57 protein-coding genes (1 of these 57 running past the window's edge) are annotated in these 55,997 nt (G+C 69.3%); 40 read left to right on the top strand and 17 right to left on the bottom strand.

What is annotated here, in order from left to right; translation table 11 throughout:
* Window positions 1-939 carry the 3' portion of a TerD family protein gene (locus J4Z35_RS00280; RefSeq protein ID WP_208065247.1) on the top strand. 345 nt of this gene lie to the left of the window's left edge, so the window shows 939 of its 1,284 coding nt (coding positions 346-1,284); its start codon lies off the left edge, out of view; the stop codon is at window positions 937-939.
* A gap of 36 nt (window positions 940-975) precedes the next feature.
* Here J4Z35_RS00280 and J4Z35_RS00275 read toward each other — a convergent pair whose 3' ends face one another.
* Both J4Z35_RS00275 and J4Z35_RS00270 read right to left on the bottom strand, forming a co-directional pair.
* Window positions 976-2,235: a CapA family protein gene (locus J4Z35_RS00275; RefSeq protein WP_208065246.1), complete on the bottom strand. Its 1,260-nt coding sequence runs from the start codon at window positions 2,233-2,235 to the stop codon at window positions 976-978.
* 325 nt (window positions 2,236-2,560) lie between these two features.
* Window positions 2,561-3,151: an inorganic diphosphatase gene (locus J4Z35_RS00270; RefSeq protein ID WP_006943947.1), complete on the bottom strand. Its 591-nt coding sequence runs from the start codon at window positions 3,149-3,151 to the stop codon at window positions 2,561-2,563.
* A 126-nt stretch (window positions 3,152-3,277) separates the two neighbouring features.
* Here J4Z35_RS00270 and J4Z35_RS00265 point away from each other — a divergent pair, with 126 nt between their 5' ends.
* Entirely contained in the window at window positions 3,278-4,675 is a 1,398-nt protein-coding gene (locus tag J4Z35_RS00265) for a D-alanyl-D-alanine carboxypeptidase (protein WP_208065245.1), read from the top strand.
* A 105-nt stretch (window positions 4,676-4,780) separates the two neighbouring features.
* On the opposite strand, the gene J4Z35_RS14655 is transcribed toward J4Z35_RS00265, so the two are convergent.
* Entirely contained in the window at window positions 4,781-4,978 is a 198-nt protein-coding gene (locus J4Z35_RS14655) for a YlcI/YnfO family protein (protein WP_347813530.1), read from the bottom strand.
* A 114-nt stretch (window positions 4,979-5,092) separates the two neighbouring features.
* Between J4Z35_RS14655 and J4Z35_RS00260 the strand changes: the two genes are divergently transcribed.
* The 9 genes from J4Z35_RS00260 to J4Z35_RS00220 all read left to right on the top strand — a co-directional run bounded on the left by J4Z35_RS00260 (window position 5,093) and on the right by J4Z35_RS00220 (window position 13,795).
* Entirely contained in the window at window positions 5,093-5,602 is a 510-nt protein-coding gene (locus J4Z35_RS00260; RefSeq protein WP_208065244.1) for a ferritin, read from the top strand.
* Between the two features lie 91 nt (window positions 5,603-5,693).
* Window positions 5,694-6,749 (top strand): zinc-dependent metalloprotease, encoded by a 1,056-nt coding sequence (locus tag J4Z35_RS00255; protein ID WP_208065243.1) that lies wholly within the window; start codon window positions 5,694-5,696, stop codon window positions 6,747-6,749.
* Window positions 6,746-7,807, top strand: a complete 1,062-nt coding sequence (gene tilS / locus J4Z35_RS00250) for a tRNA lysidine(34) synthetase TilS (protein ID WP_208065242.1) — start codon at window positions 6,746-6,748, stop codon at window positions 7,805-7,807. Before J4Z35_RS00255 ends, tilS begins: the two co-directional genes overlap by 4 nt.
* A 73-nt stretch (window positions 7,808-7,880) precedes the next feature.
* A complete protein-coding gene (hpt, locus tag J4Z35_RS00245) occupies window positions 7,881-8,432 on the top strand; it encodes a hypoxanthine phosphoribosyltransferase (RefSeq protein ID WP_038571717.1) in 552 nt (183 codons plus the stop codon).
* Window positions 8,433-8,669: 237 nt separating this feature from the next.
* Window positions 8,670-10,718, top strand: a complete 2,049-nt coding sequence (gene ftsH, locus J4Z35_RS00240; protein ID WP_136788507.1) for an ATP-dependent zinc metalloprotease FtsH — start codon at window positions 8,670-8,672, stop codon at window positions 10,716-10,718.
* A 5-nt stretch (window positions 10,719-10,723) separates the two neighbouring features.
* Complete coding sequence (folE, locus tag J4Z35_RS00235) at window positions 10,724-11,317, top strand: GTP cyclohydrolase I FolE (protein WP_208065241.1); 594 nt, start codon at window positions 10,724-10,726, stop codon at window positions 11,315-11,317.
* Window positions 11,318-11,337: 20 nt separating this feature from the next.
* Window positions 11,338-12,297, top strand: coding sequence for a dihydropteroate synthase (folP, locus tag J4Z35_RS00230; protein WP_243754725.1), 960 nt, complete (start codon window positions 11,338-11,340; stop codon window positions 12,295-12,297).
* Entirely contained in the window at window positions 12,294-13,265 is a 972-nt protein-coding gene (folK, locus tag J4Z35_RS00225; RefSeq protein WP_208065239.1) for a 2-amino-4-hydroxy-6-hydroxymethyldihydropteridine diphosphokinase, read from the top strand. The genes folP and folK overlap by 4 nt, the downstream gene beginning before the upstream one ends.
* Window positions 13,262-13,795, top strand: coding sequence for a DUF3180 domain-containing protein (locus tag J4Z35_RS00220; RefSeq protein WP_208065238.1), 534 nt, complete (start codon window positions 13,262-13,264; stop codon window positions 13,793-13,795). Before folK ends, J4Z35_RS00220 begins: the two co-directional genes overlap by 4 nt.
* A gap of 182 nt (window positions 13,796-13,977) precedes the next feature.
* Here J4Z35_RS00220 and J4Z35_RS00215 read toward each other — a convergent pair whose 3' ends face one another.
* The 3 genes from J4Z35_RS00215 to J4Z35_RS00205 form a co-directional block, all read right to left on the bottom strand.
* Window positions 13,978-14,886: a DUF6801 domain-containing protein gene (locus J4Z35_RS00215; protein WP_208065237.1), complete on the bottom strand. Its 909-nt coding sequence runs from the start codon at window positions 14,884-14,886 to the stop codon at window positions 13,978-13,980.
* 334 nt (window positions 14,887-15,220) lie between these two features.
* The gene (locus tag J4Z35_RS00210) at window positions 15,221-16,396 is read right to left on the bottom strand and encodes an NADH-quinone oxidoreductase subunit D (RefSeq protein WP_208065236.1); all 1,176 of its coding nucleotides are present in this window, start codon (window positions 16,394-16,396) and stop codon (window positions 15,221-15,223) included.
* A 222-nt stretch (window positions 16,397-16,618) separates the two neighbouring features.
* Window positions 16,619-17,704: a DMT family transporter gene (locus tag J4Z35_RS00205; RefSeq protein WP_208065235.1), complete on the bottom strand. Its 1,086-nt coding sequence runs from the start codon at window positions 17,702-17,704 to the stop codon at window positions 16,619-16,621.
* Between the two features lie 82 nt (window positions 17,705-17,786).
* Here J4Z35_RS00205 and J4Z35_RS00200 point away from each other — a divergent pair, with 82 nt between their 5' ends.
* Window positions 17,787-18,329: a CGNR zinc finger domain-containing protein gene (locus J4Z35_RS00200; protein ID WP_074040181.1), complete on the top strand. Its 543-nt coding sequence runs from the start codon at window positions 17,787-17,789 to the stop codon at window positions 18,327-18,329.
* 33 nt (window positions 18,330-18,362) lie between these two features.
* Here the strand turns inward: J4Z35_RS00200 and J4Z35_RS00195 are convergent, their stop codons facing one another.
* A complete protein-coding gene (locus tag J4Z35_RS00195; RefSeq protein ID WP_074040183.1) occupies window positions 18,363-18,830 on the bottom strand; it encodes a hypothetical protein in 468 nt (155 codons plus the stop codon).
* 301 nt (window positions 18,831-19,131) lie between these two features.
* On the bottom strand, window positions 19,132-20,280 hold the full coding sequence (locus J4Z35_RS00190) for an SAM-dependent methyltransferase (RefSeq protein ID WP_074040186.1): 1,149 nt from the start codon (window positions 20,278-20,280) through the stop codon (window positions 19,132-19,134).
* A 70-nt stretch (window positions 20,281-20,350) separates the two neighbouring features.
* On the opposite strand from J4Z35_RS00190, the gene J4Z35_RS00185 reads away from it, so the two are divergent.
* The 5 genes from J4Z35_RS00185 (at window position 20,351) to J4Z35_RS00165 (ending at window position 23,820) form a co-directional block, all read left to right on the top strand.
* Window positions 20,351-20,908, top strand: a complete 558-nt coding sequence (locus J4Z35_RS00185) for an AAA family ATPase (protein ID WP_074040188.1) — start codon at window positions 20,351-20,353, stop codon at window positions 20,906-20,908.
* A 190-nt stretch (window positions 20,909-21,098) separates the two neighbouring features.
* Entirely contained in the window at window positions 21,099-22,049 is a 951-nt protein-coding gene (locus J4Z35_RS00180; RefSeq protein WP_062256007.1) for a DUF2520 domain-containing protein, read from the top strand.
* Window positions 22,050-22,139: 90 nt separating this feature from the next.
* Window positions 22,140-22,997: a pantoate--beta-alanine ligase gene (gene panC, locus J4Z35_RS00175; RefSeq protein WP_074040190.1), complete on the top strand. Its 858-nt coding sequence runs from the start codon at window positions 22,140-22,142 to the stop codon at window positions 22,995-22,997.
* A 71-nt stretch (window positions 22,998-23,068) separates the two neighbouring features.
* Complete coding sequence (locus J4Z35_RS00170) at window positions 23,069-23,323, top strand: hypothetical protein (RefSeq protein ID WP_074040192.1); 255 nt, start codon at window positions 23,069-23,071, stop codon at window positions 23,321-23,323.
* Window positions 23,324-23,484: 161 nt separating this feature from the next.
* Window positions 23,485-23,820 carry an Lsr2 family protein gene (locus J4Z35_RS00165; RefSeq protein ID WP_006943971.1) on the top strand — a complete coding sequence of 112 codons (336 nt, stop codon included), beginning with the start codon at window positions 23,485-23,487 and terminating at the stop codon, window positions 23,818-23,820.
* A 121-nt stretch (window positions 23,821-23,941) separates the two neighbouring features.
* On the opposite strand, the gene ligD (J4Z35_RS00160) is transcribed toward J4Z35_RS00165, so the two are convergent.
* Both ligD (J4Z35_RS00160) and ligD (J4Z35_RS00155) read right to left on the bottom strand, forming a co-directional pair.
* Complete coding sequence (ligD, locus tag J4Z35_RS00160) at window positions 23,942-24,820, bottom strand: non-homologous end-joining DNA ligase (protein ID WP_074040195.1); 879 nt, start codon at window positions 24,818-24,820, stop codon at window positions 23,942-23,944.
* A complete protein-coding gene (gene ligD, locus J4Z35_RS00155) occupies window positions 24,817-25,785 on the bottom strand; it encodes a non-homologous end-joining DNA ligase (protein ID WP_208065234.1) in 969 nt (322 codons plus the stop codon). The genes ligD (J4Z35_RS00160) and ligD (J4Z35_RS00155) overlap by 4 nt, the downstream gene beginning before the upstream one ends.
* 49 nt (window positions 25,786-25,834) lie before the next feature.
* On the opposite strand from ligD (J4Z35_RS00155), the gene J4Z35_RS00150 reads away from it, so the two are divergent.
* A complete protein-coding gene (locus J4Z35_RS00150) occupies window positions 25,835-26,629 on the top strand; it encodes a Ku protein (protein ID WP_208065233.1) in 795 nt (264 codons plus the stop codon).
* Window positions 26,630-26,658: 29 nt separating this feature from the next.
* Complete coding sequence (locus J4Z35_RS00145) at window positions 26,659-27,165, top strand: DinB family protein (protein WP_208065232.1); 507 nt, start codon at window positions 26,659-26,661, stop codon at window positions 27,163-27,165.
* 72 nt (window positions 27,166-27,237) lie between these two features.
* On the opposite strand, the gene J4Z35_RS00140 is transcribed toward J4Z35_RS00145, so the two are convergent.
* Window positions 27,238-28,692 carry a hypothetical protein gene (locus J4Z35_RS00140; protein ID WP_208065231.1) on the bottom strand — a complete coding sequence of 485 codons (1,455 nt, stop codon included), beginning with the start codon at window positions 28,690-28,692 and terminating at the stop codon, window positions 27,238-27,240.
* A 249-nt stretch (window positions 28,693-28,941) separates the two neighbouring features.
* Between J4Z35_RS00140 and J4Z35_RS00135 the strand changes: the two genes are divergently transcribed.
* From J4Z35_RS00135 to J4Z35_RS00120, 4 genes are all read left to right on the top strand, one after another.
* Window positions 28,942-31,566: an ATP-dependent Clp protease ATP-binding subunit gene (locus J4Z35_RS00135; RefSeq protein ID WP_131941681.1), complete on the top strand. Its 2,625-nt coding sequence runs from the start codon at window positions 28,942-28,944 to the stop codon at window positions 31,564-31,566.
* Window positions 31,567-31,730: 164 nt separating this feature from the next.
* Entirely contained in the window at window positions 31,731-32,231 is a 501-nt protein-coding gene (locus J4Z35_RS00130; RefSeq protein ID WP_038569464.1) for an amino-acid N-acetyltransferase, read from the top strand.
* Between the two features lie 157 nt (window positions 32,232-32,388).
* Window positions 32,389-33,843 (top strand): gluconate:H+ symporter, encoded by a 1,455-nt coding sequence (locus tag J4Z35_RS00125; RefSeq protein WP_144694252.1) that lies wholly within the window; start codon window positions 32,389-32,391, stop codon window positions 33,841-33,843.
* A gap of 160 nt (window positions 33,844-34,003) precedes the next feature.
* The gene (locus tag J4Z35_RS00120; protein WP_131941679.1) at window positions 34,004-34,591 is read left to right on the top strand and encodes a gluconokinase; all 588 of its coding nucleotides are present in this window, start codon (window positions 34,004-34,006) and stop codon (window positions 34,589-34,591) included.
* An 88-nt stretch (window positions 34,592-34,679) separates the two neighbouring features.
* On the opposite strand, the gene J4Z35_RS00115 is transcribed toward J4Z35_RS00120, so the two are convergent.
* From J4Z35_RS00115 to J4Z35_RS00090, 6 genes are all read right to left on the bottom strand, one after another.
* On the bottom strand, window positions 34,680-35,576 hold the full coding sequence (locus J4Z35_RS00115) for an A/G-specific adenine glycosylase (protein ID WP_136788514.1): 897 nt from the start codon (window positions 35,574-35,576) through the stop codon (window positions 34,680-34,682).
* Complete coding sequence (disA, locus tag J4Z35_RS00110) at window positions 35,573-36,670, bottom strand: DNA integrity scanning diadenylate cyclase DisA (protein WP_136788515.1); 1,098 nt, start codon at window positions 36,668-36,670, stop codon at window positions 35,573-35,575. Before disA ends, J4Z35_RS00115 begins: the two co-directional genes overlap by 4 nt.
* A gap of 132 nt (window positions 36,671-36,802) precedes the next feature.
* On the bottom strand, window positions 36,803-37,648 hold the full coding sequence (locus J4Z35_RS00105) for a CoA ester lyase (protein ID WP_144694250.1): 846 nt from the start codon (window positions 37,646-37,648) through the stop codon (window positions 36,803-36,805).
* Between the two features lie 358 nt (window positions 37,649-38,006).
* Window positions 38,007-39,386 carry a DNA repair protein RadA gene (gene radA, locus J4Z35_RS00100; protein WP_074040205.1) on the bottom strand — a complete coding sequence of 460 codons (1,380 nt, stop codon included), beginning with the start codon at window positions 39,384-39,386 and terminating at the stop codon, window positions 38,007-38,009.
* A gap of 186 nt (window positions 39,387-39,572) precedes the next feature.
* Window positions 39,573-39,734 (bottom strand): type II toxin-antitoxin system HicB family antitoxin, encoded by a 162-nt coding sequence (locus J4Z35_RS14780; protein ID WP_237723987.1) that lies wholly within the window; start codon window positions 39,732-39,734, stop codon window positions 39,573-39,575.
* A gap of 333 nt (window positions 39,735-40,067) precedes the next feature.
* The gene (locus J4Z35_RS00090; RefSeq protein WP_038569458.1) at window positions 40,068-40,919 is read right to left on the bottom strand and encodes a hypothetical protein; all 852 of its coding nucleotides are present in this window, start codon (window positions 40,917-40,919) and stop codon (window positions 40,068-40,070) included.
* An 88-nt stretch (window positions 40,920-41,007) separates the two neighbouring features.
* Here J4Z35_RS00090 and J4Z35_RS00085 point away from each other — a divergent pair, with 88 nt between their 5' ends.
* The 17 genes from J4Z35_RS00085 to J4Z35_RS00005 all read left to right on the top strand — a co-directional run bounded on the left by J4Z35_RS00085 (window position 41,008) and on the right by J4Z35_RS00005 (window position 55,947).
* Window positions 41,008-41,859: a hypothetical protein gene (locus tag J4Z35_RS00085; protein ID WP_074040207.1), complete on the top strand. Its 852-nt coding sequence runs from the start codon at window positions 41,008-41,010 to the stop codon at window positions 41,857-41,859.
* A gap of 18 nt (window positions 41,860-41,877) precedes the next feature.
* Entirely contained in the window at window positions 41,878-42,801 is a 924-nt protein-coding gene (locus J4Z35_RS00080) for a Ppx/GppA phosphatase family protein (RefSeq protein ID WP_074040209.1), read from the top strand.
* The gene (locus J4Z35_RS00075; RefSeq protein WP_074040211.1) at window positions 42,798-43,604 is read left to right on the top strand and encodes a sugar phosphate isomerase/epimerase; all 807 of its coding nucleotides are present in this window, start codon (window positions 42,798-42,800) and stop codon (window positions 43,602-43,604) included. Before J4Z35_RS00080 ends, J4Z35_RS00075 begins: the two co-directional genes overlap by 4 nt.
* 92 nt (window positions 43,605-43,696) lie before the next feature.
* Entirely contained in the window at window positions 43,697-44,641 is a 945-nt protein-coding gene (locus J4Z35_RS00070; RefSeq protein WP_136788517.1) for a hypothetical protein, read from the top strand.
* A gap of 1 nt (window position 44,642) precedes the next feature.
* On the top strand, window positions 44,643-45,452 hold the full coding sequence (gene proC, locus J4Z35_RS00065; RefSeq protein WP_006943993.1) for a pyrroline-5-carboxylate reductase: 810 nt from the start codon (window positions 44,643-44,645) through the stop codon (window positions 45,450-45,452).
* Between the two features lie 265 nt (window positions 45,453-45,717).
* On the top strand, window positions 45,718-46,275 hold the full coding sequence (locus tag J4Z35_RS00060; RefSeq protein WP_006943987.1) for a GNAT family N-acetyltransferase: 558 nt from the start codon (window positions 45,718-45,720) through the stop codon (window positions 46,273-46,275).
* A 4-nt stretch (window positions 46,276-46,279) separates the two neighbouring features.
* Window positions 46,280-47,476, top strand: a complete 1,197-nt coding sequence (locus J4Z35_RS00055) for an acetoin utilization protein AcuC (RefSeq protein ID WP_115296970.1) — start codon at window positions 46,280-46,282, stop codon at window positions 47,474-47,476.
* A gap of 236 nt (window positions 47,477-47,712) precedes the next feature.
* The gene (locus J4Z35_RS00050) at window positions 47,713-47,811 is read left to right on the top strand and encodes an AURKAIP1/COX24 domain-containing protein (protein WP_003792170.1); all 99 of its coding nucleotides are present in this window, start codon (window positions 47,713-47,715) and stop codon (window positions 47,809-47,811) included.
* Between the two features lie 85 nt (window positions 47,812-47,896).
* Complete coding sequence (locus tag J4Z35_RS00045; protein ID WP_006944000.1) at window positions 47,897-48,199, top strand: glutaredoxin family protein; 303 nt, start codon at window positions 47,897-47,899, stop codon at window positions 48,197-48,199.
* 196 nt (window positions 48,200-48,395) lie between these two features.
* Complete coding sequence (locus tag J4Z35_RS00040) at window positions 48,396-49,070, top strand: redox-sensing transcriptional repressor Rex (RefSeq protein WP_136788518.1); 675 nt, start codon at window positions 48,396-48,398, stop codon at window positions 49,068-49,070.
* Window positions 49,067-50,368 carry a glutamyl-tRNA reductase gene (locus tag J4Z35_RS00035; RefSeq protein WP_136788519.1) on the top strand — a complete coding sequence of 434 codons (1,302 nt, stop codon included), beginning with the start codon at window positions 49,067-49,069 and terminating at the stop codon, window positions 50,366-50,368. The genes J4Z35_RS00040 and J4Z35_RS00035 overlap by 4 nt, the downstream gene beginning before the upstream one ends.
* Window positions 50,365-51,348 carry a hydroxymethylbilane synthase gene (hemC, locus tag J4Z35_RS00030; protein WP_208065230.1) on the top strand — a complete coding sequence of 328 codons (984 nt, stop codon included), beginning with the start codon at window positions 50,365-50,367 and terminating at the stop codon, window positions 51,346-51,348. Before J4Z35_RS00035 ends, hemC begins: the two co-directional genes overlap by 4 nt.
* On the top strand, window positions 51,345-52,994 hold the full coding sequence (locus J4Z35_RS00025; protein WP_208065229.1) for a bifunctional uroporphyrinogen-III C-methyltransferase/uroporphyrinogen-III synthase: 1,650 nt from the start codon (window positions 51,345-51,347) through the stop codon (window positions 52,992-52,994). Before hemC ends, J4Z35_RS00025 begins: the two co-directional genes overlap by 4 nt.
* Window positions 52,994-53,959 carry a porphobilinogen synthase gene (gene hemB / locus J4Z35_RS00020; RefSeq protein WP_208065228.1) on the top strand — a complete coding sequence of 322 codons (966 nt, stop codon included), beginning with the start codon at window positions 52,994-52,996 and terminating at the stop codon, window positions 53,957-53,959. The genes J4Z35_RS00025 and hemB overlap by 1 nt, the downstream gene beginning before the upstream one ends.
* Before the next feature lie 406 nt (window positions 53,960-54,365).
* The gene (locus tag J4Z35_RS00015) at window positions 54,366-54,986 is read left to right on the top strand and encodes a superoxide dismutase (RefSeq protein ID WP_006943682.1); all 621 of its coding nucleotides are present in this window, start codon (window positions 54,366-54,368) and stop codon (window positions 54,984-54,986) included.
* 200 nt (window positions 54,987-55,186) lie between these two features.
* On the top strand, window positions 55,187-55,366 hold the full coding sequence (locus J4Z35_RS00010) for a hypothetical protein (RefSeq protein ID WP_208065227.1): 180 nt from the start codon (window positions 55,187-55,189) through the stop codon (window positions 55,364-55,366).
* A 128-nt stretch (window positions 55,367-55,494) separates the two neighbouring features.
* Complete coding sequence (locus J4Z35_RS00005; RefSeq protein ID WP_208065226.1) at window positions 55,495-55,947, top strand: hypothetical protein; 453 nt, start codon at window positions 55,495-55,497, stop codon at window positions 55,945-55,947.
* Window positions 55,948-55,997: the final 50 nt, after the last annotated feature.

Genomic DNA, 55,997 nt, shown 5'->3' with positions numbered 1-55,997 from the left:
ACCGCAACCGGATTCACGAGCGAGCGCGCGGCGGTGCTCGTCGAGATCTACCTGCGAGGTGGCGCGTGGAAGGTGCGCAACGTCTCCGCAGGATGGGACGGCGGGCTGCCCGCGCTCCTGCGCGAGCACGGCGTGAGCGTCGAGAACGACACGCCTCAGACGCCCCTCGCCGCCGCCCCGACAGCTGGACCGCTCCCCGCCACGCCTCCTGCGGCTGCGCCTCCTGCGGCTGCGCCTCCTGTTGCTGCGCCGCCTGCCGCTGCGCCGATGCCGTCGTCGAGCGGCCCGGTCGATCTCGGCAAGCGCACGGGGGCGATCAGCCTGACGAAGGGGCAGCGTGTCTCGATCGAGAAGTCGCCCGTCATCACGGCTCGCATCGAGTGGCCGGCCGCCACCGACTACGACGTCTTCGCTCTCGTGCGCTACGCCGACGGGCACGACGAGACGGTCGCGACGTTCGGGACCAAGGAGGAGCCCCAGGCCACGCAGCGCTCCTCGGACGGCGCCGTCACGCATCTCGGCGACGTCGGACGAGCACGGACGGCACACACCGGTGGGGGACTGTTCGGGCGCAAGAAGCAGAGCCCGCCTGCGCCGATGGCGAGTGAGACGATCGAGATCCGTCTCAACCCGAAGGTCGTGGCGGTGCTGCCCGTCGTGTACTCGGCGCAATCGAACGGCACGGGGTCGTTTCGCCGCTACCAGGTGTCCATGTCGATCGACAACGGCGCCGGCACGAGTGTCCGCATCGACGCGAGCAACGCGAGCGATCACGACAACATCTACACCTGCGTTCCGGGGATCGTCGTCAACAGCCCCGACGGGGTGATCGTCGACTCGCTCGAGTTGTACTCCGCGCCGACCTCGGAACTGCGCCCCGTCCTCGACGACCACCTCACCGTGCACATGGACGCCGGGGGGCTCAACCTCTACAAGTGAGAGTGGAGCGCTCGCTCAGCTGGGCGACACGTCGAGTCAGCTCGCGGGGGTGGCGTCGCACTTGCTGCCGAGCTGCGTCATCGCAGCCTTGACACGGCCGTAGGCGTCGGCGTTCTTCATCGGCGTCGCGAGTTCGATGACGTGCCCGGTGAGGTTGACGTGCGTCGGCTGGTAGGTGAGCTGCTGCGTCACCTTGCCGTCGTCACCCTTCGTCAGCTTCACGTCGACGATCATGCCGTCCTGCGTCGACGGTTTGAGGCTCGAATTGACGCTCGGACCCTGGTTGCTCAGGAAGTTGCCCATGCCGTAGACGACGTACTTGCCGTTGATCTTCTCGCACGACTGCGGCACGTGGACATGCGTGCCGAGGATCGTGTCGACGTCGTCGCTCGCGAGCAGTTTCGCTGCGAGTGCGCGTTGCTCGGTGGAGGCCGGGATGCTGTACTCCTCGCCCCAGTGCATGCTGATGACGACGACGTCGGCGCCCGCAGCCTTCGCCTTCTTCGCGTCGGCCAGGATGCCCTCGGCGGTGACGACGGGGAACTGCCAGTACTTGAGCCACGGCCACTGCGCCGGCACGTGCGTGTTCGATGCGGCCGCGTTGCCGGTCGTGTACGAGTACGCGAGCTGCGCGACCTTGACGCTCTTGACGTCGTACATCACGGCGCTCTGGCCGGTGCTCGGCGTCGGCGTCGGGCCCTGGTTCTTCAGGCCCGCTTCGTCGAGCGATTTCTTCGTCTCGCCGACGCCCTGGATGCCGCGGTCGATGACGTGGTTGCCGACGCGGTCGCAGCCGTCGAACCCGGCACGCTTCAACGATCCGGCGACCTCGTGCGGGACGTTGAAGCTGAGCGTCGCGGGGATGGAAAGGTTCGTGTTCGTCGTCGACAGCGGCGTCTCCATGTGGCAGATCGCGAGATCGAGCGCGCTGATCGGCTTGGTGACGTTGGCGAACATCGGGTCGAAGTCGTAGCCCTTCGCGCCCCTCGCCGCCGCATTGTGCGCGGCGTCGTCGCGCACAGGCACGTGGACGAGGATGTCGCCCGAACCACCGATGTCGATGCTCTTGCCGGCCGCGAGACCCGGCGCGTTCGACGAGCTGGGTTGCGCCGACGACGCGCCCGAGGCGCCCTGAGAACCGCTGGACCCTGACGCGTTGGACGACCCGGCGCCTGACGACCCGCCGCTCTTCGATCCGTCGTCGTTCGATGAGCATGCCGCCGCGCTCAACGTCATGGCCACCGCGAGCACTGTCGCGGCCTTCCGCATGCCGTGGTTCCTCGTCCCCTGGTTCATGTGCCAACGATAGACGGGGTATTGACCGCCGCAGCAGCAATTGAAGGCGTTCCGGTGATGCAGCACTCTCGTGCCCCCGCAGGGGCGCAGACCCGCCTGCGCCCCTGCGATTCATGTCCACATCGGCGAACGGCGTCCACCTTCGCCATCTACGTCCACATCGGCGATCTACGTCCACATTCGCGCAGGTTGGTTGACGCTGCCGAAACCACGTCGGATCTCATCTCGCATCGTCAACCCCACCCAACAGCCAGAACGCGCCGCAGCCCCCGTCCGAACTCGGACGGGGGCTGCGGCGTCGCTGAGCGTGACGCTCAGGGGCGGGTCACTTCGTCGGCTTCTCGGCCTGGGAGTCGCCGGGTGCCTTGTCGATGGAGCGCTCGGTCTCGTGGGCGTCGTGGCCCGGCATCGCCCAGCGCGCCGTCGTCATGCCCTCGGCCTTGGCGCGCTCGAGCGCTTCCTCGACGGTCTTCTGCGCGGCCGCGGCGTCGACCCAGTGCGAGCCCTCTTCGACGGACTTGCCCGGCTCGAGCGCCTTGTACGTCTCGAAGAAGTGCGACATCTCCTTGAGCGTGAAGTCGGAGACGTCCTTGATGTCCGTCACGTGATCCTGACGCGGGTCGCCCGCGGGGATGCACAGGATCTTGTCGTCGCCGCCGGCCTCGTCGACCATGCGGAAGACACCGATGGCGCGGGCGCGCACGACGCAGCCGGGGAACGTCGGCTCGTCGATGAGCAGCAGCGCATCCAGCGGGTCGCCGTCCTCACCGAGGGTGTCCTCGATGTAGCCGTAGTCGGCCGGGTAGTGCATCGCGGTGAACAGGATGCGGTCGAGGCGGATGCGGCCCGTCTCGTGGTCGACCTCGTACTTGTTGCGTGTGCCGCGCGGGATCTCGATGGTGACGTCGAACTCCATGGTTCGTGCCCTCCGGATAGCTGGTGTAATGGTCGTTCCTTAGTGTTCCGTACCGGGGCGCGGATGAAAAACTCGTCATCGACGTGCGATGGCGCGGCAGCAGGACGCGATGAAGGTGGTGCCCCGATGAAGAAGCGGACGTGGGCCGTCAGCGGTGCGCTCGTGGCGGCGCTCGCGGGGTACGGCGCCCTCGATGCCTACGACGTGGTGCCGGGCGTCCTGACGCTCGCGCCGACGGACACCCCCAAGGCCGTGACGGTCGAGGGCAAGACGTATGAGCCGTCGCAGAAGGCCGCGTCGGCGCCGTTGCCATCGGCGAGCGTCGGGGCCGCGCCGAGCGCGAACGAGGTGAAGAAGTCGGTCGAGGCGTCGCTTAAGAACCCGTGGTTCGGTTCGCCGACGGCGGTGACGGTACGCGATGCGTCGACGGGAACCGTTCTCTACGAACACGATTCGAGCAAGGCGACGACGCCGGCGTCGGTGACGAAGCTCGCGAGTGCGTTCGCGATCGCCCATAGCGAACTCGACCTCGACAAGGGGCTGACGACGCGGGCGACGCTCGAGGGCAGCACCGTCGAGCTCGTCGCCGGCGGTGACATGACCCTCGCCGAGGGGGCGGGCGATGCGACGAAGGTCGCCGGTCGCGCCGGCCTCGGCGACCTCGCGGCGCAGAGCGCGGCGGCGCTCAAGAAGCAGGGCATCACGAAGGTCACCGTCGACACGAACACCTCATACGCGCCCGGGCCGAACAAGGCGAAGGGGTGGGAGGACGCGCTGTTCGACTACGGTTTCACGGCGCGCATCACGACGTTGGCGCTCGCCTCCGAGCGCGCCGACAACCGCACCCCGGCCGTCGCCGACCCGACGAAGGACGCCGCGCAGGCATTCGTCAAGGAACTCGGCAAGCGCGGTATCACGGCGACGTACGGCAAGAACGTGACGACGCCGGTGGCGGGGCAGCAGCTCGGGTCGGTGACGTCGGCGCCGGTGCTCGACCTGCTCGGGCTCGCCTTGCAGGATTCGGACAACTCGATGGTTGAGTCCCTCGCCCGTCAGGCTGCGGCGCTCGACGGGGTGCACGGCGATTCGGCCGCGGCGGGCACGTGGGTGACGTCGGTGCTCGAGCGTGAGGGCGTCGACGTCAGCGGCGTGAAGCTCGTCGACACGAGCGGTTTGTCGTCGGGCACGACGCTGCCGGTGCGGGTGCTCGGCGACGTGCTGACGCGCGCATCGACGGGCAAGGATGCGACGTATGCGCGCGTCATCGAGCGGTTGCCAGTCTCGGCGTGGAACGGCACCCTGCACGATCGATACATGCGCGCCGAGTCGCAGGACGGCGCCGGTCTCGTGCGGGCGAAGACCGGGTCGTTGCCTGACGCGTCGTCGCTCGCGGGCCTGGCGACGACGAAGAACGGCCCCCCGCTCGTGTTCGCCGTGACGACGAACGGCACGTTCTCCGACGGCGCCATCGGCGCCAAGACGGCCGTCGACCACCTCGTCGCCGAGTTGACGAAGCTGCCCTGAACTCAGCATGTGTTGACGCTCGGCAGCATGCGTTGTCGAATCGCCGGCTGTCGCGTCGCCGCTCATGCTGACCGTGAATTCAGGCTGCCAGAACGGACGCACCGCTCAGGCGCTACGGCGCAGTTCATGCTCGACGGCTCGCCGGATCCAAGCCGAGACCGACCGATCGTCGGCTTGCGCGGCGCTCTTGACCTCTTCGAGCAGCTCGGCAGGGAAGCGGACCGGAACGGGTGAGCTCAGCCGTCCGTGCCGGGCGCATCGAATCCTCCGAGGCGTGAGCAGGGGTGGTCGGCGCTGGGGCACCCGCGTCCGGTCCGCGACGCTGTCGCGCACGTGGAGGCGACGAACCGCATCGCCGAGATGAGGAAAGCCTCTCTTTCCGTGACCGACATGACGGCCGCGATTAGCCTGGGCGTCATGAAGATGACTGATGCTCTCGAGAAGGCCTTCAACCACCAGGTGACACGCGAGTTCGAGGCGTCGATGGTCTATCGCCAGCTCGCGATCGCGCTCGACGAGATGGACCTGCCGGGCATGGCCGCGTGGCTGCGTCATCAGGCCGACGAGGAGATCGTCCACGCGAACAAGCTCATCGATCACCTGGGCGACCGCGGCAACCACGCTCGCATCGGCAACATCGCCGCCGCCGAGCTCGAGGTGACGAGCGCGCTGCAGGCGTTCGAGTTCGCGCTCGCGCACGAGCAGAAGGTGTCGCAGGCGATCCGCGACCTCTTCCGCGAATCCGAGAACAACGACGACCTCGACTCGCGCCCGCTGCTCAACTGGTTCCTGTCCGAGCAGATCGAGGAAGAAGCCACCGTCTCGCAGATCATCGGACGCCTGAAGTTCATCGACGGCGACGGCCCCGGCCTGCTGCGTCTCGACGCCGAACTCGGCGCCCGCCCCGTCAAGACGACGGAGGTCTGAGCGTGCCGCCCCGTCGTGGGCTCTCGGACTCGACGCCGGGCGATTCGCGACCGTCAAGGGGCTGTCGGCGCCGCGCGGTAGCGTGAGCAGCATGGGTGAACCGAGCTACATCGACTGGCGTTTCGCCGCGACGACGGGCAAGAAACTGCATCGCGGCGGCCCGCGCCTCAGTGCCGCCGAAGCGAGCGACGCCGTCGCCGAACTGCGTGACGCCGCCTGCCGCGCCCACGATCCCGTCGCGCAGACGGCGCAGCTCGTCACGCCCGACGACATCGGCGCGGTGCGCGTCGTCGACCGCAGCGCGTGGGTCGACGTCAACATCGCCTCCCTCGACGGGATGATCGCGCCCGTCGTCGACAAGATCACCGCCAAACGCGCCGCCGGGCCGGTCGCGCGCGCTATCACCGCCAAGGTGAGCGGGGGAGAGGTCGGCGGGCTCATGGCGTTCATGTCGAGCAAGGTGCTCGGTCAGTACGACATCGCACCCGGCGGTACGCCGTCGCTCCTGCTCGTGGCGCCCAACATCGTCCAGGTCGAACGCGAACTCGACGTCGACCCGCACGACTTCCGCCTCTGGGTGTGCCTGCACGAAGAGGCGCACCGCGTGCAGTTCACCGCCGTGCCCTGGCTACGCGAGCACGTCGTCAGCGCCGCCCGAGACCTGCTGGTCGACATGGCGCCGACGCCCGAGGAGATGGCGACGCGCGTCGGCGAGATCGCCAAACGTGTGCCCGAGGCGTTCAAGGAGGGCTCGATGGGGCTGAGCGACATCTTCGCCACCCCCGAACAACGCGCGCGCATGGCCGACCTCGCCGCCGTCATGTCCCTGCTCGAAGGCCACGCCGACGTCGTCATGGACGACGTGGGCCCGCAGATCGTGCCGAGCGTCGAGACGATCCGCGCCCGCTTCGGCGACCGCCGCGCCGGTCTCGGCAACATCGACAAGCTGCTGCGACGCCTCATGGGCCTCGAGGCCAAGATGCGCCAGTACCGTGACGGCGCAGCATTCGTGCGCGGCGTACAGGAAAAGGTGGGAATCGACGGTTTCAACGCCGTCTGGGCCGCCCCCGAGAACCTGCCGACGCCCGCCGAGATCCAGCGCCCTCAGCTGTGGGTCGAACGCATCCACGGGTCGCTGTTCCGATGAGTGGCCCGCACCCCAGCGTCGCTCTGACGCGCCTCGCCGTCCGCACCGCGCTGCAGCGCACGTTCTCGAGTGATGCCGCGGGTGAGCGGCGCGTCGTCGCCGGCGTCAGCGGGGGAGCCGACTCCATGGCGCTCGCCGCGGCCCTCGCGTTCGAGGCGCCGAAGCAGGGCGTCGCGGTCGACGTCGTCATCGTCGACCACGGGCTGCAAGCGGGCTCGGCGGACGTCGCCGAACGCGCGCGCCGCGCCTGCGTCGACCAGCTCGGCTTCGCGGACGACGACGTGCGCACCGTCGCCGTCACCGTCGACGCCGACGCGCCGGAAGGGCTCGAAGCGGCCGCCCGCGCGGCCCGTCGTCGAGCGCTGTTCGACGTCGCGGACGCAGTGGGCGCGGCGCGCGCCGTACTCGCGCACACGGCCGACGACCAGGCCGAACAGGTGCTGCTCGGCCTCATGCGCGGCAGCGGCACGCGAGCGCTCGCCGGCATGCGCGCCGACCGTGCGCGCCAGCTGCGACCGTTCCTGCTCGGCCCCGAGATCGTGCCAGGTGGGCCGGTGCGGCGCGTCGACACCGAGCTCGCCTGCGAAGCGCTCGGCCTCGAACCGTGGCACGACCCGCACAACGACGACCCGGCCTTCAGCCGGGTGCGCGCGCGCCACACCCTCGCGGCACTCGAACGTGAACTCGCGGCACCGACGCTGCGCCGCAGCCTGTTCCGCACCGCGGCCGCAGCCGGCCGCGACGCCGACCTGCTCGACCGCCTCACCGACGAGGCGCTCGCGCGCTCCGCGGGCACCGACGACGCCCGAGCCTGGCCCGCGACGTGGAGTGTCGTAGCGCTGGTCGGGCTCGACCCTGCGCTGCGCATCCGTGCGCTGCGCCGGCTGCTCGTCCTGCACGGCGCCCGCGACGCCGAACTGTCGAGCGGGCACCTGTTCGACGTCGAACGGCTGCTCGTCGCCTGGTCGGGGCAGGGGCCGATCGACGTCCCGGGTAGCGTTGAGGTGCGACGCGTCGGGGGCGAGATGACCATCAGCCCACGCCGCAAGGGAGAATGACGTGGACGGCCGCCCGCGAGCACGCGCGGTGGCGAGCGCCGGCAAGACCGGCAGAGATGACGAGGAGCCGGTGATGGACTCTTCCCAGATGGGAAACGACCTCGAGAACGTGTTGTTCACCGAGGCACAGATTCACGCGAAGCTCGAAGAGCTCGCTGCGCAGATCTGGCGTGACTACGAGGGCAAGGACGTGCTGCTCGTCGGCGTGCTCAAGGGCGCGATCCTCGTCATGGCCGACCTCATGCGAGCGCTGCCGGGCTCGGTGCCGATGGACTGGATGGCCGTCAGTTCCTACGGCTCGGGGACGAAGAGCTCCGGCGTCGTGCGCATCCTGAAGGATCTCGACGCCGACATCTCCGGCCGCCACGTCCTCATCGTGGAGGACATCATCGACTCCGGCCTGACGCTGAGCTGGATCCGCAGCAACCTCGAGTCGCGCAACCCCGCGTCGGTCGAGATCTGCACGCTGCTGCGCAAGCCGGAGGCTGCGAAGGTCGAGATCGACTGCAAGTACGTCGGATTCGACATCCCCAACTCCTTCGTCGTCGGCTACGGGCTCGACTTCGACGAGAAGTTCCGCAACCTGCGCGACATCGGCACGCTCGCGCCGCACGTGTACTCCTGATCGAGCGTCCTCGCGGCGCTGACGCCAGCATCGCCACCGGCCGCGCCGGACGAGGCACGGTTGCGCTGTGCGCGAACCCGCGGCGCAGCGGCGCGTTCAGTGGGCCACACTGTCCTATCGAGACGAATCCGCTGTGGTCGCGCGCAGGGAGCGGGAACATCGCCGCCGCGCCGCGCGTTGGCGGTTTGTTGACTGGCACTTCTTCGATGAGAGGGTCGGGGCTCGCCCCGCAAACAGATGAACGCTAAGAAAATCATGCGCACGCCGGGCCTGTACGTGGTCCTCGCGCTCGCCGTGGCGCTGCTGTTCTACATGTTCAGCAACATCGGCGGGTATTCGCGCATCGACACCTCGCAGGCCATTTCCCTCATCAACGCCGAAAAGGTCGAGAGTGCGAAGGTCACGCCCGACAGCGTCAGTCTGACGCTGAAGGACAAGCAGGACATCGGCAAGCTCAAGGACGTCAAGCGCGTCGAGGCCGACTACGTCGACGCGCGCGGCAAGCAGGTCGTCGACTCCCTGAGCGCGCACACGCCCCCTAAGGGATACACGGACGACCCGCAGCGTCAGGGCATCTTCGTCACCCTGCTGATGAACATCCTGCCGATCCTGCTGCTCGTCGGTCTGTTCTGGTTCCTCATGAGCCAGGCCCAGGGCGGCGGTTCGAAGGTCATGCAGTTCGGCAAGTCGAAGGCGAAGCTGCACAGCAAGGACATGCCGACGACGAAGTTCAGCGACGTCGCGGGCGCCGACGAGGCAGTCGAGGAACTCAAGGAGATCAAGGACTTCCTCGCCGACCCCGAGAAGTACGAGAAGATCGGCGCCAAGATCCCCAAGGGCGTGCTGCTGTACGGCCCGCCCGGCACGGGCAAGACGCTGCTCGCGCGCGCCGTCGCCGGCGAGGCGAACGTGCCGTTCTACACGATCTCGGGTTCCGACTTCGTCGAGATGTTCGTCGGTGTTGGTGCGAGCCGTGTGCGTGACCTGTTCGCGCAGGCCAAGGAGAACAGCCCCGCCATCATCTTCGTCGACGAGATCGACGCCGTCGGCCGCCACCGCGGCGCCGGCCTGGGCGGAGGCCACGACGAGCGTGAGCAGACGCTCAACCAGCTTCTTGTCGAGATGGACGGCTTCGACGACCGCACGCGCGTCATCCTGATCGCGGCGACCAACCGCCCCGACATCCTCGATCCGGCGCTGCTGCGTCCCGGCCGTTTCGACCGTCAGATCGCGGTGGAGGCGCCCGACATGGGCGGCCGCCACCACATCCTGCAGGTGCACGCCCAGGGCAAGCCGATGGCGAAGGACGTCGACCTCATGTCGGTCGCGCGCCGCACACCGGGCTTCTCCGGTGCCGAGCTCGAGAACGTGCTCAACGAGGCTGCGCTGCTCACCGCGCGCACCAACGGCACGATCATCACGAACGAGGCCCTCGACGAGGCGATCGACCGCGTCATGGCGGGCCCGCAGAAGAAGTCGCGCCCGATGAGCGCGAAGGAGCGCAAGGTCACCGCGTACCACGAGGGTGGCCACGCCCTCGTCGCCGCGGCGATGAACAACACCGACCCGGTCAGCAAGATCACGATCCTGCCGCGCGGGCGCGCGCTGGGCTACACGATGGTGCTGCCGACCGACGACAAGTACTCGACGACGCGCAACGAACTGCTCGACCAGCTCGCGTACGCCCTCGGCGGCCGTGTCGCCGAGGAGATGGTGTTCCACGACCCGAGCACCGGTGCGAGCAACGACATCGAGAAGGCCACCGACATCGCCCGCAAGATGGTGACGCAGTTCGGCATGAGCGAGAACGTCGGCGCCGTGCACCTCGGCAACTCCGGCGGCGAGGTCTTCCTCGGCCGCGACATGGGCGGCAACAACCGCGAGTACTCCGAGCAGGTCGCCGCGATGGTCGACGTCGAGGTCCGCAAGCTCATCGAGGCCGCACACGACGAGGCCTGGCGCGCGCTCAACAACAACCGCGACATCCTCGACGCCCTCGTGCTCGAACTGCTCGAGAAGGAGACCCTCGACGCGCCGCGCCTGGCTGAGATCTTCTCCGCCGTGCGCAAGGAGCCGGTGCGTGAGGTGTGGCTCTCGAGCGAACAGCGCCACGTCAGCACACGCGGCCCGGTCATGACGCCCGCCGAACAGCGCGCCATCGACCTCGGCAAGAACCCGCACGCCGACGAGCGTCCCGACGGCGAGATCAGCCTCTACCCGCCCCAGCCGCCGGCCGGCCCTGGCCTGCAGGGCCCCAGCGATGTCGGGCCCGGCCTGGGTGACTGAGCGCCGTGGCTGAGACGCACGACGTGGCCGGCGCCGAGGTCGACCTCGCGCGCCTCGAATCGGCCGTCCGCGAGATCCTGCTCGCGGTCGGGGAGAACCCCGACCGCGAGGGGCTCGTCGAGACGCCCGCCCGCGTGGCACGCGCCTACGCGGAGATCTTCGCGGGCCTGCGACAGAACCCCGAGGACGTGCTCGTCAAGACGTTCGACGTCGACCACGAAGAGCTCATCCTCGTGCGTGACATCGAGGTCTACTCGACGTGCGAGCATCACCTCGTGCCGTTTCACGGCGTCGCGCACGTCGGGTACATCCCGTCCACGTCCGGCCGGGTGACGGGGCTGAGCAAGCTCGCGCGGCTCGTCGACGTGTTTGCGAAGCGCCCGCAGGTTCAGGAGCGGCTGACGACACAGATCGCCGACGCGCTCGTCGACCACCTCGACGCGCAGGGCGTCATCGTCGTCATCGAAGCCGAGCACCTGTGCATGTCGATGCGTGGCATCCGCAAGCCGGGCGCGCGCACGATCACCTCGGCCGTCCGCGGTCAACTGCGCAACCCCGCGACCCGCGCCGAGGCGATGAGCCTTGTCATGGGCAAGTGACGCACTCGTCGGAGGAACGCATGAGTGAGATGCGCACGGATCGTTCGTCTCCGGGTGATTCGAACGGCAATGCGCTCGACGGTTCGTCGCCGCGTGCGGATGGACCGGTGCGGCGTCCGCTCGTCATGGCAGTCGTCAACGTCACGCCCGACTCGTTCAGCGACGGCGGACGCTGGTTCGACGCGGCCGCCGCGGTCGAGCACGGCCTGCAGCTGGTGGCGCAGGGCGCCGACATCCTCGACGTCGGCGGCGAGTCGACCCGCCCGGGAGCCCAGCGGCCCAGCGCCGACGAGGAGGCCCGACGCGTCGTCCCCGTCGTGCGTGAACTGGTCGCCGCGGGTGCGCGCGTGAGTGTCGACACGATGCGGGCGAGTGTCGCCGAGGCCGCCGTCGCTGTCGGAGCGGACATCATCAACGACGTCAGCGGCGCGCTCGCCGACCCAGGGATGCGCGACGTCGCCGCCGCGAGTGACGCGACGTTCGTCGCGATGCACTGGCGCGGGCACTCCGTCGACATGCAGCAGCACACGGCGTACGACGACATCGTCACGGATGTGTGTCGCGAGCTGGCCGAGTCCGTGGCCGCGCTGCGGGAGGCCGGCGTCCGCGACGAAAGGCTCGTCGTCGACCCCGGCTTCGGGTTCGCGAAGACGGCCGAGCAGAACTGGGAACTGCTCGCGCGCATGGGTGAGTTCGACGTCGACGGGTTGCCGGTGCTGTGGGGCACGTCGCGCAAGAGTTTTCTGGGCGTCGCAGGGCGGACGCCGCAGCTCATCGCGGACGGCGCGTCCGTCCCGCCCGCCGCGCGCGACGCCGCGACGGCCGCAACCAGCGTCCTCGCCGCCCAGCACGACGCATGGGGGGCGCGCGTGCATGACGTGCCGTCGACGCTCGCAGCGCTCGACGTCGTCGCCGCGGCGCGCGGGGCCGTGGCGCCGCGGTCGGCCGGGGAGCGAGTGGGCGGAGGCAGGCCCCGATGAGTGACCGAATCACCCTCACCGGCCTTGCCGTGACGGCGTGCCATGGCGTGCTCGACTTCGAGAAGCGCATCCCGCAGCCGTTCGTGCTCGACATCAGCCTCGAGGCCGACCTGGGCCCCGCGGGCCGCAGCGACGAACTCGAGGCGTCGCTGTCGTACGCCGACGTCGCCGCGCGCGCCATCGAGGTGTGCTCCGGCGAGCCGGTCGATCTCATCGAGACGCTCGCCGAGCGCGTTGCCGACGCCTGCCTCGCGTGGGAGATCGTCGAGGCGGTCGACGTCACCGTCCACAAGCCGCACGCTCCCGCAGGTGTCGCGTTCACCCCGTCGACCGGGGCGTTGGCAGGCCCGTCGGTGAGCATCCGCCGCGAGCAGCGCCGCCGGGTCGTCGTCGCGATGGGCACGAACCTCGGACGGCGGGTCGCGACGTTGCGCGCGGCGCTCGATTCGCTGCGGGCGCTCGAGGGGTTCGAGGTGACCCAGGTGTCTCCCCTCGTCGAGACCGACCCCGTCGGGGGCGTCGCGCAGCCCGACTACCTCAACGCCGTCGTCGTCGGCGTCACCCGGCTCGCGCCGGGGCATCTCATCCGCGAGCTGCATCGCATCGAGGCCGATCACGGCCGCGTCCGCGGTGAGCGCTGGGGCGCGCGCACCCTCGACCTCGACGTCGTGACGCTCGGCGAGGCCGGTCGCGAGGACGAGATCGTGCTCGCCGACGAGCGCGACGGGGTGCAGGCCGGCGCGGCGGACGCGTCGTGGTCGCCCCTCGCCCTGCCGCACCCGCGGGCTCATGAGCGCGCGTTCGTGCTCGTCCCGTGGGCCCAGGCGGCGCCGTGGATGGCGGTGCGCACCCCTGACGGCGTCCTGCCGCTGCTCGACGCCGTGCAGCGCGTCGATGCATCCGGGGTGCGCCGCGGCCCGTCGTGGGACGACGACGACCACATCGACCTCGAGGAAGGCCTGACATGAAGCCCGTCCGACCGGTCACCGCCGTCGTTGCGGGGCTGCTCGTCGCGCTCATCAGCGGCGGCTTCCTGCAGCTGATGCGCAACAGTGGGCGTGCCGCGCCACAGCACTCGTGGTGGGAGGTGCTCGTCGTCCTCGCGGCGTGCGGGCTGCTCGTCGCAGGCGGATGGCGCATCCGCGACGAGGTGCGCGCCCGCACGAAGGCGAAGAAGGAAGCGGACGCCGCGCGCCGCGCCGGGTCCGACGAGAGCGAGATCCGCGCGGCCGCCGCAGCCGTCGTCCAGGGGCGCGAGACGGTGGCGCCCGACACGGCCCGACGTATCGTCGTGCTCTCGCAGACGGCCGCCATCGGCGGGGGCATCCTTGCGGGGTGGTACGCAGGGCAGAGCGCCGGCCAGCTCGCGCGCCTCAGCGTGCCCTCGGTCCGTTCGGCCGTGCTGCTGCTCGGCGTGCTCGTCGTCAGCTCCGTCGTGCTCAGCGCGCTGGGGTTCGTCGTGCAGCGTTGGTGCACGATTCCCGACGACGAACGCTGACGCGCAAGCCCGCTTCCTTGCAGGGTGGATCGGTGGGCGGCTGCACGCGTCGACCGTGAACCGCGCAGGTGGTCAAGAGTTCGCGGCCGCTTCACAGCCTGCCGCATGACGATGGGGCCCGTTCGTGGTGAACGAGCCCCATCGTCATGCGGGGCGCAGGCGCTGAGGCCCGTCGGCCGGTGTCAGTTCTCTCGACGTCCGGCGAACGCCGCGCCACCGATGGCGACGACACCCGCCGCAGCGAGGCCGATGCCGGCGAGGTTCATCGAGTCGTGACCGACGTAGTCGGTCTCGACCTTCGGGCCCTGACCGCCGCCCGTCGTGTGCGACGGCGACGGCATCGCCGTGGAGCTGGCCGTGCTCGTGGACGGCGCCGTCGGGCTGGTGCTCGTCGTGGTGCTCGTCGACGTGCTGGTCGAGCTCGACGACGTCGGGCTGGTCGAGGTGGACGTCGTCGGCGACGTGCTCGTCGACGGGGCAGCATTACCGACCTTGATCGTCGCGATCGTCGTGTTGGCGCCCGCTGCCGGTGCGCAGCTGATGTTGAGGATGAAGCCCGAGTCCGTCGTCTGGTTCGACGTGAAGCTGCCGGCCTTGACATCGACCGTGCCCGCCGCGGCCGGGGCCGTCTCGGCCTGGCCGGTGCCCTCCGCGTTCGTCACGATGCCGCCGCTCGCGGGCACCGAGACCTGGGGGATCGTCAAGTCGACAGAGCGGGCGGTGCCGCCGAACGTGTACGCCGCTGCCGCCGTACCCTCGATGGTCTTCACATTGAGGCCACGCAGCTGGTCTGCGGCGTCCTTGCCCGTCGTCACCTTCGCCGTGATCTTCGGGGCGGGGATCGCCGCGCCCGGTGCCACATTGGTGGGCACAGCTGCGGTCATCGTCACGGTCCACGGGTCCGTGAAGGTTCGCTCGAGGCCCTTGTTCGTCAATTGGCACTTGTAGTTGATGGACGAGGTCGCAGCGGACGCAGTGCTCGCCGTGGTGGCCATGCCGATGAGGGAGGCGCCGCCGACGAGGCTGAGCGCGCCAACCGATGCAAGACCGCGGCGGGTGCGAGAGGCGGGGCGAACTGAGTGCTTGCTCATGGAAAACAACTCCTGAGGGTCGAAACAGGGGGGCGACGGGCGCAGGCCCTACCTGAGCGTAACCCCATGTGACGTGACACACATCGCTTTTGCAGCAGCCCACCTACGGAAGCGTAGGTTTTCTCGGTGCGCGAGACGAGGGCCGCGCGATCCGGCGTGGCTCGGACGAACGATGGGGCGGTGTCGCTGCCTGGCGCTAAGGCCGGGCCCGTACCGTGCGCAAGGGCTGCATCTACTTGTCGATATCTGATTGACAAATGAGACCCACCTCGCTGCGCCAAGGCCGGCATGCTCCGCAAGCTCCGACGTCGGCCTCAGCTCCGCTCGGCGGGACTCATTTGTCTATGTCCCCGACCACAAAGAACATCGACCCCAAGATCGCCACCATGTCGGCCAAGAGTTGCCCCCTCATCACCTCGCCGAGGCAGGCCATGTTGTTGAACGACGCCGAACGCAACTTCAACCGCCACGGCGTCTTCTCACCCCGCGACACGATGTAATACCCGTTGAAACCGAGCGGGTTCTCCGTCGCCACATACCCATCGCCCTCAGGCACCTTCAGCACCTTCGGCAACTTCACGTTCACCGGCCCCTGCGGCAGGCTCCTCAGCACCTCGATGCAGGCGTCCGCGAGATCGAGCGACACATGCGTCTGATCGAGCAACACCTCGAGACGAGCCAGCGAATCACCCTCGGAGCGCGTGATGACGCGCCCCGGCCCGCCAGGAGTGAACAGCTCACCGTAGGCGAGATATGGGTCGTCGCGGCGCAGGTCGACGTCGACGCCCGACGCGCGCGCGATCGGCCCGGTGATGCCGTACTGCTCGACCATCTCGCGAGAAACGACGCCAACGCCCTTCGTCCGCGCATTCAAGATCGGGTTACCGACGATGAAACTCTCGATCTCCGGCATGCGTGAACGCACGAGAGAAACGGCCGCCGCGGCGCGATCGAGCCACCCGGCCGGAATGTCGTCGCGCAGGCCGCCGACGCGGTTGAACATGTAATGCAGGCGGCCGCCCGCGATTTCCTCCATGACGCCTTGCAGCTCTTCGCGCTCACGGAACACGTAGAACATCGGCGTGATGGCGCCCAGTTCGAGTGGATACGAACCGAGGAACATGAGGTGATTGAGCACGCGATTCAATTCGGAGAGCAGCGTCCGCGTCCACGTCGCGCGCTCAGGCACCTCCATGCCCAGCATCTTCTCGACGGCGAGGGCCACGCCGATCTCACTGCTGAACGCCGACAGCCAGTCGTGACGGTTCGCGAGCACGAGGATCTGACGGTAGTCGCGCACCTCGAACAACTTCTCGGCGCCGCGGTGCATGTACCCGACGATCGGCTCGCACTTCGTGATGCGCTCACCGTCGAGCGTGATGCGTAGGCGCAGCACGCCATGTGTCGCCGGATGCTGCGGGCCGATGTTGAGCACCATGTCCGACGTCGCGAGCCCACCCGCGCCCATGCCGACGGTGAGTTCACGCGGGGACGACGCAGGAGACGACATGCCCCCAGTTTGCCAAACCCGACGACGCCCGCCGCGGCGCCGCGCCCTGATGGAGTGGGGCACGTGGACGTCGAGGCGTGGCGACGTGGCAGACGGCGACGTGGTGAGGTGACCTGGGGGCAGTGGTGGCCGAGTTGCGGCTGAGGACTGACGTCGCGCGTAGCGCCGGGGCGATTCCGGGCCGAGGCGACAGCGTCGTGGCGGACGTAGGCCCTCAGCGGCTCAGCGCGTGACGCACTCTTCGTCGAGCGTGGGGCGGACGTCGTCGAGCCAGCGTTCGATCTCGGCGTCGTGCTCGGCCGCGACGACGGGGCCGAAGCTCTCCGCGTGACGCGACTCGTCGATGCGCACGAGCACGACACCGCCGACGATGAACGCGCCGCCGACGACCTGGACGAGCGTCGGAGCCTCGCCGACGAACATCCACGCGAAGGCGACGGCGAACAGCACCTCGAGCAGCGAGATGAACGACGCGACCGTCGTGCCGAGGGCGCGGGCGGCGTAGATGCCCGTCGCGTAGGCGAGGGCCGCAGCGATGAGCGCGAGGCCGAGCACCGGCACCCAGAACGGCATCTGCGAACCGGCGAACGTGACGTCGGCGGTGCTCACCGAGACCGGCTGCACGCCGAGTGCGCACATCGCGAGCAGGATGACGGCGCCGACGCTCATGCCGCCACCGGCGAGTGCGATCGGGGGCAGCTCCGACTCCTCATCACCCGCGATGACGAAGTACACCGTCAGGCACAGCGCGGCGCCGAGCGCCCACGCGATGCCGATGGGGTCGACGCTGAAACCGTTGAACACGTCGAGCACGAACAGCAGCCCGACGATGGCCGCAGCCGTCCCGGCGATCGTCAAGCGCCGCGGGGTGCGGCCGTAGCGCGCCCACGCCCAGCCGACGAGCAGCATCGGCGCGAGGTACTCGATGAGCAGTGCGACACCGACGCTGACGTGCGTGACGGCGTTGAAGTAGAACAGCTGGCAGCCGGCGACGCCGAAGATGCCGTAGAGCACGATCGGCTTGATGTTGTCGCGCAGCACGTGCCAGCGCCCACGCAGCGCCATCGCCGTCGGGATGGCGAGCGCGAGCGCTGCGATGCTGATGCGGGCCGCGACGGCCGTGACGGGCGTCCACCCGGAGCCGAGCAGGGCCTTCGCGAACGAACCGGACGTGCCGAACGCCGCACACGAGACAATGGCGATGATGAGGCCCATGCTCGTGTGGGACATCGCGCCGGATCGGCCCGCGCGCCTGCGGGTGGCGACGGGGATGGGCTCGATGTCGTGTGCGATCTGGCTGGGAGCCATGGGGAACACCTCCAACTCTCGTGTAATTGGTCAAAACCAGGAACGCCGGTTACGTTAGACCTGGAAGAGGTCAGGAGTCAAAATGCCCTTTGGTCATGACACGGAGGACGGTCTGCTGTCCGTCGCCGCGCTCGTCAACACCGCCACGCCCGACGACACCCTCACCGAGGTCGCCGACCTCGACGCCTTCGTCGAGTCCTGGGGGTACACCGGCACGCACGAGCGCACGCACGCCGAACTCGACGAGGTGCGCGCCCTGCGCCCCCGATTCCTCGAGGCGTGGTCGCTGTCGCGCGACGAACTCGTCGCGTTCGTCAACGAGGTGATGCTGCAGTACCGCGCGTTGCCGCAACTCGTGCGTCACGACGAGTGGGATTACCACCTGCACGCGACGCCGTCCGACGCGCCACTGGCGAGCCGCATGGCGGTCGACGCCGTCATGGCGTTCGTCGACGTCATCCGCGCCGACGAACTCGACCGCCTCAAGATGTGCGCCGGTGACTGTGGGGGAGTGCTCGTCGACCTGTCGAAGAACCGCTCCCGCCGCTACTGCGATCGCGGGTGCGGAAACCGCGCCAACGTCGCCGCCTATCGCGCGCGCAAGGCGGCCGAATCGGTGTCCTGACGCTCGGCTCCGCTCGGCCCTGTCGATGCCGCGTCAGTCGTCAGCACCTTCGCCGAGGTCGGGCAGCCCGTTGCGCGCGAGGCGCCGTCGCGAGATCTCGTAGCCGACGTTCGTGCCGACGAGCATGAGCGCGCCCGCGACGAGGGTGTAGTACCAATTCGCCGAACTGAAGTCGAGCATGACGCAGAGCGCGACGGCGATGAGGGAGACGATGCAGATCCACGTCGTGACGGGCGCGCCGGGCAGGCGGAAGTCGACGACGTGAGCGTCGCCGCGCGCGACCGCGCGCCGGTAGCCGAGGGCCGTGACGAACGGTGACTGCGATCCCGAGTACGCACTGGTCGCCATGAGCATCGACAGCGCGAGGATCGAGCCGAGGTAGAACACGCCGAGGTGCACGACGACGGAGTTTATGTCCGCGGCATCGATGAGCGCGGGCCCCGCGGCCGACAGGCGTTCGCCGGTGCCGAGGAACAGCCCGACCTTGATGGCGCCGCCCATGGCGATCATCTGGATCTGCGGGTTGCCGAGGGACTGCTTGTACCCGGCGTCGCCTCGATCCTCGTACGTCGCCTCCTGGGTGCTGGACGCGTCCTGTTGGCTTGCGGCCGGGCCTCGACTTTTTCCGCCGGATGCCTCGGTCGCGCGACTCGCGCCGCCGGAAGCGTTGCTGCTGTGGGCCGATCGGCTCCCCCTCGCCGGACGCCGCCAGGTGGCGCGTCTCGGGGCTCTTCGTGCCAGGCGGGGGCGACAACCCGGCACGACGGGCGTTTTCGGGTGGTCGAAGGTGGCGGTGGCCGCGTCAGCCGATCGTCCGCGTGAACCACGCGAAGGCTCCGAGGCCACCCGGATGCGTTGCCGTCGCGAGCGCCGAGCGGGCCGCGAGACGAGCGAGGTAGACGGGTGGGTCGCTCGAGGCGAGGGCGAGCGGAACGGGTTCCAGGGCCAGCTCGCCGAACAGTTCGAGCAGCACCTCGCGCTGGGTGCGCACGTCGTCGACATCGAGGGAATCGAGCGCGACGTGCGCCGTCACGTCGCACGAACCGTCGGGAACGGGCGCGCACTCGCTGCCGTCCCGGAAGCCGGTGAGGGTGCCGAACGGCGGCCGCGTGGCGCTCGTGGACGCGTAGTCGATTCCGACCACGACGCTGCCAGCCGCGGCATGACGCGTCACCTCCCCGACGAGCGCCGCCCAGGCCGCATCACGCGTCATGCCGATCTCGACGCGCTCGCCGGGTTCGCGACGGGTGGCGTTCTCGCGGCCATCGGTCGGAGGTAGGGCGTCGTCAGGCACGGGGTGGGGCGGTGGATCGTCGGGGGCATCGATCGTGGGCTGGGCCGCCGACGAATGTGGACGGAGATCGCCGACGTGGACAGGAATCGCCGTTGGGGCATGACGGGCGGCCCACCGGGCGGTGCCGGGAGGGAGTGGGGCGCCGAGCGTCTCGTCCCCGTCGGGCGTGACGAGTACCTCGCGCAGGACACCGTCGTCGTCAGCCTCCGCGATGTCGCACGGCACGACGTCGAGCCACTCGTGCGCGACGACGAACGCCCGACGACCTGCGATGACGTCGAGCGACGGAATCGACGCCCCTCCCGCAGAACGCACCCAGGCGATGCGGCTGCTGAGTTCGGGCGGACGCTCGACGACGTCCACGCCCACGAGGTCGACGTCATCAACGAACCGGCTGATGGTGTCGAGCAGTTCGCCACGGCCGCAGGCGAAGTCGACGACAACGTCCGCGTCGATGCGTTCGGCCATGGCGACGATCGCCTGCGCGAGCACCTCGTCGACGCCCGGAATGCCCTGCGCGTTCGTCGCAAAATGTCCCCCGGGGCCCTCGTCACGTCGATAGAAACCGTCACGGCCGTAGAGCGCGGCCTGCCAGGCGTCGCGCCACGGCACCGCGTGGCTCACCGGCATGTCGGAGTTCTCGAACTGCTGCGTCACGTCGCGACTCTACGTCGCGTCCACGCGTCGACCGCCCATGTCCCGACCGTGACGGCGGCAGAATGGGGCCATGCCCTTCCTCTCGCTCGAGGCCGACCTGCCGCCGGCGCGACGCGTCATCATCGCGGGGCCGTCGGGCAGCGGCAAGACGACGGCGTGTGCGCTCGTCAGCGATCGGATCGGGGTGCCGCATCATGAGATCGACGCGCTGTTCCACGGCCCCGGGTGGCAACCGCGCCCGCAGTTTCATGACGACGTCGCGCGGTTCGTCGCGACCGAGGCGTGGGTCACCGAGTGGCAGTACGGCGAGGTGCGTGACCTGCTCGCCGAGCGCGCCGAACTGCTCATCTGGCTCGATCTGCCGCGCGGCACCGTGACGCGGCAGGTCGTCAGCCGGACGCTGCGGCGACGACTGCTTCACCAAGAACTGTGGAACGGGAACACCGAAGGCCCGCTGCGCACCTTCTTCACCGACCCCGAGCACATCGTGCGCTGGTCGTGGCAGGGCCACGCGCGCTACCGGGGGCTCATCGGCGACGTCGCAGCTCGACGACCTCAGCTGCCGATCGTCCGCGTTTGTTCGCGACGTGAGCTGACGCATCTGATCGAGCGACTGCCCCGCGCCTGAGCGCCGGCAGCGCATCGAGACGAGTCGCCGCACTGACGGCCCGACGTGCGACGCCGCGTCTCGTCGAGCGGCCCGAAACGCACGCACCGAGCGCCGGGCGCCCCCGTCGGGCGACCAACGCCCATCCCGCACCGAGCACACGGCCCCGCAGTGATTCGAGGACCTCGCGGACGGGAGTAGCGTTGGGCGGGTGACTTTCGAGCAGCCGACCCCGCTCCCGGGTGCGCCGAGCCTGCGCGTCGGCGTCATCGGTGCGGGGCGAGTCGGTGCGGTGCTGGGGGCGGCGTTGCGCAAGGCGGGGCATGACGTCGTCGCCGTCAGCGGTGTGTCCGAGGCGAGCCGCGAGCGGGCTGAGGCGCTGCTGCCCGGAGTCCCCGTCCAGCAGCCGGCCGGCGTCGCAGCGGCCGCCGATCTCGTCCTGCTCACCGTGCCCGACGACGAACTCGCCGCTCTGGTCCACGGCCTCGACTTCCCCGGCACGCTCGGCCCGCGCATCGTCGTCCACACGAGCGGCGCGCAGGGCATCGGCGTGCTCGCGCCCGTCGTCGAGGCCGGCGGGGTGCCGCTCGCGATCCACCCGGCGATGACGTTCAGCGGCACCGCGGTCGACCTGACGCGCCTCGCCGGCTGCCCGTTCGCCGTCACGGCGATGCCCGACCACCGCATGGTCGCCGACGCGCTCGTGCTCGACATGGGCGGCGAGCCGTTCACCGTCGACGAGGCCGATCGCACGCAGTACCACGCGGCGCTCGCGCACGGCTCGAACCACCTCGTCACCCTCGTCGCGCAGGCCGCCGAGCTGCTGCGCCGCATCGACGTCGACGACCCGGGCCGCCTGCTGCGTCCGCTGCTCGAGGCCGCGCTCGACAACGCCCTCGAACGCGGCGACAAGGCGCTGACGGGCCCCGTCGCGCGCGGTGACGCGGGCACGTTGACGCGTCACCTCGACATGCTCGACGCGCTCGCCCACACTGGTGTGGCACTCGACATTGCCCCGACCTACCGCGCGCTCGCGCTCGCGACCGCGCAACGCAGCTCGGCGCGCGGCGCTCTCACCCCGACGCAGATCGACGCCGTCCTGACCGCGCTCGACGGGCCACCAGACCAGGGCGGGGTGGGCCCCGAGCCCCCGACGCCCTGATCCGTCCGCTCCGATCGTTCCTCCACAATCTCCGACACCCACCCCGTCAGGTTCGAGCCCCGTCCCTGACCACGCCACCGGGAGCCACGCATGACCGCACCTGTCGTCACCCACGCCCGCACCGAGTTCGCCGACGCCCGCGGCCGCTTCGGCGGCAGCGTCGGCGTCGTCATGACGATGGGGGCCCTGCACGAGGGGCATGCGACGCTCATCCGTCGCGCGCGCGAGGAGAACGACGCCGTCGTCGTCACGATCTTCCTCAACCCCCTGCAGTTCGCGGCGGGGGAGGACCTGTCGCGCTACCCCCGCACGCTGCAGCGCGACCTCGAGATCTGCGAGCGCGAGGGCGCCGACCTCGTGTTCGCTCCGAGCCCTGACGTCGTCTACCCCGACGGTGAGCCGGGCGTGCGCGTCTCGGCGGGCCCGCTGGGCGGCGTCCTCGAAGGTGCGTCGCGCCCCGGGCACTTCGACGGGATGCTGACGGTCGTCAACAAGCTGCTCAACATCGTGCACCCGACACGCGCCTACTACGGCCAGAAGGACGCGCAGCAGTTGCTGCTCATCAAGCGCATGGTGCGTGACCTCGACATGTCCGTCGAGATCGTCGGCGTACCGACCGTCCGCGAGTCCGACGGGCTCGCCCTCAGCAGCCGCAACGCCTATCTGAGCGAAGCCGACCGCGAGGTCGCGCTGTGCCTGTCGAAGGCCCTCCAGGCCGGTGAGGCCGCTCGTAACTCCGGCCCCGCCGCTGTACGGCGCGCTGCGCGGGACGTCCTCGTGCGCGAACCGCTGGCCCTCGTCGACTACCTCGTGCTCGTCGACCCAATCACGTTGGAGCAGGTGCCCGAGTACTTCCGCGGGGAGGCGCTGCTCGCCGTCGCGGCCAAGGTCGGCACGACCCGGTTGATCGACAACGTCCCCCTCGTCGTCGGCGGTCGCGAGGCCTGAACCGCGGCCTCGTAGACTGAACACCTGGAGCGGCCCGGCGACGCGGCTGCACGTGAAAGGAAGTGGAGCCCGTGGACAGCCTGTGGCCGGCCATCGAGACGCTCATTCCGTCGATCGGAATTCTCGGCCTGTTCTACCTCATCCTGCGTCACATCATGGAGGGCGACCGGCGTGAACGCGTCGCGCAGGCGCAATGGGAGCGCGAACACGACCTGACGAAGGGTGCCGTCGCGCCCGGCGACGAGGAGGCGCGTCTGCAGAATGCGCACCTGCCGAAGGCTGCACCCGGAACGATGAGTTCTCGCGCGACGACGCCCCCGGAATGATCGCCCCCATTCCAGGCGCGTGAATTGCGTCTGAGAAAACACTCGGGGAATGAGCGAAATCGGTTGCCGGGTTTCGCTCTTTCGCTTATCGGACGGTAATGTCGGGTTCGTCGCCTCGCCCCCGCGGGGCAGAATCATTCGCACTTCGAAGGGAGCCGATCATGGCTCAGCGCATCCATGTCACGCTGGAAGACGACATCGACGGCTCGGACGCGAGCGAGACCATCCAGTTCGCCCTCGACGGTGTGAACTACGAGATCGACCTGTCCGACGAGAACGCCGCCAAGCTGCGTGATTCTCTCGCCACCTGGGTCGGTCACGCTCGTCGTGTCGGCGGTCGTAAGCAGCAGTCGAAGGCGTCCTCGACGCGCGGCGGTGGTCGTTCCGACCTCAATGCCATTCGTGACTGGGGCCGCGCGAACGGCTGGACGGTCAGTGACCGCGGCCGCGTCTCGGCCGACCTCATGAAGGCCTACGACGCCGCCACGAAGAACTGACGTTCGCCACGGCGCGAAGAACTTCCAGAGAGGCCCTGTGCTTTCCGTGTGGAAAGTGCAGGGTCCTTCTGTCTTGTCGGCTCGACGCGCTTGCCTGCTCTTGTCTCGTTGTTTGATTCGTTCAGCGGAGCAGGGCGTCCATCGGGTCGGGCCGGTCGAGTCGTTCGTCGAGCACCTCGTGGAGGTCGAGCTGCCGCAGGGAGCCGGGCTTGGTGCGGGCCGTCTCGATCTCGTCCCACGTTCGCGGCGTGGCGACGAACGGCCGGTTGCGGCCACGCAGCGACCATGGGGTGATGGTCGTCTTGGCCGCGACGTTCTGCGACCAGTCGATGAACACCTTGCCGGGGCGTAGTGATTTCGTCATCTTCGCGGTGATGAGTTCGGGGCGCATCTCGGTGAGCTTCTCCGCGAGGGTGCGGGCGAACTCGCGAATGTCGTCACTCGAATGGGTGCCGTCGAGGCGTGCGTAGATCTGCATTCCTTTGCTGCCCGAGGTGACGGGCACGCTCGGCCAGCCGAGGGATTCGAGCAGTTCGTGCAGCAGGAGGGCGATCTCGGCGCATTCGTCAAGGCCTGCAGGTGCGCCTGGGTCGAGATCGAGGACGATGCGATCCGGGTTCTCCCGTGCGTCCCCACGCCAACGCCACTGCGGTGTGTGGAATTCGAGAGACGCGAGATTTGCGAAATAGCTGAGGGCGGCGACGGAATCGACGAACGGGTACGTGACGTCGTCGATCTGCGCGCGTTCGATCCACCGCGGTGCGCCCGCCGGGGTGTTCTTCTCGAAGAACTCGAGTTTTCCGACGCCGTGGGGAAAACGTAGTCGGGTGACCGGCCGATCTTTCAACTGCGCGAGAATGCGAGGTGCGACGCTCGCGTAATAGTGCAGTACCTCACCCTTCGTCGTCTCCGTCGCGGGGTACAGGATCTTGTCGAGATTCGTCAGGCGCAGCGTCCGCCCGTCGACCTCGACGACGGTGGGGCTCACCTCGGGGCTCATGCGTCGTCCTCACGTGCGGCGATGTCGAGGCGCAGCCCGGTGTATGCGGGCTGACGCAGCCGCCCGCCCGCGCTGCGCCCCAGGTGGGTGACGTCGATGAGGATCTCGGGGCGCACCCAGTGGGTGCCGACGGCGTCCTCCGCGGCGAGAGCATCGCGCGGCACGGCCGGCTCGGGCGCCGGCGTCAGCCACTCGAGCAGCGCGCGCCCGGCCGCGGCCGAGAATCCGGTGCCGACGCGTCCGCGATAGACGAGCTCGCCGTCGGCCCATTCGCCGACGAGGATCGCGCCCAGCGCGCCGACGGTGCCGTCGACCGGTCGCCAACCGAGGACGACGAACGTCTCGCGGGTGCGGTGGACGCTCTTGAGCCAGTCCTCGCTGCGCACGCCCGGGCGATACGGTGAATCCACGCGCTTGCTGACGACGCCCTCGAGGCCCGCGTCACGGGTCGCGGCGAGCAGCGCGTCGCCGTCGTCATGCGCGGGCGGCACCTGGATCGCGGAGCCGGCCTCGCCCTTCGTGCCGTCGATGCCGGCGCCGTCGAGCAGTTCACGACGAGCGCTCCACGGCAGGGTGACGACGTCATGCCCGGCCGCGCGCAGCACGTCGAAGGTCATGAGCTGCACGGGAGTGCGCGCGAGGATCGCGGCCTCGTCGGGGTTCACGGCGCGCATGCGCGAACGTCCGCCGCCGGGGGCGAGGCGGTGCATGACGGCGCGGAAGTCGGGCCGCCCGTTCGTCAGGGCGACGATCTCGCCGTCGAGCACGAGGTCGTCGAAGTCGCGCAGGTGCGAGCCGGTGATCTCGGGGAAGCGCGCGGAGCAGTCGGCTCCGGAACGCGTCGCGATCGTCACCTCACCGCCGCGGACGGTGACGATGGCGCGGATGCCGTCCCACTTCACCTCGTGGCGCCACGCGGGCCCGCTCGGCACGTGAGGTGTCGGTGTCGCGAGCATCGGGCGCATAGGCTCACCCTAGATGTGACACCGCACGAGCGAGAAGGGCGCGAAGGGCATGCGAGCGATCTGGAAGGGTGCCGTCAGTTTCGGCCTCGTCAACGTGCCGGTACGCCTGTACTCGGCGACGGAGAACCACGACGTGCAGTTCCGTCAGGTGCACGAGAAGGACGGCGGACGCATCAAGTACCAGCGTGTCTGCTCGATCGACGGCGAGCAGGTCGCCTACAGCGACATCGCGAAGGGGTACGAGACGCCCGAGGGGCAGATGGTCGTGCTGACGGACGCCGACCTCGCCGACCTGCCGCTCGTCACGAGCAAGGAGATCGCCGTCGACCGGTTCGTGCCGGCCGAGCAGATCAGCCCGCTCGTGCTCGACAAGGTCTACTACCTCGAGCCCGACAAGGCGGCACTCAAGCCGTACGCCCTGCTGCGTAGCGCGCTCGAGGAGAGCGGGCGCGTCGCCGTCGTCACGGTGTCGTTGCGCACGCGCGTGACGGTGGCCGTCCTGCGCGTCGAGGGCAAGGCCATCGTCCTGCAGACGTTGCTGTGGCCCGACGAGGTGCGCGAGCCCGACTTCGCCGTCCTCGAGGAGAAGACCGAGGTGACGGATGCAGAGCGGGCGATGGCGGCGATGCTCGTCGAGTCGTTGTCGGGTGACTTCGACCCCGAGGCGTACGAGGACACCTACGAGCAGGCCGTGCGCGAGGTCGTCGAGGCCAAGCTCGCGGGCGGCGAGGTCAAGGAACCCGAGGACAAGCCGGAGGAGAGCGCCGAGGTCGTCGACCTGCTCGCCGCCCTGCAGGCCAGCGTCGACCGGGCCAAAAAAGCACGCGGCGAAGCAGCGAGCTGACGCGCTGGACGCCGTGTGATACTCGGACGATGACGGCGAACCCCGACGCGCCCGACGTCTACGACGCTTCGTTCGAGCAGCAGATCGGGGTGTTCATCGACCAGCACCGGGCCATGATCGCTGCGTCCCTCGACGGGTTGAGCGAGGCCGAGGCCCGACGTCGGCTCGTCCCGTCGAAGACGACGCTGCTCGGCCTGGTGAAGCACGCGACGTTCGTCGAACGGGTCTGGTTCGAGGAGGCCCGTACAGGGCGCAGCCGTGCAGAACTCGGCCTGCAGCCCGGGCCCGACGAGTCGTTCGACCTGACGGACGCCGACACGTCGGCGTCCGTGCTCGACGTTTTCGCTCGCGCCTGCGAACGAACGCGACGCGCCGTGGACGGGGTGGGCGGCAACACCATCTGGTCAGGAAACCGGCGCGGCCCGTTGAGCGTTCGCTGGATCCTGCTCCACGTGCTTCGCGAGCATGCCCAGCACTGCGGGCACGCCGACATCCTGCGCGAACAGGTCCTCATGGAACGTAGCCGCTCGAGGTGATCGCCTCGGCGCCCCGGCCGTTGGCGGCGCCGGCCATGTCGATCGGCGCGGAACGCCCCAGCGGGGCAGGTGTCAGCGGATGACGCGGACGACGCGGTTCGTCAGCAGGTCGTGGGCCGCACGTCTGACGAGCGCGTTGGCATCCGGGTGCTCGCCGAGGGTGGCGGTGCAGACGTCGACGAGGTCAGCCAGCGAGCGGGGGCCGTCGAGCAGCGTCAGGTGGATGACGGCGCCGAGACCGTGCAGGTGCGCGGGCGTCGAGCCGATGAGCGTCAGCACCTCGAGCGAGTCCTCGTCGACGAGGGCGTCGACGAAGGGTGCGAGCGTCAGAACGGTGTCGTTGGTCAGGGCCTCGGCGCTGTCCGCAGGGCTCGCGACGGGATCCTCGCGCGTGGCGAAGGCGCGATCATCGTCGCCATCGCCGGCCGTGACGTCGGCATCCAGCGTCGCCGACGCGAGCGGCAGGTAGGGGTCGACGTCGGGCTGCTGCGTCCACCACGTGCCGGGCACGTGACGCCAGAACGGCTCCTGCGGCGCCAGCGTGAACACGTCGCGCAAGAGGGGGAGCGTGTCGGCGATCTCGCGATAACGCAGACGTTGGACGCCGCCGCCGGCGAAGGCTATCCGGGCGAGCAGGTCGAGGCAACCGTCGATCTGCGGCATCGCCGACGACTGCGGCAGGATGAGCGTCAACGCCTCGAACAGCGGCATCTCGCTCAGCTCGGCCTCGCCGGGCTCGTGAGTGCCGGCGCTGTTGTCGTCCTCGGCATCGATACGGTCGGGCGCGGCGCGCGTGGCGTCAGCTTCCGCATCGCCGCCGTTGACGCTCTCGTCAGGGCGGGCGTCGTCACGAATGCGGTCGAGCAGGACGAGCGGCCCGAGCCGCAACGCGCCGTCACGAGGCGGCGCCATGTCGAGGTCGTCGGGGCAGTGCTGCGTCTTGACGCCGGAGACACCCGGGTTGACGAGCACCGACAGCGGCTTGGGGTAGGGCATGACGTCGCGGCGGTCGTTGAAGATGAGCGTCTCGTCGGTGACGTAGCCGTAGCCGTGCGTGCAGTAGTGCTGCGTCGCCGTCGTCTTGCCGGTGCCCGACGCTGCGAACAGGCCGGCAACGACGCCCGTGTCGGGGTCGCAGACTCCACCGGCGTGGAGCATGACAAACTCGCCCGCACGCGCCGAGATGGCGCGGCCGGTGAGCGTCGTCGTCAGCGTGTAGTCGCCGGTGTCTGAGCCGCTGCCGGGGGCGTCATCGATTCGATCGACGGTGATCGTCTTTGCGATGTCGACCGGCTCGACCTCAGCCGTCCCGGCTGCTCGCAAGCCTGCGGCGCTCTCGCTGCCGACCGAACTGCCACCCCGACCCACCCGATGTGGCGCTCTCGGCAAGGGCGCGATCTTGCGCTGTGACGGCGCGTCCGGGCGGCACCAGTGCCACTGACGCGCGACGGCGTCACGACGCTCGGGCTGCACGTTCACCGCGAAGTCGAGGCCGAAGACGCGAAGCTCGAGGGGGCCGTCAGTCACGTGTCCAGCCTATCCGTGACGACCGTCATGGGTGGGGCAGACCCACGAGGGCATGCGCCCCTGCCGACCGGGATCGGGGCGCGAGGTTCCGCCCTGGGCGAACGCAGCAGCCAAACGCGCCCGGAGCGGAACACGGCGGGCACACGCGGCGTTGGCACCTTCGAAGACCGGTGGTGGATGCGGCGTCACGCTGACGTCGTCACCCGCCCCGGCTAGCATCGTGTGAGATCTCGGCATCGAGGAGATGACATGTTCGAACGGTTCACCGACCGCGCCCGTCGGGTCGTGGTGCTCGCGCAAGAAGAAGCGCGCATGCTCAACCACAACTACATCGGCACGGAGCACATCCTCCTGGGCCTCATCCACGAAGGGGAGGGCGTCGCCGCGAAGGCGCTCGAATCCCTGGGTATCTCGCTGGACGCCGTCCGCGAGCAGGTTCAGGAGATCATCGGCCAGGGGCAGCAGACGCAGTCCGGCCACATTCCCTTCACGCCGCGCGCGAAGAAGGTTCTCGAGCTGTCCCTGCGCGAGGGGCTGCAGCTCGGTCACAGCTACATCGGCACCGAGCACATCCTGCTCGGCCTGATCCGCGAGGGTGAGGGCGTCGCCGCGCAGGTGCTCGTCAAGCTCGGCGCAGACCTGTCGACGGTGCGCACCACCGTCATCCAGCTCCTGTCCGGATACCAGGGCAAGGGCGAGCCGCAGGCCGCGGGCGTCGGCGCGTCGTCGTCGGGTGGCCCCGCCGAGGGCACCCCGGCCGGTTCGACGGTGCTCGACCAGTTCGGTCGCAACCTCACGCAGGCTGCCCGTGAGGGCAAGCTCGACCCGGTCATCGGGCGTGAGAAGGAGATCGAGCGCGTCATGCAGGTGCTGTCGCGCCGTACCAAGAACAACCCGGTGCTCATCGGTGAGCCCGGCGTCGGCAAGACGGCCGTCGTCGAGGGTCTTGCCGCTGACATCGTCGCGGGTGACGTGCCCGAGACGCTCAAGGACAAGCACCTCTACACCCTCGACCTGGGCTCGCTCGTCGCCGGTTCGCGCTACCGCGGTGACTTCGAGGAGCGCCTCAAGAAGGTGCTCAAGGAGATCCGCACGCGTGGCGACATCATCCTGTTCATCGACGAGATCCACAGCCTCGTCGGTGCCGGTGCGGCCGAGGGTGCCATCGACGCTGCCTCGATCCTGAAGCCGATGTTGGCTCGTGGCGAGCTGCAGACGATCGGTGCGACGACGCTCGATGAGTACCGCAAGCACATCGAGAAGGACGCGGCGCTCGAGCGCCGGTTCCAGCCGATCCAGGTCAACGAGCCGACGATCCCGCAGGCCATCGAGATCCTCAAGGGCCTGCGCGACCGCTACGAGGCGCACCACCGCGTCACGATCACGGACGCCGCGCTCGTCGGGGCCGTCAACATGGCCGACCGGTACATCACCGACCGCTTCCTGCCGGACAAGGCGATCGACCTCATCGATGAGGCGGGCGCGCGTCTGCGCATCCGTCGCATGACGGCTCCGCCGGAGCTGCGCGAGTTCGACGAGAAGATCGCTCACGTGCGGCGTGAGAAGGAATCGGCCATCGACAGCCAGGACTTCGAGAAGGCCGCTGCCCTGCGTGACGACGAGCGCAAGCTCGTCGAGGAGAAGGAGGCCAAGGAGAAGGAGTGGAAGGCCGGCGACGTCGACCTCGCCGCCGTCCTCGACGAGGAGCTCGTCGCAGAGGTTCTCGCCGCGTCGACCGGTATCCCCGTGTTCAAGCTGACGGAGGAGGAGTCCTCGCGTCTGCTGCGCATGGAGGACGAGCTGCACAAGCGCGTCATCGGCAACGACGACGCCATCAAGGCGCTGTCGCAGGCCATCCGACGCACGCGTGCCGGCCTCAAGGACCCGCGCCGTCCCGGTGGTTCGTTCATCTTCGCCGGCCCGACGGGTGTCGGCAAGACGGAGCTCGCCAAGTCGCTCGCCGAGTTCCTCTTCGGTGACGAGGACGCGCTCATCACGCTCGACATGTCCGAGTACGCGGAGAAGCACACCGTCTCGCGTCTGTTCGGTTCGCCCCCCGGCTACGTCGGCTACGAAGAGGGTGGCCAGCTGACGGAGAAGGTGCGTCGCAAGCCGTTCTCGGTCGTGCTGTTCGACGAGGTGGAGAAGGCTCACGCCGACATCTTCAACTCGCTGCTGCAGATCCTGGAGGACGGTCGCCTGACCGACAGCCAGGGCCGCGTCGTCGACTTCAAGAACACCGTCATCATAATGACGACGAACCTCGGCACGCGCGACATCGCGAAGGGCGTCTCCCTCGGCTTCGCCGCGGGCAACGACCAGCGCAGCAACTACGACCGGATGAAGGCGAAGGTCGGCGAGGAGCTCAAGCAGCACTTCCGTCCCGAGTTCCTCAACCGTGTCGACGACACGATCGTGTTCCCGCAGCTGTCGCAGGCCGAGATCGTCGAGATCGTCGACCTCATGGTCGCGAAGCTCGACGAGCGCCTCAAGGATCAGGACATGGCGATCGAGCTCACGCAGGGCGCGAAGGATCTGCTCGCAAAGCGCGGGTACGACCCGGCTCTCGGTGCACGTCCGCTGCGTCGCACGATCCAGCGCGAGATCGAGGACCAGCTGTCCGAGAAGATCCTCTTCGGCGAGATCTCGAAGGGCGACCTCGTGCTCGTCGACGTCGAGGGCGAAGGCAAGGAGGCGACGTTCACGTTCTCCGGCACGCCGATCTCGCTGTCGAAGCACACGCGGGCGTCTGACAAGGTCGACACCGACATGAAGGGCGCGACGCCGAGCAGTGACGACCTGTCGGGTCCGATCGACTTCGGTGGCGCCGTCGGCGGTGGTCCCGGTGGCGGCGAAGGCGCTGCCGCGGTCTGATCGACGTTCCGACCGTGTCTGATGCGCGGTGACCTGTGCGGTGCGGCCCGCCTCCCTGGGGGGAGGCGGGCCGCACCGTCGTGTTCTCGTCGGGTGGGCTTGACGGGGTTCGTCAGCTGGGACGCGCGGCTGCGGCCCCGAAGCGAGTGCCTAGGGTGGAGTGCATGAGTTCCGTCGTGCTTCGCCGTGCCCGCGCCGCCGATGTGCGAGGCATCCGACGGCTCGTGACGCCGTACGTGGAGTCGAAGGCGATCGTCGACAAACCGGCCGTCAGCTACTACGAGAACCTGAGCGAGTTCATCGTCGCCGAGCTCGACGACGACATCGTCGGATGCGGTGCGCTGCACGTCATGTGGGAGGACGTTGCAGAGGTGCGAACGCTCGCCGTGTCCGGCGACGTCCGCGGCCACGGCGTCGGAGGGCGCCTGCTCGACGCCCTCATCCACCAGGCGCGCATCATCGGCGTCGACCGCGTGTTCTGCCTGACGTTCGAGACCGCCTTCTTCGCGCGCCACGGGTTCGTCGAGATCGAAGGCATCCCGATCGAGCGAACCGTCTACGACGAACTGCTGCAGTCGTACGACGAAGGTGTCGCCGAATTCCTCGACCTCGACCGCGTCAAGCCCAACACCCTCGGCAACACGCGCATGCTGCTGACGCTCTGACGATCGGAAGAGCGCGGTTGAGCAAAACGTTTGTTGTCCATTCGTTAGCCGATGCAGAGGTGCATGCATGGGTTCGACGACTACTGTGAGCCGGTTGGCCGTTCTTGGACGAGTGGCCGCGCCTCATTGACCACCCATCAGGGAAGGGCCATCGCACATGGTTCACCTTCTTGCAGCGGACGCGACCGGGCCGATCTCCCACGCGTCGTCCGGGCAACTCACCCTCGCGGCGCTCGCCGGCATCGCCGTCGTCGTCCTCGCGATCAGCGCGTTCAAGCTCCACCCGTTCCTCGGCCTCATCCTCGGCAGCGCGGCGCTCGCCGCCGTCGCCCAGGTGCCAGGCAAGCCCGCCGTCGACAGCTTCACGACCGGTTTCGGCAAGACCGCCGGCTCCGTCGGTCTGCTCGTCGCCCTCGGTGCGATGATCGGTCAGCTGCTCGCCGACTCCGGCGGCGGCAACGCGATCGTCGACAAGCTCGTCGGCGGCGTCAAGGCCGCCGCACTGCCGTGGATGATGGCGCTCGTCGCCGCGATCATCGGCCTGCCGATGTTCTTCGAGATCGGCGTCGTCCTGCTCATCCCGATCGTCCTGTCGGTCGCGCGCCGCACGAAGCAGCCGGTGCTGCTCATCGGCATCCCGGCCCTCGCCGGCCTGTCGGTGCTCCACGGTTTCGTGCCGCCGCACCCCGGCCCCGTCGCCGCGATCGAGGCCGTCCACGCCAACACCGGCCGCACCCTGCTGTTCGGCATCATCGCCGCCATCCCGACGCTCATCGTCGCCGGCCCGCTGCTCGGGCGCCTCGTCGCGCGTCTCGTGCCCGTCGATGCTCCTGCGGCGCTCGCTGCCGACGGCTCGGTCCGCGACGCGGGTTCGGGCGCGCATGGCGGTGGCGAGCACGACGGCGCCACCGCCGTCGACGCGAAGAACGACACGACGCCCACGCGTCGCCCGTCGTTCGGTGCAGCGATCACGTGCATCCTGCTGCCCGTCGTCCTCATGCTCATCTCGGCCATCGCCGAGATCGCCGGCATGAAGAAGGGCACGGCGCTGTCCGTCATCGAGTTCCTCGGCAACCCGCCGGTCGCGCTGTTCATCTCGACCATGGTCGCGATGATCCTGCTCGGCAAGGGCGCCGGCCTGTCGATCGCGAAGACGAACGGCATCATGAGCGCGGGCCTGCCCGCCGTCGCCGGCATCATCCTCATCGTCGCCGCCGGCGGCGGCTTCAAGACGCTCCTCGTCGACGCGGGCGTCGGCAACGTCATCAAGGACTGGGCAGACGGCAGCAACTTCTCTCCGCTGCTGCTCGCGTGGCTCGTCGCCGTCGGCATCCGTCTCGCGACGGGTTCGGCGACGGTCGCGACGATCACCGCCGCCGGCATCGTCGCGCCCATGGTCGCCCACCTCGACGCCAACCAGCTCTCCCTCGTCGTGCTCGCGATCGGCGCCGGCTCGCTGTTCTTCAGCCACGTCAACGACGCCGGGTTCTGGCTCGTCAAGGAGTACTTCGGCCTCAGCGTCGTGCAGACCCTCAAGTCGTGGTCGCTCATGGAGACGGTCATCTCCGTCGTCGGCTTCGCCTGCGTCTGGATCCTGCACCTCATCGTCTGAGACGCAGGGCGCTCGCACTCACCGAACCCCCTTGCGCGCAGATGCACCCGGGTGCATCTGCGCGCAAGGGGGTTCGTCGTCCAGGGGCACCGATGTCCACGAACGGGCCGGTGGCCAGAGCCAGTTCTCGGGTGAAGAATCGAACGTTAAGGTGAAAGGCATGAGCACACAACCGCAGCCCCAGTTCGTCATCGTCATGGGCGTCTCGGGCTCGGGCAAGACGACCGTCGCGACGGGTCTGGCCGACGCCATGGGGTGGACGTACGTCGAGGGCGACGACCTGCACCCGCAGGCCAACGTCGAGAAGATGCGCGCCGGCATCCCGCTGACGGACGAGGACCGCTGGCCGTGGCTGACGAAGATCGGCGAGTGGATCGACGAGCACGAGAGCCTCGGCAAGAGCGCCGTCATCACATGCAGTGCGCTCAAGCGCAGCTACCGTGAGCTGCTCCGCGAGGGGCGCCCGACGGTGTCGTTCTGCCACGTCGACGTCTCGCGCGAGCAGCTCGAACAGCGTCTCGCCGAGCGCAAGGGTCACTACATGCCGGCGTCCCTGCTGCAGAGCCAGCTCGACACGCTCGAGCCGCTGCAGGCTGACGAGCCGGGCACCACCGTCGAGGCGAAGGGCGGGCAGGAAGCGGTTCTCGCCGAGGTGATGGAATCGCTCCACCTCCACGCGCCGGCCAACCCCGAGGCTGCGTACGTCAAGCCGACCGACGCCGGGCCACACGCCGATCACGCGAGCTGACGCTTCACTGACCGACCGACGATGTTGCCCGGGTTCCGGGGCGCCCGCGCCCCGAAACCCGGGCAACATCGTCGTCTGAGGGGGTGGCTCAGCGGCGGCCGGGCAGCGCGAACAGCTCGTCGTCGAGGGGGTCGACGAGACCGTCCTCGATGAGCGATGAGAGGCAGCGCTCGCGCTGGGCGTCGTCGTCCCAGGCCTCGTCGAGGCGGGCGCGTTCGACGGGGCCGTGCGCCTCGCGCAGCACCGCGAGCAGCTTGCCGCGCACCATCCGATCGGTGCCGGCCCAGGCCTGCCCACGCCGGGCGGGGCCGTCGTAGACGGGCGCGCCCGCGAGCTGCCAGGCGCAGGCGTCGATGATCGGGCAGGTGCCGCAGGCGGGGGCCTTCGCGGTGCACACGACCGCTCCGAACTCCATCGACGCGGCGTTCCACAGCACGTGATCGTCCTGCGGCAGCAGCAGCGCGGCGAGTCGGCGTTCTGCGGCGCTCAGGTTGGGTCGGGGGAACTCGACGCCGGTCACCGTACGCGCCTCGACGCGTCGGATGTTCGTGTCGATGACGGTGACGCGCTCACCGAACGCGAACGACGCGACGGCCGCTGCCGTGTACTCGCCGACGCCGGGCAGCGCGAGCAGGTCGTCGTGCGTCGACGGCACCTCGCCGCCGTGCCGTTCGACCATCGTGACGGCGGCGTCGTGCAGCCGCAGGGCACGACGCGGGTAGCCGAGGCGGCCCCAATGGCGGACGGCCTCGCCTGGCGCGGCGGCCGCCAGGTCCGACGGGGTGGGCCAGCGCTCGAGCCATTCCTGCCAGATCGGAGCCACGCGCGCGACGGGCGTCTGCTGGCTCATGACCTCGGACAGGAAGATGCCCCACGGTGTCGTGTCGGGGGAGCGCCATGGCAGCGGGCGCGCGGCATCGAGGAACCAGGCGTTGAGACGTGCGACGAGGTCGTCGCGCTGTGCCTCCGGAAGCAGCGTGCTCACACGTAGCGTTCGAGGATGCTGCTCTCGGCGAGGCGCGAGAGCCCTTCGCGCACGGCGCGGGCGCGCGATTCGCCGACGCCGTCGACGGTGAGCAGGTCGTCGAAGTCCGCGGCGAGCAGGGCCTGCAGGCTGCCGAAATGGTCGACGAGTCGGTCGATGATTGCGCCGGGCAGGCGCGGCACCTTCGACAGCAACCGGTAGCCGCGCGGAGTGACGAGGGCGTCGAGCGCGTCACCCGCGACGGCGAAGCCGACCGCGCGCGCGTTGGCGCTGATGTCGATGAGGTCGTCGTTGCTCAGCGAGGCGAGGTTCGCGTCGGCCTGTTCGAGCGTGTAGCCGTCGCGTGAGGATTCCAGGTAGTCACGGATGACGAGTTCACGGTCGTTGCCGAGGGCGCCGATGAGTTCCTGCAGCTGCAGGTCGATGAGGCGTCCGTCGGTGCCGAGTTCGACGACGTAGGAGGAGATCTCCTCGCTGATGCGCCGCACCATCTCGAGGCGCTGCAGCACCTGGGCGACGTCACGCACCGTCACCAAGTCTTCGATCTCGAGAGCGGAGAGGGAGCCAGTGACCTCGTCGAGGCGCTTCTTGTACCGCTCGAGCGTCTGCAGCGCCTGCCCGGCGCGCGACAGGATCGCGGGCGAGCCCTCGAGCACGTGACGCATGCCGCCGACGTACACGGCGATGATCTGCATCGACTGGCTGACGGAGATGACGGGGAAACCGGTCTGCTTCGCGACACGTTCGGCCGTGCGGTGACGGGTGCCGGACTCGCGCGTCTCGATGCTCGAATCGGGGACGAACTGGATCGCCGCACCGATGATCTTCTCCAGGCCAGAGCTGACGACGATGCCGCCGTCCATCTTCGCGAGTTCGCGCAGGCGCGTCGCGGAGAAGTCGATGTTGATCGGGAAGCCGCCCGTCGAGATCTTGTCGACGACGTCGTCGTGCCCGACGACGATGAGCGCTCCGGTGCGCCCGCGCAGGATGCGTTCGAGAGCGTCGCGCAGTTCGGTGCCGGGAGCGATGGCGGCGAGGGTCTCCCAGAGCAGGGCCTCGTTGGATCGCTCAGTCACACTTGCCTCTTTTGCCATGACCCACCTGCTCGTCTCGTTCCTCACCCACCGTGAACTCTACTGACTGCGGGTGCGCGCGAGCACGCGCCGACATCACATCGTGACGTGGCGGCGCGCACCCACCCGCTCAGGTGTCGCGATGTCTGCTGATCAGACCGTCCAGAGCCCGTAGGACTCACCGAGATTGCGGATCTTCTGCGCTCGTGCCAGGCGCGGCGCGTAGCTGCCGTCGCGTGTACCGCCGCCGTGCTCGTGCGAGTCGAGCAGTTCGGCGGCCCACTCGATCTCAGAGTGGCTGGGGGACAGGCCACGGTTGATCGGGTCGGTCTGGTCGATGCGCAGCGTCAGCTTGCCCGTCATGCCCATGTTCTGGGTGACCTTGCACGCCTCGAGCAGCTCGTCCTCGGAGTCGGTGAGGGTCGGGCCGTCGATCGGGCCGGGCAGCTGGCCGACGCGGGAGGCGACGACGAGCTTGGAGCGCGCATACGCGAGCGCCATCGGGTCGGCGCCCGCGCCGGTGTCGCGGCGGAAGTCGCCGACACCGAACGCGAGGCGGAAGGTGCCCGGGGCGGACGCGATCGACGTTGCGTTCTCGATGCCGATGGCCGACTCGACGAGCGCGAGGACGGGGGTTCCCGGGTTGAGGCGCATCGCCGTCAGCGTGACGTGCTCGGGCTTCTCCGTCTTCGCCAGCATGACGCCGCGCAGGCCGGGGATGCCGTGGAGGGCGTTGAGGTCGTCCTCCCAGAACTCGGTGTTGATGTCGTTGATGCGCACCCAACCGGTCGCGCCGTCCTCGAGGGCCTTGACGACGTTGTCGCGCGCCGTGGACTTGTCGGACGCAGGCGCGGCATCCTCGATGTCGAAGATGACGGAATCGGCCTCGGAGGCGAGGGCCGCGTCGAAGAGTTCGGGCTTCATGGCGCTGGCGAGCAGCCAGCTACGGGACAGCTGCGCGGGCAGAGCGGCAGCGCGGGCGTTACGTCCGGAAAACACGTCTGGTTCATCCTCAGGTCGTCGTCGTACTCGGCGCAGCCATGCGGCGCGCTCGATGCCTCTGGCACCTTAGTGCCGGGTTTGGGTTACTTCGCAGTACCGATCGCGGCCTGTGATGGTGGCCACACGTGGTGAGGGGTTGTCTTCCAGGTTAGGGAAACCGTGGCCGGGGTGGGTGGATGGATCACGTCGTGGTCGGTGGGGGTGCTGATGGTCGCCTGGGGTGTCTCGGGCGTGGTGGCGGGGCGGCTGCGTCGCGTGGGTGAGGATGGGTCAGTCGTGACTGAATCGTCGGGACGTAAGTGACTCAACTGGCCGGTGGGAATCCGGGCCCTCGGGGCATCGCTGACCGGGCCGCTCAATCACCTGATGCCGTTCCGACGGCACGCATCGCCGAGCCGAGGTCGGCGCACTCGGCGATGCGCATGCCCGCGGGGGTCTTCTCGGTGCCGAGCGACCCGGCGGGAATGATGGCCTTGTCGAACCCGATGCGCGCCGCCTCGGTGAGACGTCGCGCCACACCGCTGACGGCGCGGATGTCTCCCGAAAGTCCCACCTCGCCGACGGCGATGAGCCCCGCCGGCAGCGGTTTCTCCTGCGCCGAACTGAGCAGGGACAACGCGACGGCGAGGTCGGACGCCGGTTCGCTCAGCTTCGCGCCACCGACCGTCGAGACGTAGCAGTCGGCACGGCTGACGGGGGCACCCGCGCGGCGTTCGAGAACGGCGAGGATCATCGCGGTCCTCGAGGAGTCGACCCCTGACGTCGTGCGGCGCGGCGAACCACCTGCCGACGGCGCGACGAGCGCCTGTACCTCCGTCACGAGTGGTCGGCGACCCTCGAGCGTCACCGTGACGCACGTACCAGCGACGGGCTTGTCGCGCGAGGTGAGGAACAGTGAGCTCGGGTCCGACAGACCCTGGATGCCGCCGTCGGACAGGTCGAAGCAACCGACCTCGTCGGTCGGCCCGTAGCGGTTCTTGACCGCGCGCACGAGCCGCAGACGCGAGTGACGTTCGCCCTCGAAGGTGATGACGACGTCGACGAGGTGCTCCAACAGACGGGGGCCGGCGATCGAACCGTCCTTCGTCACGTGCCCGACGAGCACCGTCGAGATGTTGCGGGCTTTCGCCACCTGGATGATGGCGGCCGCGACCTCGCGCACCTGCGAGACGTTGCCGGCCGAACCGTCGACCTCGGCGCTCGCGATCGTCTGCACGGAGTCGATGACGAGGAACGTCGGTTGGACCGCATCGATGTGCGCGAGCACGGTGGCGAGGTCGGTCTCGCTCGCGAGGTAGAGCGTGTCGGCGACCGCGTCCGTGCGGTCGGCGCGCAGACGCACCTGCGCCGCGGATTCCTCGCCGCTGACGTAGAGCACCTTCGTGTCAGCGCGCGCCGCGCGCGCGGCGACGTCGAGCAGCAGCGTCGACTTGCCGATGCCCGGCTCTCCCGCGACGAGCATGACGGCGCCCGGTACGAGGCCACCACCCAGGACGCGGTCGAACTCGCCGACGCCCGTCGTCGTGACGGACGCCTTCGTCGCGTCCACGTCGCCGATCGGCTTGGCCGGGTTGGCCACCTTCGACGCGGCCTGGGTGCGAACGGCGACGGGCCCGCCGACCTCCTCGACGGTGCCCCACGCCTGACACTCACCGCATCGCCCGACCCACTTGACCGTCTGCCACCCACACTCGGTGCAGCGGTACGTCGTTCGCTTCGAAGCCTTGCTCGCCATGGTCGAAACCCTAGACGCGAGCGCCGACAACCCCGGAATGGCGGGTAATCCTGCGCTCAGCCGCCCCGGGAGCGTCCTTCGCCCCCTCAGCCACCACCGTCGCGATGTTGTGTCATCAAAGCGTGAAATGGCGCGCGTTCACGACGCAACATCCGCAGACTCGGGAGGCAGTCACGCCACAGCTCGTCACGTCGCCAGTTTGCTCACGACGTATTGGTTGAGGCTGACATTCTGTTGGGCCGACTCCCGCGCCAGTCGACGGTGAAGCTCCTGCGGCAGTCGGACGTTGAACTTTCCCGAGTACGTCCGTCGCGAAAGAGGCGGCGGTTCTTCACCCGACGTGCGCATGTCGGTCAGGTCATCGTCCACCAAGGTGGTGATGCCCGGTGAGCGCGGCCGTCTGGGAGTCGGCCAGCCATGAGAGCGAGGGGAACTCTGCGCAGGTGGCAACGAACGCGCCATCTTCCGATGACCAGAACACGCGGTAGTCGTACTCGGCGGCAGAGGGGACGGTCGCGTTCACGGCACAGTGCTCCCCTGGGGCTTGGCGGCGGCGTCGAGGGCTCGCTTCGCCCGTCGCCACATCCCAATGTTTCCACGGTCACGGTACTGAACGCCAAGGTGTGAGCCGACCATGCCTGCCGCCCCACCGAGCACGACATCCTCATGCACGACAGCGCGTCAGCGGCCCTGCGCCTCCAGCGTCGCGGGATGCACGTACAGCGGCAGCAGGTCGCGTCCGGCAGGTGTGACGGCCAGCGCGGCAGCCGCTGCGAGGTGCGCCTCGCAGTACGTGACGAGCACGTCGTAGGCGGCCTGGCCCATGAGCTCGACCAATTCGGGTCGCTGCGAGACGTAGACCGGCTCGGCTCCCACGTGCGCCTCGGAGTTGCCCGAGCAGTACCAGTCGAGGTCGTGCCCGCCCGAACCCCATCCGCGACGGTCGTACTCGGCGATCGTCGTCTCGAGATACTCCTCACCGTCGGGCAGCGTCACGCGACGATACGAACGTCGGATCGGCAACTGCCAGCACACCTCGGGCTTGAGCGACCACGGCTCGACGCCCGTCGCCCACGCCTTCTGATGCAGCGCGCAACCCAGGCCGGGGCCGGCCGTCCTCACGTCGTCCGAACCCTCCACCGACGAGGTGACGTCACCGAATCCCGGCCGGTTCAAGAAGATGCAGGCACCCTCGACGACGCGCGTCTTGCGGTCGCCGTCCTCGTCGACCTCGACCCAGCCGTCAGCCGAGTGGCCCTCGTCGTAGAACTGCCATTCGTCGCGGGTCAACGTCTTCATGACCGACGCGGTGTGCGCCTCGTCCTCGTCGCCGGTGAAGTGCGCGCCGAGCACGCAGCATCCCAGGTCGGGCTTCGACGCATCGATGCCGCAGCATCCGTCGCCGAACGTGCACGTCCAGTTCGACGTCAACCACGTGAGGTCGCAGCGGAAGCGCTCGACGGCGTCCGCCTCGCTCGCCGGGTCGTCGAACTCGACCCAGGTGCGCGGTATCTCGAGATCGCATTCAGCCACGCCCGCGATGATAGGTGCTCACCGCCCGGCGCGGGTATCGTCGAGGTTCCGCCGCAGACACCCGCGACGCCGACAGGGGAGGCCACGCATGACCTCGCGCACGAGCCTCGCTGCCGGCACCCTCGCACTCTCCCTGCTGACCGGGTGCAGCGCCCTCACGACGCGCAGCGCCTCGAACCCCACCTCGAGTTCGACGACGAGCCCCGCCACCACGCCCGCGGCCCGGATGGCGCAGAGCGGCATCGCCGAGAAGGTCGGGTCGCAACCGCGCACGCAGTCGAAGGGCGGCGCGATGGTCGTCGCCGTTACCAACGCCGTCATCCCCTCCGGGATCGTGACGGCGAGTGAGCGCGCCGTCTCCGCCGTGCGCGGCCTCGACCGTCACGCCTCTGCGAACCCGTTGCTCGTCGTCGTGCCGCGCGATGACGCCGACTTCAAGAAGTACACGGGCACCGAGCCGGGCAGCCAGCTCGCGAGCACGGTGACGCGCGGCGGCACGTTGCCGTTCGTCGTCGTCGCGCCGTGGACGGTGCGTCACGCGAACGACGTGGCGGCCCGCGAGACGCTCGCACACGAGGCGTTCCACGCCCTCACGCTCGAGAAGCTGCGCGAGACGCGGCCGCTGTGGCTGCTCGAGGGGTGGGCCGAGTACGTCGGCCAGAAGCTCGTCCCGCAGGCGCCGCACAAGCGCACCGACATCCGTCCGCATCTGCCGAGCGACGAGGAACTGCGCGGCGCGAACGCCGCCGACGCGTACTACGTGGCGTTCACGTTCGCGCGTTTCCTGCGCGACACGTACGGCAACGGCGCCGTCATGGCGTTCTACACCGACGCCGTCACGACGACGACCGACATCGAGACCCTCGCGCAGCGGCACTTCCACAAGGGCTTCACCCAGCTGGAGACCGACTACGACGCCTGGTACCCCACGTTCCGCTGAGCCGGATACCCTGCGACCATGCGCCTCGGAGTCATCGACGTCGGTTCCAACACCGTGCACCTGCTCGTCGTCGATGCGCACCCCGGCGCCCAGCCGTTGCCCGCGATGTCGCACAAGCGCGTGCTGCGCCTGTCCGAACACGTCACCGCCGACGGCTTCATCGACGCATCCGGTATCGCCGATCTGACGCAGTTCGTCGGCGAATGCGTGACGATCGCCGAAGACGCCGGCATCAGCGAACTCATGTCGTTCGTGACGTCCGCGGTGCGCGAGGCGCCCAACGGTCAGGCCGTCCTCGATCATGTGCGTGAGCACACCGGCCAGGAGCTGCGCGTGCTGACGGGCGAGGAGGAGGCGCGCGTGACGTTCCTCGCCGCGCGCCGCTGGTTCGGCTGGTCGAGCGGGCGCCTGTTCGGCATCGACATCGGCGGCGGCTCGCTCGAACTCGCGACGGGTATCGACGAGACGCCCGACACCGCCGTCAGTCTGCCGCTGGGGGCCGGGCGCCTCACGCGTGAGCTGGCGGGCGATCCGCCGTCCGCGGAAGATCTGCGCGCCCTGCGCACGCGCGTGCGCGCCGAGATCGCCGGCGTCGCACTGGATCTGACGCGCTGGGGCACACCTGATCGCACCGTCGGCACGAGCAAGACGATCCGTTCCCTCGCGCGCCTGATGGGGGCCGCGCCGTCGAGTGACGGCCCATTCGCGCCGCGCTCGCTCGCCCGCGCAGGCCTCAGCGACCTCGTCCCGCGGCTCGCGGCGATGACGGCGACCGAACGCGCGCAGCTGCCCGGCGTCAGCGTCGAACGCAGCGCGCAGGTGCTCGCCGGTGCCGTCGTCATCGAGGCGACGATGGATCTGTTCGACGTCGACTCCCTCGACGTGTGCCCCTGGGCGTTGCGCGAGGGGCTCATCCTGCGCCGATTGGACGCGCTGGCGTGAGCATCCGCGTCGGTCTGTCCACCGCGTCGTGCTACCCGTTGAGCACGGCGGCGGCCTTCCGCATCGCCGCCGAACTGGGCTACGACGGCGTCGAGGTCATGGTCTGGACCGAGCCGGCGAGCCAGGACGCGCGGGCCCTGCGCGAGCTGTCCGAACGTCACGGCGTGCCGATCCTGTCGATCCACGCCCCGACGCTGTTGCTCACGCAACGTGTCATGGGCAACGAGCCGTGGGGCAAGATCGACCGTTCCGTCGACCTCGCGCGCGACGTGGGAGCCGGCACGGTCGTCCTGCACCCGCCGTTCCGGTGGCAGAAGGAGTACGCGACGGGGTTCGTCGACGGCGTCGCGGAGCGCGAGGCCCGCCACCCGGAGATCAAGCTCGCCGTCGAGAACATGTTCCCGTGGCGCGCTCGCGGACGCGAGGTGCAGGCGTACCTGCCCCACTGGGATCTGCGGCGCAACCACTACGCGCACACGACGCTCGACCTGTCGCACACGGCGACGTCCGGCAGCGACGCCATCGCCGTTGCCGAAGAACTCGGCGACCGCCTCAGCCACATCCACCTCGCCGACGGGCTCGGCTCCTACAAGGACGAGCACCTCGTTCCGGGGCGCGGCACGCAGCCGTGCGCGCAGATGCTCGAGATGCTCGCGCGTGACGAGTTCGGCGGCGACGTCGTCGTCGAGGTCGGCACGCGACGCCTGTCCGACGAAGACCGGCTCGTCGACCTCGCCGAGGCGCTCGCGTTCGCGCGGCTGCACCTCGCGATCGGGGCCGGACGCATCAGTTCGCCGTTCTGACGAACCCGCCCCGTGCAGCCGCGAGACGGTGTGCCGACGCACGGATGGGCCACGTAGGCTGGGTCGAAACGTCGACGAAGGAGGTGGCGCCGATGCCGAAGTACTCGTTCGGTCCGCGTCTGCCCGCAGCCACGTCGAAGGTCGTCTCGGCGGCGTCGCGTGGGCCGATCGCGCGCGCCGCGGCGAAGTCGCTCGTCGCCGGTGAGAGCATCGACGACGCCATCCGCCTCACCGACGAACTCACGAGCGCAGCAGCCGCCACTACCGCTGAAAGCCCCGACGAACATCCCCGTATCTCGTGGCGCCCGCTGCTCGTGCCGCCGGCGAGCACGGACGACCTGCTCACCGTCCAGGCCGACACGATCGGCGCAGTGAGCGCGCTCGCCGCGACCGGCGCGCCGTCACCGGATCTGACGATCGACGTCGGCACGTTCGGCGTCTTCGCCGATGACGTCTCGGGCGGCGTCCTCATCAACAGTCTGCGCGAGGTCGGGCAGGCCGCGCGCAACGCGGGGGTGACGCTGACGCTCACCGTCACCGACCCCGTCTACATCCAGGCCGTCTACGTGCTCGGCGACGAACTGCGCCAGGATTTTCCGGAGACCGGCATCGTGCTGCCCACCCGCCTGCGCGGCGCGTCCGACGACCTGAGCGACCTCGCCACGAACGGGCGTCGCGTGCGTCTGACGACGGAACGCCTCGACGCCGCGCTCGGCATGACATCGGCGCGCGAGAGCGGCAACGCGTTCGTCGACATCACGAAGGCGCTGCTCGACGCGCAGGCCGTCACGGCTTTCGACACCGACGACGCGCTGCTGCTCGACATCGCCGCCTCCCTCGTGCGCCGCCATGACGCGCAGGGCGCCGAGGTCGTCACCCCGCTCGGCGTCACGGCCCCGACCCACCACGATGACGCCTTCGCGCGCCGCGTCGTCGTCCCGTACGGCCCGATGTGGTCGACATACGTCGCGAGCGCGCTCGCGGGACGGCCGTCGTTGGCACTGACGCTGCCCAACCCCGTTCGACGCAGGAGATGACATGACGAAGTCCGCCCGCCGCATCGCGTTCATCGGCACCGGCAACATGAACGAGGCCGTCATGGCCGGCGCTCTCGCAGGCGGTTTCGACGCGGATGACGTCGTCGCCACGTCGCGTCGCGAGGAGCGTGGCGCGCAGTTGCGCGAGAAGTACGGCGTCGCAACGATGACGTCGAACCCCGACGCCGTCGCGAGCGCCGAGACGGTCGTGCTCGGCGTGAAGCCGTACCAGCTCGACGACGTGCTCGAGGAGATCGGCCCGCATCTCGCGGACGGCGCCGTCGTCGTCAGCCTCGCCGTGGGGCGATCGACCATCTCGCTCGAGGAGCACCTGCCCGACGGCGCCGCGGTCGTCCGCGTCATGCCGAACACTCCCGCGATGGTCGGGGCGGGCATGCACGCGGTGACGCCCGGCGCACACTGCGACGACGACCAGCTGGCGCGCGCGAAGACGCTCCTCGCCGCGTCGGGCGACGTCATCACGGTCGCCGAGAAGGACCACGACGCCGTGACGGCGGTCTCCGGCAGCGGCCCGGCGTACCTGTTCTACCTCGCCGACGCGATGATCGAGGCGGGCGTCCTGCTCGGCCTGCAGCGCGATGTCGCGCACCGGCTCGCCGTTCAGACGATCGTCGGCGCGGGCACGATGCTCGCGGAGTCGGGGGAGTCGCCCGTCCAGCTGCGCGAGAAGGTCTCGAGCCCCGGCGGGACCACGATCACGGCGCTCGCCGAACTCGACCAGCGGGCCGTGCGCGCGGCGATGGTGGCGGCGATGAAGGCCTGCCACGACAAGTCCGCGTCGATGGGTTGAGCTCGTAGGGCTCGATCGGCGGGAAGAACCAGCAGGGAAGAATCAACACGGCTGAATCAGTGGGGCGTGTCGTTCGTGCGACGCTTCGGCGCTTCCTCGACTCGCTTCCGTCCGCCCCTCGATCGCTCGTTCACCCGATGTTCACCCATCCAAGAACGTTGACGGGCAAGCAGATTGCGCGCCTCATCGCGGCCGCTGCCCCCGGCATCCGGCGCACGGCCCCCCCAGCGCCCATCGGCTCAGCCAAACGTGGTTCGATATGCGTATGACTGCGTTGACTGTACGAACCCTTGGCGAAGACGACTGGCAGATCTACCGCGACGTTCGCCTGAGCGCTCTCGAGGAGTCGCCCGAGGCCTTCGCGGCGTCGTCGTCCGCCGAGAAGCAGCTCGACGAGAGCGCGTGGCGTCGACGCATGGCGCGTGCGCGCCGCATCCTCGCGACCGACGAGAACGGCGACAAGGTCGGCGTCGTCTCGCTCCGCAGCGATGTGCGTGACGACGAGGAGTCGCCGTACGGCGAGCTGTTCGGCCTGTGGGTCACGCCCGACGCGCGTGGCACGGGCGTCGCCGTCGCGCTGCTCGAAGCTGTTCTCGAGCAGGCGCGCAAGGAGAACCTGGGCGCCGTCATCTACTGGGTCGGCACCGACAACGCGCGTGGTGTGGCGTTCGCGTCGAGCCGCGGTTTCCTGCCGACCGAGCACCGTCGTCCGATGAACCCGAACTCGTCCGACACCGAGTCCGAGGAAGAGGCTGCGTTCGTCTACCCGGTCGGTGCCGACGAGACCTCCATCCCGAGCGACGTCCTCGACGCGCGTCACTGACGTCATGCCCCACCCGACCCTCGTCATCTGGGACGCCGCGCTGACGCGGTACGACTTCGGTGAGGGTCACCCGATGAACCCTCTGCGGCTCGCGCTGACTGCGCGCCTCGCGGAGGGTCTCGGCGTTCTGGGGCATGTCGACGTCGAGGCGCCGCGCCTGCCCGACGGAAGCGACGAGTTCCTCCTCAGCGTCCACTCGCGCGCGTACGTCGACGCTGTCGAGGCCGCATCGGCGAACCCGGCGGACGCCGATACGTCGTTCGGTCTGGGCACGGAGGACGACCCGGCGTTCGTCGGCATGCACGACGTCTCCGCGCTCATCGCGGCCGGTACGCTGCGCGCCGTCCAGGCCGTGCACACCGGTGAGTACGAGCACGCGGTCAACTTCACCGGCGGCCTGCACCACGCGATGCCCGACGCGGCGAGCGGTTTCTGCATCTACAACGACGCGGCGATCGGCATCCAGTGGTTGCTCGATCAGGGCGTCGAGCGCGTCGCGTACGTCGACATCGACGTCCACCACGGCGACGGCGTCGAGAAGACGTTCTGGAACGACCCGCGCGTGCTGACGATCTCGATCCACGAGTCGGGCACCGTGCTGTTCCCCGGCACCGGCTTCGCCCGCGACTGCGGCGGGCCCGAGGCCGAGGGCATGGCCGTCAACGTGTCGCTGCCGCCCGGCACGGGCGACGCCGAGTGGCTGCGCGCGCTGCACGCCGTCGTCCACCCTGTCGTGACGGCCTTCGCGCCGCAGGTGCTCGTCACCCAGCACGGTTGCGACTCGCACTACTCCGACCCGCTCGCGCACATGGTGCTGACGGTCGACGCGCAGAAGATGGCGCATCAGTCGCTGCACGAGCTCGCGCACGACGTGTGCGACGGGCGCTGGGTCGCGCTCGGCGGCGGCGGGTACGAGCTCGTCGACGTCGTCCCGCGCTCGTGGACGCACCTGACGGCCATCGCCGCCGATCACCCGATCCCGCTCGAGACGCCGACGCCGGACGAGTGGCGCCGCCACGTCGAGGCCATCACGGGGCGCACGGCGCCGACGAAGATGGGTGACGGTGTCGCCGAGAACGACGACGTATGGTTCCAGTCGTGGGCCTCCGGCATGCATCCCGAGTCGCAGGTCGACCAGGCCGTCATGGCGACACGTGAAGCCGTCTTCCCGCATCATGGCCTCGACGTCTGGTTCGACTGACGTCCACCTTGCCCGGCAGTGACGACCCGTGGGCGATGGGCGCGAGCGCCACGACGGGACGTCGAAGCACTCGCCGGTGAACGGCGCGTCACCCCCACGAGTCGCGCAGCAAAACAGCAGACGATAGGATGGCTCAGATATTCCCGTGGCCGACCCACCTCGCGGTGGGGCAGGAACGCACCGGCGAATGTCGGCACGGGCATCGCCAAGGACAACAGGTAAGGAACGGTTCACTCATGGGCTCCGTCATCAAGAAGCGCCGCAAGCGCATGGCCAAGAAGAAGCACCGCAAGCTGCTTCGCAAGACGCGTCACCAGCGTCGCAACAAGAAGTGACCTGATCACTCTTGACGCTCCAGGTCCCTGCCGCCCCGCGGCAGGGGCCTGTTGCATGCTCGGGGCATGCTCCTAGGCTGATGCGATGAACGTCTCCCCGCTGCGACGCGCTCTCGGGCGCACCCCCGATGATGCTGTGAGAAGAATCACCCTCATCACCAAGCCCGGCTGCCACCTGTGCGACGACGCGCGCGCCGTCGTCGAGAAGGTCGCCGCCGAGACGGGCGCCGAGGTGGAGGAGATCAACATGCTCGAGCAGCCCGATCTCGTCGCGAAGTATGCCGAGCAGATCCCCGTCACGCTGGTCGACGGCAAGCAGCACGACTACTGGCGCGTCGACGAGGATCGGCTGCGCCGCGCCGTCACGGGCGGGCGTCGGCGGAGGTAGGGACCAAGGTCCCGTCGCGTCGAAATGGCCCTCATTCCGCGTCATCACGCGGACGTGAACGACGTCACGCCACTTTGTGCCTCGGTGCACAAGGTCTAAGCTCGGGGGGTCCCGCGAACGCCTGTGCGGGCGTTTGGTATACGCGCCCCGCACCGCGAAGTGAGCGCGTGAGCCCCGAGGAAAGGCCGTAGCTGCCGTGAGCACCGAGCACGTAGAGCGCCGGGAGATTCCCGACGCCACCGTGAATCGGCTACCGGTGTATCTACGCGTGCTCAACGAGCGCGCCGCGGTGGGGCAGGAGCGAATCTCCTCCGAGGCGCTCGCCGAGCAGGCCGGGGTCTCCTCCGCCAAGCTGCGCAAGGATCTGTCGGCCCTCGGCTCGTACGGCGTGCGCGGTGTCGGCTACGACATCGTCACCCTCGCCGACCACGTCGCCGGCGCTCTTGGCCTCGAGCGCGAGTGGTCCGTCGCCATCATCGGCATGGGCAACCTCGGGCGTGCGCTCGCGACGTACGGCGGCATCGGCGTCAAGGGCTTCGACATCAAGTGGCTCATCGACGACGACCCCCGCGTCGTCGGCACGGACGTCGGCGGCCGCGTCATCGTCCCGTTCGAGGCGCTGCGACCCGAGCCGGGCGAGGGCGTCATCGGCATCATCGCGACGCCCGCCACCGCGGCGCAGCAGGTCGCCGACCGCCTCGTCGTCGCCGGTGTGCGCAGCATCCTCAACTTCGCCCCCACCGTCCTGACCGTGCCCGCCGACGTGCAGGTGCGCGGCGTCGACATGGCGGGCGAACTCCAGATCCTCGCGTTCCGTGAGCAGCACTCACGCCTCGCCCGCTCTCGCACCACGAAGGAGCTCCTGGCATGAGCGTCATCGTCCTCGGCCTGTCCCACCGCTCGGCGCCACTCGCGGTGCTGGAGCGTGCCTCTCTCGACCCCGCAGGTCAGCAGGCGCTGCTCGAGCGGCTGCTTGCGGGGGAGAACGTCGACGAGCCGATCGTGCTGTCGACGTGCAACCGCGTCGAGGTGTACGCCGATGCGACGACGTTCCACGGCGCCGTCACCGAGATCGGTGAGGCGCTCGCCGCCGCGACGGGTGTCGGCCTCGGCGAGCTGCGTGAACACCTCTACGTCCACTTCGACGAACGCGCCGTCGCGCACCTGTTCAACGTCGCCGCCGGGCTCGACTCACTCGCGGTGGGGGAGAGCCAGATCCTCGCCCAGCTGCGCGAGAGCCTGCGCGAGGGGCAGCGCTCCGGGCGCATCGGCCCCGTCATGTCGCGGCTCGTGCAGCAGGCGCTGCGCGTCGGCAAGCGCGTGCACTCCGAGACGGGCATCGACACCGTCAGCCGCTCCCTCGTCGAGCGCGCCCTCGACCTGTCGGGCAACATGCTCGGCGACCTGACGGGTGTGCGCGCCGTCGTCGTCGGGGCGGGCGCCATGAGCTCCCTCGCCACCCACACGCTCGTGCGTCACGGTCTTGGCGAGGTGACGGTCGTCAACCGCACGTTCGACGCCGCCCGCCGCCTCGCCGACGCCGCCGGCTGCGCCGCGCGCCCCATCGACGAACTGCCCGACGCCCTCGCCGCCGCCGACCTCGTCGTGTCGTGCACCGGCGCTGTCGGCCACGTCATCGACGCGACGCTCGCGGCTCGCGCGAATCCTGAAGGGCGCCCCCAGGTCTACGTCGACCTCGCGCTGCCGCGCGACATCGCCGACGAGGTCTCCTGCGTGCGCGGCGTCGCCGTGCTCGGCCTCGGCGACCTCGGCCCGCAGGTCGAGGGCGAGCCCGGCGCGGAGGCGGAGATCAAGGCCGTCCAGGACCTCGTGACGAGCGAGGTCGCCGCCTACGTCGTCGCGCGCCGCGCCGAGCGCGTCGCCCCGACCGTCGCGGCGCTCCGCGCCAACGCCGCCGACATCGTCGCCGCCGAGTTGAGCCGCCTCGACAGCCGCGTCGACCTCGACGAGACGACTCGCGCGCAGGTGCAGCTGACGGTGCACCGCGTCGTCGAAAAACTCCTGCACACGCCCACGGTGCGGGTGAAAGAACTTGCCAGCCAGGGTGGTGCTGTCGGTGAGAGTGATTACGCCGCAGTGCTCTCCGCCCTCTTCGACCTCGACCCCGCGCAGACGCGCGTCGTCACGGTTCCCCCGGAGATGCCATGAACAGCCAAGCAGCCGACGCCGCGCCGATCCGCCTGGGCACCCGACGCAGCCACCTCGCGATGACGCAGTCGACGTGGGTGGCCGAACAGTTGCGCGCGCACGGCCACGCCGTCGAGATCGTCGAGATCACGACCGAGGGCGACGTCAACCGCGCCTCGCTGGCGCAGATGGGCGGCACGGGCGTGTTCGCCGCCGCCATCCGCCGCGCACTGCTCGAGGATGAGGTCGACATGGCCGTGCACTCGCTCAAGGACCTGCCCGTCGCGCCCGAACCGGGCCTCGTGATCGCCGGCATCCCCGTGCGCGAGGACCCGCGCGACGCCCTCGTCGCCCGTGACGGTCTGACGCTCGGCGAACTGCCCGCAGGCGCCGTCGTCGGCACTGGTTCGCCGCGACGTGCCGCGCAGCTGCAGGCGCTCGGGCTCGGCTTCGAGATCCGCGACATCCGCGGCAACATCGACACGCGCATGGGCTACGTGACGAGCGGAGAACTCGACGGCGTCATCCTGGCGCGCGCCGGGCTGACGCGTGTCGAACGCACCGGCGCCATCAGCGAGACGATCGACCCGCTGCAGATGCTGCCCGCCCCCGGCCAGGGCGCGCTCGGGCTCGAATGCCGCGAGGGTGACGCACGCGTCATCGCCGCGCTCGCGGAGCTCGACGACGCCGACACGCGCGCCGCCGTCACCGCCGAGCGCGCCGTGCTCGGCGCCCTCGAAGCCGGCTGCGCGGCACCGGTCGGCGCGCTTGCGGAGATCGTCGAAGAGACCGACGGCTCGCTCGAGATCTCACTGCGCGCCTTCGTCGGTGCGCCCGACGGCTCGTTCGAGCTGCGCCGCAGCGACGTCGGCTCCTACGACGACCCGGTCGCCGTCGGGGAGGCGCTCGCCCGCACGCTGCTCGACGACGGCGCGGGCGCCGTCATCCCGCCGCGCGAGACACCGAATCCCACGACGAGCACGAAGGAGGCAGGCGCATGAGCACCGACCAGCACCACGCGAGGGTGGCCTTCGTCGGCGCGGGCCCGGGCGACCCGGGCCTGTTGACGATGCGCGCCGCGCGCCTCATCGAGAACGCGGACGCGGTGATCTTCGACCAGATCTGCGGTGAGCGCTTCGTCGCGCCGTTCGTGCGCGACGAGGTCGAGCTCGTCGACGCAGGCTATGGCGACGCGGGCGCGCAGCTCACCACCGCGAGCCGCGCGAAGCTCGTCGTCAAGACCGCGAAATCCGTTGCAGCGCAGCATGATGACGCCGACAGCTCGGCTCGAGGTGGCGAGCAGCCGCTCGTCGTGCGCCTCATGGACGGCGACCCGTCGACGTTCCACGGCCTCGCCGAAGAAGCGCTCGCGTGCTCCAAGGCGGGCATCGACTTCGAGATCGTCCCGGGCGTCTCGGCCGTATCCGCGGTGCCCGCGTACGCGGGCGTGCCGCTGACGGACGCGAAGGCGCGCACCGTCCACGTCGTCACCGCCGGCGACCCGAAGATCGACTGGGCGCGTTCGATCGACGCGTGCATCACCGTCGTCGTGCTCGGCCAGGCCGACGCGCTCAAGACGTCGCTGTGCCAATTGCGCGAGGCCGGCCGACGGGGCAACACGCCCGTCGCGCTGACGGAGAACGGCACGACGATCACGCAGTCGACGGTGACGACGACGCTGGACGAGGTGCCCGCCGTGCTCAAGCGAGCCTCGTTCGACGGGCCCGTCATGGCGATCGTCGGCTCGACGGTCGCGCACCGCGACCTGCTGTCGTGGTGGGAGAACAAGCCGCTGTTCGGCTGGAACGTGCTCGTGCCGCGCACGAAGGAGCAATCGGGTTCGATGATCGAGCGTCTCGCGACGCACGGTGCGACGAGCACCGTCGTGCCGACGATCAGCGTCGAACCGCCGCGCACGCCGCAGCAGATGGAGAAGGCCGTCAAGGGCCTCGTCACGGGGCGCTACGAGTGGGTCGGATTTACGTCCGTCAACGCCGTGCGCGCCGTGCGCGAGAAGTTCGCCGAGTTCGGGCTCGACGTGCGCGCGTTCGCGGGCGTCAAGATCGCCGCCGTCGGCGGGGTGACGGCGAACGCGCTGCGCGAGTGGGGCCTCGAGGCCGACCTGACGCCGTCGGGTGAGCAGTCGGCACAGGGTCTGCTCGAGGTGTGGGCCGAATATGACGAGGATCTCGACCCGATCAACCGCGTCTTCCTGCCGCGCGCCGACATCGCGACGGACACGCTCGTCGCGGGCCTCGAGGAGATGGGTTGGGAGGTCGACGACGTCACCGCGTACCGCACGGTGCGCGCGGCCCCGCCCGCGCCGGAGGTGCGTGAGGCGATCAAGTCGGGCAAGTTCGACGCCGTGTGCTTCACGTCGAGTTCGACGGTGCGCAACCTCGTCGGCATCGCCGGAAAGCCGCACACGTCGACCGTCGTCGCGTGCATCGGCCCGGCGACGGCTAAGACCGCCGAAGAGCACGGGCTGCGCGTCGACGTCGTCGCGCCCGAGGCGTCGGCGGCGTCCCTCGTCGACGCTCTCGCCGGCTACGGCCGGTCGCTGGCCCACGAGGCCGCGGAGTCTGGGGAGAAGGTACGCCGCCCGAGCGATCGACGCGGGGCGGCCCGACGAAAGGTGAAGGCCTGATGGGTAGCTACGATCTGACGCACCGTCCGCGGCGGCTGCGCACTTCGCCGGTGATGCGCGACATGGTCGCCGAGACGGTCGTCTCGCCGTCCGACCTCATCCTGCCGGTGTTCGTGCGCGAGAACGCTTCGGAGAACACGCCGATCGCATCGATGCCGGGCGTCGTGCAGCACACGCTCGACTCGCTCGTCGCGGAGGCGATGCGCGCGCGTGACGCCGGCATCGCAGGCGTCATGCTGTTCGGCGTGCCGGAGTCGAAGGACGCCGTGGGTTCGGGTGCGCTCGATCCTGACGGCATCCTCAACGTCCGGCTGCGTGCCGTGCGTGACGCCGTCGGTGACGACCTGCTCGTCATGGGTGATCTGTGCCTCGACGAGTTCACCGACCATGGTCACTGCGGGGTTCTCGACGACGCGGGCCGGGTCGACAACGACGCGACGCTCGACGTGTACGCGCAGATGGCGGTGGCGCAGGCGCAGGCCGGTGCGCACGTGCTCGGCCCGAGCGGCATGATGGACGGCCAGATCGGTGTCATCCGTGCGGCGCTCGATCTGTCGGGGCACGACGACGTCGCCGTCATGGCGTACTCGGCGAAGTACGCGTCGGCGGCGTACGGCCCGTTCCGTGAGGCCGTGCAGAGTTCGTTGCAGGGTGATCGCGCGACGTATCAGCAGGATCCGCGCAACCGCACCGAGTCGTTGCGTGAGGCGATGCTCGACGAGGAGCAGGGCGCCGACATCCTCATGGTGAAGCCCGCGCTGCCGTACCTGGACGTGTTGTCGGACGTCGCGGCTGCCGCGACGGTGCCGGTCGCGGCGTATCAGGTGTCGGGTGAGATGGCGATGATCGAGGCTGCGGCAGCGAACGGTTGGATCGATCGTGAGCGCATGATCCGCGAGTCGTTGACGTGCATCAAGCGTGCCGGCGCGTCGATCATCTTGACGTACTACGCGCTGACGATCTAGCTCGTTGGGGCCTGAGCTTGCGAAGGTTTTTTATCGAGCGTTGAGGAAGCGCGTCAAAAAAATCGTGCGCTGACGATCTGGCTCGTTGGGGCCTGAGGTTGCGAAGGTTTTAACGAGCGTTGAGGAAGCGCGTCAAAAAGATCGTGCGCTGACGATCTGGCTCGTTGGGGCCTGAGGTTGCGAAGGTTTTAACGAGCGTTGAGGAAGCGCGTCAAAAAGATCGTGCGCTGACGATCTGACGCGTGCTGACGACCGATCGGGCGCCCAGCCCATCTCGTCACGCATGACGAGAGGCCACGAGTTGTTGCTCGTGGCCTCTCGCGCTTCCCGTCCCAGGTGCGACTGTATCGCATCTGACGAGGTATGCCTTAGTTGCGACTTCGTCGCAGGTGGGTAGCGTGGGGTCATGGCTGACTACTCGCTCCCGGAACTTCCCTACGACTACGCAGCTCTCGAGCCCTACATCTCGGGCGAGATCATGGAGCTGCACCACGACAAGCACCACGCGACGTACGTCAAGGGCATCAACACGGCCGTCGACCAGCTGTCGGAGATGCGTGACAAGGAGGAGTTCACGTTCCTCGGCACGCTGGAGAAGAACCTGGCGTTCCACCTCGGTGGCCACGTCAATCACTCGGTGTTCTGGACGAACATGTCGCCTGACGGTGGTGACAAGCCCGTTGGTGATCTCGCGGCTCGTATCGACGCCGACTTCGGTTCGTTCGACAAGTTCCGCGCGCAGTTCGAGGCCAACGCCCTCGGTGTGCAGGGCTCCGGCTGGTCGGTGCTGACGTGGGACATGGTCGCGCAGAAGCTGTACATCGTTCAGCACTTCGACCACCAGGGCAACGTGCCGATCTGCATGGTTCCGCTGCTCATGCTCGACATGTGGGAGCACTCGTACTACCTGCAGTACAAGAACGACAAGGCGACGTTCGTCAAGCAGTGGTGGAACATCGTCAACTGGGCTGATGTGCAGGCGCGTTTCGAGAAGGCGTCGAAGCAGACGCCCGGTCTCATCGTCTGACCGCTGCATCAGTCATCGACTCAAGGGTTGAGGAGGTTCGCGCTCCATGGGGCGCGAACCTCCTCAACCCTTGTCGGCGTCCGCGGCCGCCGTCCCCAGCGGTGACGGCTGCGGGCGTCATCGTCAAGGGGGTAGGCCCCGTCCCCAGGGTGAGCCGACGTCGATGGCGCCGGGCGCGGCGTGCGCGTCAGGCTGGATCCATGACTGGGGAGCGAGTGAGTGCAGCTCAGGTGGCGGCTGACCTGGCCGTGGCCTCGTGCGGCGTCGTCGGCCGAGCTCAGTTGCGCGAGCGCGGCATCGAGCGTCACTACGTGCGTACGCTCGTGCGCCGGGATGCTGCGGGCCCGCGAAAGGCGCGGTTCGGCCTGGCGACGGCGTGAGTGAGCATCGTGTTCGCCACGTGCCGCCGCTGCACGCCCCTCCCGTTCCGTGAGCGCGCGAGGACGTCGCGGCCATTCGTGCCGCCTCTTTCGCCGCCACGGATCACGCGGCCGGGGCGCTGCTCGCGATGACGGTGCAACAGCGCCTCACCACACCTGAGCGGCTCTCTACGGCGTCGCAGATGCACCCCACGCTGCGGCGACGACGCGTCATCGCCGGGTTCATCCGCGACATCGGCGGTGGGTCGCAATCCATCGACGAACTCGCCTTCGTCGCGCACCCGCGTCGACGCCGGTCTCCACTGCCGGATCGTCAGGTCGTGCGCCAGGGCCCCGACGGGGGCTGGTACCTCGATGCACGCTGGAACGCCGACGGCCGCGTCGCCGAGATAGACGGCGCACACCACCAGGGCGGCGCCAACCCGATCACCGACGCGCTGCGGCAGAACGCCGTCGCCCTCGACGTCGATCGCGTCCTGCGCATTCCCGACATCGGCCTGCGCAGCGACCCTGATGCGTTCCTCGACCAGATCGAAGCCGCACTCATCGACGCAGGGGTTGTGGAGGTTCGTGCTCCATGAAGCACGAACCTCCACAACCCCTGGGGTTGCTTGATCGTCGTCAGGCCTTT

The organism is Dermacoccus sp. NHGro5, assembly GCF_017565385.1.
Lineage (GTDB): Bacteria > Actinomycetota > Actinomycetes > Actinomycetales > Dermatophilaceae > Dermacoccus > Dermacoccus nishinomiyaensis.
This window is presented reverse-complemented; position numbering and strand designations above follow the sequence as displayed.

Coding starts and splice junctions, on each gene's coding strand:
- J4Z35_RS00275 (WP_208065246.1), bottom strand. CDS start 2,235: ATGAACCAGGGGACGAGGAACCACGGCATGCGGAAGGCCGCGACAGTG.
- J4Z35_RS00080 (WP_074040209.1), top strand. CDS start 41,878: ATGCGCCTCGGAGTCATCGACGTCGGTTCCAACACCGTGCACCTGCTC.
- J4Z35_RS00220 (WP_208065238.1), top strand. CDS start 13,262: ATGAAGCCCGTCCGACCGGTCACCGCCGTCGTTGCGGGGCTGCTCGTC.
- disA (WP_136788515.1), bottom strand. CDS start 36,670: ATGGCAAAAGAGGCAAGTGTGACTGAGCGATCCAACGAGGCCCTGCTC.
- J4Z35_RS14780 (WP_237723987.1), bottom strand. CDS start 39,734: ATGCGCACGTCGGGTGAAGAACCGCCGCCTCTTTCGCGACGGACGTAC.
- ligD (WP_074040195.1), bottom strand. CDS start 24,820: ATGAGCCCCGAGGTGAGCCCCACCGTCGTCGAGGTCGACGGGCGGACG.
- hpt (WP_038571717.1), top strand. CDS start 7,881: ATGGACTCTTCCCAGATGGGAAACGACCTCGAGAACGTGTTGTTCACC.
- J4Z35_RS00135 (WP_131941681.1), top strand. CDS start 28,942: ATGTTCGAACGGTTCACCGACCGCGCCCGTCGGGTCGTGGTGCTCGCG.
- J4Z35_RS00195 (WP_074040183.1), bottom strand. CDS start 18,830: ATGGGCGGCGCCATCAAGGTCGGGCTGTTCCTCGGCACCGGCGAACGC.
- J4Z35_RS00050 (WP_003792170.1), top strand. CDS start 47,713: ATGGGCTCCGTCATCAAGAAGCGCCGCAAGCGCATGGCCAAGAAGAAG.
- J4Z35_RS00145 (WP_208065232.1), top strand. CDS start 26,659: ATGACGGCGAACCCCGACGCGCCCGACGTCTACGACGCTTCGTTCGAG.
- J4Z35_RS00185 (WP_074040188.1), top strand. CDS start 20,351: ATGCCCTTCCTCTCGCTCGAGGCCGACCTGCCGCCGGCGCGACGCGTC.
- J4Z35_RS00055 (WP_115296970.1), top strand. CDS start 46,280: ATGCCCCACCCGACCCTCGTCATCTGGGACGCCGCGCTGACGCGGTAC.
- J4Z35_RS00215 (WP_208065237.1), bottom strand. CDS start 14,886: ATGAGCAAGCACTCAGTTCGCCCCGCCTCTCGCACCCGCCGCGGTCTT.
- folK (WP_208065239.1), top strand. CDS start 12,294: ATGAGTGACCGAATCACCCTCACCGGCCTTGCCGTGACGGCGTGCCAT.
- J4Z35_RS00130 (WP_038569464.1), top strand. CDS start 31,731: ATGAGTTCCGTCGTGCTTCGCCGTGCCCGCGCCGCCGATGTGCGAGGC.
- J4Z35_RS00060 (WP_006943987.1), top strand. CDS start 45,718: ATGACTGCGTTGACTGTACGAACCCTTGGCGAAGACGACTGGCAGATC.
- J4Z35_RS00015 (WP_006943682.1), top strand. CDS start 54,366: ATGGCTGACTACTCGCTCCCGGAACTTCCCTACGACTACGCAGCTCTC.
- J4Z35_RS00205 (WP_208065235.1), bottom strand. CDS start 17,704: ATGGCTCCCAGCCAGATCGCACACGACATCGAGCCCATCCCCGTCGCC.
- J4Z35_RS00260 (WP_208065244.1), top strand. CDS start 5,093: ATGAAGATGACTGATGCTCTCGAGAAGGCCTTCAACCACCAGGTGACA.
- J4Z35_RS00150 (WP_208065233.1), top strand. CDS start 25,835: ATGCGAGCGATCTGGAAGGGTGCCGTCAGTTTCGGCCTCGTCAACGTG.
- J4Z35_RS00125 (WP_144694252.1), top strand. CDS start 32,389: ATGGTTCACCTTCTTGCAGCGGACGCGACCGGGCCGATCTCCCACGCG.
- J4Z35_RS00210 (WP_208065236.1), bottom strand. CDS start 16,396: ATGTCGTCTCCTGCGTCGTCCCCGCGTGAACTCACCGTCGGCATGGGC.
- J4Z35_RS00010 (WP_208065227.1), top strand. CDS start 55,187: ATGACTGGGGAGCGAGTGAGTGCAGCTCAGGTGGCGGCTGACCTGGCC.
- J4Z35_RS00070 (WP_136788517.1), top strand. CDS start 43,697: ATGCCGAAGTACTCGTTCGGTCCGCGTCTGCCCGCAGCCACGTCGAAG.
- ligD (WP_208065234.1), bottom strand. CDS start 25,785: ATGCGCCCGATGCTCGCGACACCGACACCTCACGTGCCGAGCGGGCCC.
- J4Z35_RS00265 (WP_208065245.1), top strand. CDS start 3,278: ATGAAGAAGCGGACGTGGGCCGTCAGCGGTGCGCTCGTGGCGGCGCTC.
- hemC (WP_208065230.1), top strand. CDS start 50,365: ATGAACAGCCAAGCAGCCGACGCCGCGCCGATCCGCCTGGGCACCCGA.
- J4Z35_RS00165 (WP_006943971.1), top strand. CDS start 23,485: ATGGCTCAGCGCATCCATGTCACGCTGGAAGACGACATCGACGGCTCG.
- J4Z35_RS00200 (WP_074040181.1), top strand. CDS start 17,787: ATGCCCTTTGGTCATGACACGGAGGACGGTCTGCTGTCCGTCGCCGCG.
- J4Z35_RS00005 (WP_208065226.1), top strand. CDS start 55,495: ATGACGGTGCAACAGCGCCTCACCACACCTGAGCGGCTCTCTACGGCG.
- ftsH (WP_136788507.1), top strand. CDS start 8,670: ATGAACGCTAAGAAAATCATGCGCACGCCGGGCCTGTACGTGGTCCTC.
- panC (WP_074040190.1), top strand. CDS start 22,140: ATGACCGCACCTGTCGTCACCCACGCCCGCACCGAGTTCGCCGACGCC.
- tilS (WP_208065242.1), top strand. CDS start 6,746: ATGAGTGGCCCGCACCCCAGCGTCGCTCTGACGCGCCTCGCCGTCCGC.
- hemB (WP_208065228.1), top strand. CDS start 52,994: ATGGGTAGCTACGATCTGACGCACCGTCCGCGGCGGCTGCGCACTTCG.
- radA (WP_074040205.1), bottom strand. CDS start 39,386: ATGGCGAGCAAGGCTTCGAAGCGAACGACGTACCGCTGCACCGAGTGT.
- J4Z35_RS00120 (WP_131941679.1), top strand. CDS start 34,004: ATGAGCACACAACCGCAGCCCCAGTTCGTCATCGTCATGGGCGTCTCG.
- J4Z35_RS00035 (WP_136788519.1), top strand. CDS start 49,067: ATGAGCGTCATCGTCCTCGGCCTGTCCCACCGCTCGGCGCCACTCGCG.
- J4Z35_RS00045 (WP_006944000.1), top strand. CDS start 47,897: ATGAACGTCTCCCCGCTGCGACGCGCTCTCGGGCGCACCCCCGATGAT.
- J4Z35_RS00025 (WP_208065229.1), top strand. CDS start 51,345: ATGAGCACCGACCAGCACCACGCGAGGGTGGCCTTCGTCGGCGCGGGC.
- proC (WP_006943993.1), top strand. CDS start 44,643: ATGACGAAGTCCGCCCGCCGCATCGCGTTCATCGGCACCGGCAACATG.
- J4Z35_RS00270 (WP_006943947.1), bottom strand. CDS start 3,151: ATGGAGTTCGACGTCACCATCGAGATCCCGCGCGGCACACGCAACAAG.
- J4Z35_RS00255 (WP_208065243.1), top strand. CDS start 5,694: ATGGGTGAACCGAGCTACATCGACTGGCGTTTCGCCGCGACGACGGGC.
- folP (WP_243754725.1), top strand. CDS start 11,338: ATGAGTGAGATGCGCACGGATCGTTCGTCTCCGGGTGATTCGAACGGC.
- J4Z35_RS00085 (WP_074040207.1), top strand. CDS start 41,008: ATGACCTCGCGCACGAGCCTCGCTGCCGGCACCCTCGCACTCTCCCTG.